The 57,671-nt window shown below is 71.7% G+C and carries 41 protein-coding genes (2 of these 41 running past the window's edge); 14 read left to right on the top strand and 27 right to left on the bottom strand.

Features of this window, described 5'->3' with window-relative positions:
- The 3 genes from glgB to AB0F61_RS03790 all read right to left on the bottom strand — a co-directional run.
- Positions 1–1,362: the 5' portion of a 1,4-alpha-glucan branching protein GlgB gene (gene glgB, locus AB0F61_RS03800; RefSeq protein WP_357802989.1), read on the bottom strand. 741 nt of this gene lie to the left of the window's left edge; the window shows 1,362 of its 2,103 coding nt (coding positions 1–1,362); the start codon lies at positions 1,360–1,362; the stop codon falls past the left edge of the window.
- Positions 1,350–3,533: a maltotransferase domain-containing protein gene (locus AB0F61_RS03795; RefSeq protein WP_357802987.1), complete on the bottom strand. Its 2,184-nt coding sequence runs from the start codon at positions 3,531–3,533 to the stop codon at positions 1,350–1,352. Before AB0F61_RS03795 ends, glgB begins: the two co-directional genes overlap by 13 nt.
- Positions 3,534–3,973: 440 nt before the next feature.
- Complete coding sequence (locus AB0F61_RS03790) at positions 3,974–5,224, bottom strand: DUF222 domain-containing protein (RefSeq protein WP_357802985.1); 1,251 nt, start codon at positions 5,222–5,224, stop codon at positions 3,974–3,976.
- A 153-nt stretch (positions 5,225–5,377) separates the two neighbouring features.
- Here AB0F61_RS03790 and AB0F61_RS03785 point away from each other — a divergent pair, with 153 nt between their 5' ends.
- A complete protein-coding gene (locus AB0F61_RS03785) occupies positions 5,378–6,364 on the top strand; it encodes an inositol-3-phosphate synthase (RefSeq protein WP_357802983.1) in 987 nt (328 codons plus the stop codon).
- Here the strand turns inward: AB0F61_RS03785 and AB0F61_RS03780 are convergent.
- A complete protein-coding gene (locus AB0F61_RS03780; RefSeq protein ID WP_357802981.1) occupies positions 6,336–6,830 on the bottom strand; it encodes a hypothetical protein in 495 nt (164 codons plus the stop codon). The two genes, AB0F61_RS03785 and AB0F61_RS03780, sit on opposite strands and share 29 nt — an antisense overlap.
- A 15-nt stretch (positions 6,831–6,845) precedes the next feature.
- Positions 6,846–8,087, bottom strand: coding sequence for a glycogen synthase (gene glgA, locus AB0F61_RS03775; RefSeq protein WP_357802979.1), 1,242 nt, complete (start codon positions 8,085–8,087; stop codon positions 6,846–6,848).
- A gap of 72 nt (positions 8,088–8,159) precedes the next feature.
- Here glgA and glgC point away from each other — a divergent pair, with 72 nt between their 5' ends.
- Positions 8,160–9,392: a glucose-1-phosphate adenylyltransferase gene (gene glgC, locus AB0F61_RS03770; RefSeq protein WP_357802977.1), complete on the top strand. Its 1,233-nt coding sequence runs from the start codon at positions 8,160–8,162 to the stop codon at positions 9,390–9,392.
- Between the two features lie 31 nt (positions 9,393–9,423).
- Positions 9,424–11,064 carry a phosphoglucomutase (alpha-D-glucose-1,6-bisphosphate-dependent) gene (pgm, locus tag AB0F61_RS03765; protein WP_357802976.1) on the top strand — a complete coding sequence of 547 codons (1,641 nt, stop codon included), beginning with the start codon at positions 9,424–9,426 and terminating at the stop codon, positions 11,062–11,064.
- 146 nt (positions 11,065–11,210) lie between these two features.
- Here the strand turns inward: pgm and AB0F61_RS03760 are convergent, their stop codons facing one another.
- The 3 genes from AB0F61_RS03760 to wecB (AB0F61_RS03750) all read right to left on the bottom strand — a co-directional run bounded on the left by AB0F61_RS03760 (position 11,211) and on the right by wecB (AB0F61_RS03750) (position 16,541).
- Positions 11,211–12,131, bottom strand: a complete 921-nt coding sequence (locus AB0F61_RS03760; RefSeq protein WP_357802974.1) for an NAD(+)/NADH kinase — start codon at positions 12,129–12,131, stop codon at positions 11,211–11,213.
- Positions 12,132–12,222: 91 nt separating this feature from the next.
- The gene (locus AB0F61_RS03755) at positions 12,223–15,327 is read right to left on the bottom strand and encodes a M14 family zinc carboxypeptidase (protein ID WP_357802972.1); all 3,105 of its coding nucleotides are present in this window, start codon (positions 15,325–15,327) and stop codon (positions 12,223–12,225) included.
- 131 nt (positions 15,328–15,458) lie between these two features.
- A complete protein-coding gene (gene wecB / locus AB0F61_RS03750) occupies positions 15,459–16,541 on the bottom strand; it encodes a UDP-N-acetylglucosamine 2-epimerase (non-hydrolyzing) (RefSeq protein WP_357802970.1) in 1,083 nt (360 codons plus the stop codon).
- Between the two features lie 198 nt (positions 16,542–16,739).
- Between wecB (AB0F61_RS03750) and AB0F61_RS03745 the strand changes: the two genes are divergently transcribed.
- On the top strand, positions 16,740–18,887 hold the full coding sequence (locus AB0F61_RS03745) for a bi-domain-containing oxidoreductase (RefSeq protein ID WP_357802969.1): 2,148 nt from the start codon (positions 16,740–16,742) through the stop codon (positions 18,885–18,887).
- Between the two features lie 48 nt (positions 18,888–18,935).
- Here the strand turns inward: AB0F61_RS03745 and AB0F61_RS03740 are convergent, their stop codons facing one another.
- Both AB0F61_RS03740 and AB0F61_RS03735 read right to left on the bottom strand, forming a co-directional pair.
- A complete protein-coding gene (locus AB0F61_RS03740; RefSeq protein WP_357802967.1) occupies positions 18,936–20,117 on the bottom strand; it encodes a glycosyltransferase family 4 protein in 1,182 nt (393 codons plus the stop codon).
- Positions 20,114–22,120 (bottom strand): heparinase II/III family protein, encoded by a 2,007-nt coding sequence (locus AB0F61_RS03735; RefSeq protein WP_357802965.1) that lies wholly within the window; start codon positions 22,118–22,120, stop codon positions 20,114–20,116. Before AB0F61_RS03735 ends, AB0F61_RS03740 begins: the two co-directional genes overlap by 4 nt.
- 265 nt (positions 22,121–22,385) lie before the next feature.
- On the opposite strand from AB0F61_RS03735, the gene AB0F61_RS03730 reads away from it, so the two are divergent.
- A complete protein-coding gene (locus tag AB0F61_RS03730) occupies positions 22,386–23,726 on the top strand; it encodes an O-antigen ligase family protein (protein WP_357802963.1) in 1,341 nt (446 codons plus the stop codon).
- A 226-nt stretch (positions 23,727–23,952) separates the two neighbouring features.
- Positions 23,953–25,410, top strand: coding sequence for a hypothetical protein (locus tag AB0F61_RS03725; protein WP_357802961.1), 1,458 nt, complete (start codon positions 23,953–23,955; stop codon positions 25,408–25,410).
- 37 nt (positions 25,411–25,447) lie between these two features.
- Here the strand turns inward: AB0F61_RS03725 and AB0F61_RS03720 are convergent, their stop codons facing one another.
- From AB0F61_RS03720 to AB0F61_RS03700, 5 genes are all read right to left on the bottom strand, one after another.
- A complete protein-coding gene (locus AB0F61_RS03720; RefSeq protein ID WP_357802959.1) occupies positions 25,448–26,641 on the bottom strand; it encodes a glycosyltransferase in 1,194 nt (397 codons plus the stop codon).
- A 20-nt stretch (positions 26,642–26,661) separates the two neighbouring features.
- On the bottom strand, positions 26,662–28,032 hold the full coding sequence (locus AB0F61_RS03715) for a glycosyl transferase family 1 (protein ID WP_357802957.1): 1,371 nt from the start codon (positions 28,030–28,032) through the stop codon (positions 26,662–26,664).
- Positions 28,029–29,447, bottom strand: a complete 1,419-nt coding sequence (locus tag AB0F61_RS03710; protein ID WP_357802955.1) for an oligosaccharide flippase family protein — start codon at positions 29,445–29,447, stop codon at positions 28,029–28,031. The genes AB0F61_RS03715 and AB0F61_RS03710 overlap by 4 nt, the downstream gene beginning before the upstream one ends.
- Before the next feature lie 138 nt (positions 29,448–29,585).
- A complete protein-coding gene (locus AB0F61_RS03705; protein WP_357802953.1) occupies positions 29,586–31,460 on the bottom strand; it encodes a polysaccharide biosynthesis protein in 1,875 nt (624 codons plus the stop codon).
- 147 nt (positions 31,461–31,607) lie between these two features.
- Positions 31,608–32,756 (bottom strand): aminotransferase class I/II-fold pyridoxal phosphate-dependent enzyme, encoded by a 1,149-nt coding sequence (locus AB0F61_RS03700; protein WP_357802951.1) that lies wholly within the window; start codon positions 32,754–32,756, stop codon positions 31,608–31,610.
- Positions 32,757–33,280: 524 nt separating this feature from the next.
- Between AB0F61_RS03700 and AB0F61_RS03695 the strand changes: the two genes are divergently transcribed.
- Both AB0F61_RS03695 and AB0F61_RS03690 read left to right on the top strand, forming a co-directional pair.
- Positions 33,281–34,345 (top strand): glycosyltransferase, encoded by a 1,065-nt coding sequence (locus AB0F61_RS03695; RefSeq protein ID WP_357802949.1) that lies wholly within the window; start codon positions 33,281–33,283, stop codon positions 34,343–34,345.
- The gene (locus AB0F61_RS03690) at positions 34,342–35,646 is read left to right on the top strand and encodes a glycosyltransferase (protein ID WP_357802947.1); all 1,305 of its coding nucleotides are present in this window, start codon (positions 34,342–34,344) and stop codon (positions 35,644–35,646) included. Before AB0F61_RS03695 ends, AB0F61_RS03690 begins: the two co-directional genes overlap by 4 nt.
- Here the strand turns inward: AB0F61_RS03690 and AB0F61_RS03685 are convergent.
- The gene (locus AB0F61_RS03685; RefSeq protein ID WP_357802945.1) at positions 35,562–36,797 is read right to left on the bottom strand and encodes a glycosyltransferase family 4 protein; all 1,236 of its coding nucleotides are present in this window, start codon (positions 36,795–36,797) and stop codon (positions 35,562–35,564) included. The two genes, AB0F61_RS03690 and AB0F61_RS03685, sit on opposite strands and share 85 nt — an antisense overlap.
- Positions 36,798–36,959: 162 nt before the next feature.
- Between AB0F61_RS03685 and AB0F61_RS03680 the strand changes: the two genes are divergently transcribed.
- From AB0F61_RS03680 to wecB (AB0F61_RS03665), 4 genes are all read left to right on the top strand, one after another.
- Positions 36,960–37,994, top strand: a complete 1,035-nt coding sequence (locus AB0F61_RS03680) for an NAD-dependent epimerase/dehydratase family protein (RefSeq protein ID WP_357802943.1) — start codon at positions 36,960–36,962, stop codon at positions 37,992–37,994.
- A 185-nt stretch (positions 37,995–38,179) separates the two neighbouring features.
- Positions 38,180–39,220 (top strand): polysaccharide biosynthesis protein, encoded by a 1,041-nt coding sequence (locus AB0F61_RS03675; RefSeq protein WP_357802941.1) that lies wholly within the window; start codon positions 38,180–38,182, stop codon positions 39,218–39,220.
- Entirely contained in the window at positions 39,214–40,338 is a 1,125-nt protein-coding gene (locus tag AB0F61_RS03670) for an NAD-dependent epimerase/dehydratase family protein (RefSeq protein ID WP_357802939.1), read from the top strand. The genes AB0F61_RS03675 and AB0F61_RS03670 overlap by 7 nt, the downstream gene beginning before the upstream one ends.
- Before the next feature lie 22 nt (positions 40,339–40,360).
- On the top strand, positions 40,361–41,485 hold the full coding sequence (gene wecB, locus AB0F61_RS03665) for a UDP-N-acetylglucosamine 2-epimerase (non-hydrolyzing) (protein ID WP_357802937.1): 1,125 nt from the start codon (positions 40,361–40,363) through the stop codon (positions 41,483–41,485).
- 55 nt (positions 41,486–41,540) lie between these two features.
- Here wecB (AB0F61_RS03665) and AB0F61_RS03660 read toward each other — a convergent pair whose 3' ends face one another.
- The 3 genes from AB0F61_RS03660 to AB0F61_RS03650 are packed head-to-tail and all read right to left on the bottom strand — an operon-like array spanning position 41,541 to position 44,040.
- Entirely contained in the window at positions 41,541–42,746 is a 1,206-nt protein-coding gene (locus tag AB0F61_RS03660; RefSeq protein WP_357802935.1) for a glycosyltransferase family 4 protein, read from the bottom strand.
- The gene (locus AB0F61_RS03655; protein ID WP_357802933.1) at positions 42,743–43,390 is read right to left on the bottom strand and encodes a NeuD/PglB/VioB family sugar acetyltransferase; all 648 of its coding nucleotides are present in this window, start codon (positions 43,388–43,390) and stop codon (positions 42,743–42,745) included. Before AB0F61_RS03655 ends, AB0F61_RS03660 begins: the two co-directional genes overlap by 4 nt.
- Positions 43,387–44,040, bottom strand: coding sequence for a sugar transferase (locus tag AB0F61_RS03650; protein WP_357802931.1), 654 nt, complete (start codon positions 44,038–44,040; stop codon positions 43,387–43,389). The genes AB0F61_RS03655 and AB0F61_RS03650 overlap by 4 nt, the downstream gene beginning before the upstream one ends.
- Positions 44,041–44,305: 265 nt before the next feature.
- Here AB0F61_RS03650 and AB0F61_RS03645 point away from each other — a divergent pair, with 265 nt between their 5' ends.
- Positions 44,306–45,253 carry a DUF389 domain-containing protein gene (locus AB0F61_RS03645; RefSeq protein WP_357802929.1) on the top strand — a complete coding sequence of 316 codons (948 nt, stop codon included), beginning with the start codon at positions 44,306–44,308 and terminating at the stop codon, positions 45,251–45,253.
- Here AB0F61_RS03645 and AB0F61_RS03640 read toward each other — a convergent pair.
- The 3 genes from AB0F61_RS03640 to AB0F61_RS03630 form a co-directional block, all read right to left on the bottom strand.
- Entirely contained in the window at positions 45,183–45,650 is a 468-nt protein-coding gene (locus tag AB0F61_RS03640) for a hypothetical protein (RefSeq protein WP_357802928.1), read from the bottom strand. The genes AB0F61_RS03645 and AB0F61_RS03640 overlap by 71 nt on opposite strands.
- A gap of 23 nt (positions 45,651–45,673) precedes the next feature.
- Positions 45,674–46,558 carry an aminoglycoside phosphotransferase family protein gene (locus tag AB0F61_RS03635; RefSeq protein WP_357803225.1) on the bottom strand — a complete coding sequence of 295 codons (885 nt, stop codon included), beginning with the start codon at positions 46,556–46,558 and terminating at the stop codon, positions 45,674–45,676.
- A 487-nt stretch (positions 46,559–47,045) separates the two neighbouring features.
- Complete coding sequence (locus tag AB0F61_RS03630; protein WP_357802925.1) at positions 47,046–49,520, bottom strand: Tex family protein; 2,475 nt, start codon at positions 49,518–49,520, stop codon at positions 47,046–47,048.
- 188 nt (positions 49,521–49,708) lie between these two features.
- Between AB0F61_RS03630 and dgt the strand changes: the two genes are divergently transcribed.
- Complete coding sequence (gene dgt / locus AB0F61_RS03625) at positions 49,709–51,220, top strand: dGTP triphosphohydrolase (RefSeq protein ID WP_357802924.1); 1,512 nt, start codon at positions 49,709–49,711, stop codon at positions 51,218–51,220.
- Positions 51,221–51,232: 12 nt separating this feature from the next.
- Here dgt and AB0F61_RS03620 read toward each other — a convergent pair whose 3' ends face one another.
- From AB0F61_RS03620 to AB0F61_RS03600, 5 genes are all read right to left on the bottom strand, one after another.
- On the bottom strand, positions 51,233–52,327 hold the full coding sequence (locus AB0F61_RS03620; RefSeq protein WP_357803223.1) for an MBL fold metallo-hydrolase: 1,095 nt from the start codon (positions 52,325–52,327) through the stop codon (positions 51,233–51,235).
- Between the two features lie 171 nt (positions 52,328–52,498).
- Positions 52,499–53,509 (bottom strand): serine hydrolase, encoded by a 1,011-nt coding sequence (locus tag AB0F61_RS03615; protein ID WP_357802922.1) that lies wholly within the window; start codon positions 53,507–53,509, stop codon positions 52,499–52,501.
- Between the two features lie 138 nt (positions 53,510–53,647).
- The gene (locus AB0F61_RS03610; RefSeq protein ID WP_357802921.1) at positions 53,648–54,832 is read right to left on the bottom strand and encodes a zinc-dependent alcohol dehydrogenase; all 1,185 of its coding nucleotides are present in this window, start codon (positions 54,830–54,832) and stop codon (positions 53,648–53,650) included.
- A 220-nt stretch (positions 54,833–55,052) separates the two neighbouring features.
- Entirely contained in the window at positions 55,053–55,817 is a 765-nt protein-coding gene (locus AB0F61_RS03605; protein WP_357802919.1) for a succinate dehydrogenase/fumarate reductase iron-sulfur subunit, read from the bottom strand.
- On the bottom strand, positions 55,814–57,671 hold the 3' portion of the coding sequence (locus AB0F61_RS03600) for a fumarate reductase/succinate dehydrogenase flavoprotein subunit (RefSeq protein WP_357802918.1). The gene runs 80 nt beyond the window's last position; the window shows 1,858 of its 1,938 coding nt (coding positions 81–1,938); its start codon lies beyond the right edge, outside the window — the gene reads right to left on this strand; the stop codon is at positions 55,814–55,816. The genes AB0F61_RS03605 and AB0F61_RS03600 overlap by 4 nt, the downstream gene beginning before the upstream one ends.

The raw sequence follows: 57,671 nt of genomic DNA, 5'->3' as shown, positions 1-57,671 counted from the left end.
CCCGAAGCCCAGCCCGCCCTCGGCCGTCGACCGGGTGACACCCGGCCAGGCGGTGGACTCCTCGGCGATCATGACGACCCCGGCGTGGTGCTTGTAGACGGTCGCGTTCACCTCCTGCATGAGCGCGATGGCCTCCAGGTTCTCCCGACCGCCGTACTGGTTCGGGGCCCACTGCCCGTGCTCGCGGGAGTAGTCCAGGTAGAGCATCGAGGCCACGGCGTCCACCCGGAGCCCGTCGACGTGGAACTGGTCGCACCAGTAGAGCGCGTTGGCGACCAGGAAGTTGCGGACCTCGTTGCGGCCGAAGTCGAACACGTACGTGCCCCAGTCGGGGTGCTCGCCCCGGCGCGGGTCGGGGTGCTCGTAGAGCGGGGTGCCGTCGAAGCGGGCAAGCGCCCACTCGTCCTTGGGGAAGTGCGCGGGCACCCAGTCCAGGATCACGCCGATGCCGGCGGCGTGCAGCCGGTCGACCAGGTGCCGGAAGTCGTCCGGGTCACCGAAGCGGGAGGTCGGCGCGTAGTAGCCGGTCACCTGATAACCCCAGGAACCGCCGAACGGGTGCTCCATCACCGGCAGGAACTCCACGTGCGTGAAGCCCATCTCGGTGACGTACGCGGTGAGCTGGTCGGCCAGCTCGCGGTAGCCCAACCCGGGTCGCCACGAACCGAGGTGCACCTCGTAGACGCTCATCGGCTCCTGGTGCGGTTGCCGCTCGGCCCGCCGGGCCAGCCAGTCCGCGTCGTTCCACAGGTACGTCGAGTGGTGCACCACCGAGGCGGTGGCCGGCGGCACCTCCGCGTACGCGGCCAGGGGGTCGGCCTTGTCCCGCCACTGCCCGTCGGCGCCCAGCACCCGGTACTTGTAGCGGGCCCCGACCCGGGCGTTGGGGACGAACAGCTCCCACACGCCGCTGGAGCCGAGCGACCGCATCGGCCAGCCGTCGTCCGGGGCCCAGCCGGTGAAGTCGCCGACCACCCGCACGCCGCGGGCGTTGGGCGCCCACACGCTGAACGCGACGCCCTCGTCGAAGACCCGCGCGCCAAGCGCGTCCCACAGCCGTTCGTGCCGGCCCTCCCGGATCAGGTGCAGGTCCAGCTCACCGAGGGTCGGTGGATAGCGGTACGGGTCGTCGTGGGCGGTGCCGTCGACCTCCACCCGGTAGTCGAGCACGGTGCCGTCGACCTGGGTCTCGAAGACGCCCACGTCGTGCACCCGCTTCATGGGATGCCGCTCGTCGCCGACGAGCAGCACCACGTCACCGGCGCCCCGGCGCAGCGTGCGGATCGTCGTCGAGGAGTCGGCGGGGTGCGCGCCGAGCAGCGCGTGCGGGTCGTGCGTCGCGCCGGTGATCAACTGGTCCATCGGTCGTCCTTCGGGGCGGCGTCGGTCGGTGCGGAGGCGGACGAGCGGGCCCTCGCCGGGCGGGCCGCTGCCGGGCGGGCGGCGGACGGGTTGGCCGTCGCCGGGCCGGAGCCGGTCGTCGGTGCCGGGGTCGTCGGCGCGGTGCCGCCGGACAGGTCGTCCGGGACGTCGGTGACGGTGAGGTCCGCCGGCTCGACGCCGGCGGGTTCCGGCGCGGCGGGCGCGACCGGGCGGCGCACGGTCAGCACGTGCGCCGGTTGCAGGTACGGGTCGAGCCGCACCGCGTTGCGCTGACCCCAGTCGTAGCTGGTGCCGGTCAGCTCGTCGTACACGGTGAACCGCTCATGCCAGTCGAACCCGAGCTCCGGCATGTCGAGCGTCGTGTTGCCCCACTGCACCTCGCGCGAGTCGAACGAGCAGATCACGATGACGGTGTTGCCGGTGGCCGGGTCGTGCTTGGACCAGCAGAGCAGCGCCGGGTTGTCGATCTCGTGGAAGCGCAGGTTGCGGAGCTGGTGCAGGGCCGGGTTGTCCCGGCGTACCCGGTTGAGGGTGGTCAGGAACGGCGCCAGCGAACGGCCCTGCGCCTCGGCGCCGGCCCAGTCGCGGGGGCGCAGCTCGTACTTCTCGTTGTCCAGGTATTCCTCCGCGCCCGGCCGGGCCACGTGCTCGAACAGCTCGTAGCCGGCGTACAGGCCCCAGGAGGGGGAGAGCAGCGCGGCCAGCACCGCCCGGATCTTGAACATCGGCGGGCCGCCGTGCTGCAACGACTCGTGCAGGATGTCCGGCGTGTTCGGCCAGAAGTTCGGCCGCATGTGGTCGGCCGAGGCGACCAGCTCCTCGCAGTACTCCCGCATCTCGGCGGCCGTCGTGCGCCAGGTGAAATAGGTGTACGACTGCGTGAAGCCGATCTTGCCGAGGCCGTGCATGATGGCCGGCCGGGTGAACGCCTCGGCCAGGAACAGCACGTCCGGGTCGACACTCTTCACCTCGGCGATCAGCCAGTGCCAGAAGTCGAACGGCTTGGTGTGCGGGTTGTCCACCCGGAAGATCCGGACGCCCTCGCCCACCCAGTGCAGCACCACCCGCAGCACCTCGGCCCGGATGCCCTCCGGGTCGTTGTCGAAGTTGACCGGGTAGATGTCCTGGTACTTCTTCGGCGGGTTCTCCGCGTACGCGATGCTGCCGTCGGCCCGGGTGGTGAACCACTCCGGGTGCTCGCTGACCCACGGGTGGTCGGGCGCGCACTGCAACGCCAGGTCCATCGCCACCTCCAGGCCCTGTGCCGCCGCGGCCTCGATGAAGGCCCGGAAGTCCGCAGGCGTACCCAGGTCGGGGTGGATCGTGTCGTGGCCGCCCTCGGCGGCGCCGATCGCCCACGGCGAGCCCACGTCTGTCGGCCCGGCGGTGAGCGCGTTGTTGCGGCCCTTGCGGTTGACCCGGCCGATCGGGTGGATCGGCGGCAGGTAGAGCACGTCGAAGCCCATCGCGGCCACGCCCGGGAGCCGTTCGGTGGCGGTGGCGAAGGTGCCGGACCGGCCGCCCGCCGCTCCCTCGGAGCGGGGGAAGAACTCGTACCAGGCCGAGTAGAGCGCCCGCTTGCGGTCCACCCAGATCGAGTACGTGTCACCGGCGGTGACCAGCTCCCGCACCGGGTGCTCCCAGAGCAGGTCGGCGAGCGCCAGCGCCGGGCCGACCCGCTGCGGCAGCGGCAGGTCGGTCTCGACAAGCGCGGTGAGCGCGTCGGCGACCCGGGGCCGGTCGGCGGTCGGGACGAGGTCCCGGGCGGCGGCCAGCACCCGCGCGCCCTCGGCCAGGTCGTTGGCGAGGTCCTCCGGCCCCTGCCCGGCGGCGATCTTCTTCGTCACCGCGTTCTGCCAGGTCAGGTACGGGTCCTGGAACGCCTCGACGGCGAAGGCCCAGGAGCCGACGGCGTCCGGTGCGATGGTGGCGTGCCACCGGTCCTGGCCGGGCTCGCCGGGGCGCATCCGGGTGAACGGCCTGGTGACGCCGTCCGGACCCATCCAGACCACGTTGCAGCCGAGCGCGTCGTGCCCCTCCCGGTAGGCGCGGGCCGACACCGGGACCGGTTCGTCGACCACCGCCTTGGCCGGGTATCGCCCGCACGAGACGACGGGGGAGACGTCTTCGATCGGGAACCGTCCAGTCACCCCGCCAACCTACTGCGCGAGATCCGTTCGCGCGCGGCCAAGCCCGCCGGTCCGTCCCTCCCCGGTCCCGCCCCCGGGGTCGCGCGTCAAGATCCACACGCGTTCCTTGAAAGCGCGGTATCGAGGCGACCCGGACCCGGCGGTTTCCGGAAACCCGAGTGGATCTAGGCCGGAGGGCATCTCCGCGATGGACGGCAGTTTGTCGCCGGGCTGCAACGTGCCGGCGCGGACCGAGTTCACGACGTCGCCCAATGATCTGCTCGTACAGCGGTGCTTGCGGCATGGGTGGCGCCACCCTCCCGTCAGCGCCCCGATCTTTGCACCATGAGTGACACACCGTGCATGCTCTGTTGACTGTGAAGGCAGTGCCGGCGACGTCAACACGGCGACCGCCCGGCACGAGCGGCTGGCGGCCGGCGGCGAGTGGCGGTCCCTGCCCGCTATCTGCGGAGGTGGTAGTGGTTGCGGCGGGGGATCTGGTCGGGGTCGAGCCAGGCGGGTGGGATGAATTCGGGGTGGCCGTCGCGGCTAAGCCGCACGGTCCAGTCGCTGTGGTGGAGGTGTCGGTGGTGGTGGCTGCAGAGCAGGACGGCATTGGCCAGGCTGGTGGTGCCGCCGTCGGCCCAGTGTCGGATGTGGTGGGCGTCGCACCAGCGGGGTGGGCGGTCGCAGCCGGGGAAGGTGCAGCCGCGGTCGCGTAGGACGAGGGCGCGGCGGAGTGGGCCGGTGATGAGGCGGCGTTGTCGGCCGACGTCGAGGACCTGGCCGGCGCTGTTGAGGACGGCGGGCAGGATGGCGGCGTCGCAGGCGAGCCGGCGCACGGTCTCGGCGCTGATGTGCTGGCCGGTGTCGAGAGTGCCGGTGCCCAGCTGCTGGGTCAGCCCGTCGTAGTTGGTGGTGACGACGACCTGTGCGGGGTCTCCGCCGTTTTCGGGTAGCTGGCCGGTGCGCAGGGCCAGCCGGCATACGTCGGCGAGGGCGTCGTGGCGGCGTTGGCCTGGGGTGCGGGTGTCGTCGGGGCCGGTGGGCGTGCTCAGCGGGTCGATGGCGGCGCGCAACGCGGCGGCGGCTTCGGGGTTGAGGATGCCGGTGAGGCGTAGCCGGCCGTCGGGCTGCTCGCTGATCGTGAGGTGTCGGTCGCGGGCGGCTCGTGACTCCTGGGCTCGTAGCGCGGCCTCGGCGGCGGCGTCGGCGATGTGCGGGGCGACGTGGTCGAGGATGCGGGTGCCGAGTTTGCGCAGCAGCGCGGCGTCGAACTGCGCCGCCCAGTCGACGAGGACGCCGACGGCCTTGTCGGCGGCGTCGGCACCGGCCGTGGTGTGCACGGTCTCGACGGTGCCGGCGATGACCCGGACCTGTTCCACGTCGACCACCCCACCGGCCAACGCGTCTCGGACGGCGGGCGGGGCGGTGTCGAGTGTCGCGGCCAGCTCGACCAGGCGGCGGGCCGCGCCGACGCCGAGGCGTAGCCGGTCACGGAGCCACACCGCCGTCGAGGACGCGCCCTGCGCGGTCGCGGTGCCGCGACCGTCCAGCTCACGCACGAGGGTCAGCTTGACCGCGGCCAGGCGTTGCTCGATGCGATGCGTGGCGTCCAACGCCGCCACGAGATCGCGCTCGCCAGCAGCCCAGGCCGCCGTGTCGAAGCAGGCCGCCACGGCGGCCTCGGCCTGCTCCAACGCATCGATCACCCGCAGAGATTAGAACACGTGTACGACATCTTCCGGCCCGTTGATGGCCGGGCCGAGCGGATCACCGCACCTCCGCGCACAGGGCTACCTGGACGACAGAGCGCCGCTCGGGCGAGGGCCGCCGCGCGCGCGGAGGTGACATAGCCTCCGGCCATGATCGAACGGGTGAAGGTGGCGGTCGTCGGCGTCGGCAACAACACGTCGGCGTTGGTGCAGGGGCTTGCTCTCTACCGGCAGAGCGGCAGCCTGGTGGGGATCCGCCGACCGATGATCGACGGGCTCGGGGTCGGCGACATCGGCGTCGTGGCGGCCTTCGCCACCTCCGCGGAGAAGATCGGTCGGGACCTGACCGAGGCGATCTTCCTGGCGCCCAACAACTTTCCCCGACTCGACTGCGACCTGCCCCGGGCCGGTGTGCCCGTCACGAAGGGCCTCGTCGACGCGACCGGGGTGCCGCGGGTGGCGGCGGCGCTGGCCGGGGCGGAGGTGCTGCTCTACTCGGCACCGAGCGGCCGGCCGGAGACCGCCCGGGCGTACGCCGAGGCGGCACACCACGCGGGTGTCGCCTTCATCAACACCACGTCCGACCCGGTCGCCCGCGATCCGCACCTGCTGGGAAGGTTCGAGGCGGCCGGTCTGCCGCTGCTCGGTGATGACCTGGCCAGCCAGTTCGGCACCTCCGTGCTGCACAACACGCTGCTGCGGCTGCTCCAGGAACGGGGCCTCACGCTTGTCAGCTCCTACCAGGTCAACCTCGGCGGCACCGAGGACTTCCGCAACCTGGTCGACAACCCCAACACCAAGAAGCAGTCCAAGCTCAACGCCCTGTCGGAAGGCCACCCCGCCGCCGACCAGCCCGCCGCCGACCGACCCGCCGCCGGCACGGTCGAGGTGGCCCCGCTCGGCTACCTGCCGCACCTGCGCTCGCAGAAGGTGGCTCACCTCAACATCGAGGCGCAGGGCTGGGGTGAGACAGCGGTGAGCCTCGACGTGAAGCTGACGGTGCATGACCCCAGCGGTGCTGCCGGCGTCAACATCGACCTCGTCCGCATCGCGGCCAGCGCGCTGCGCGACGGGCGTGGTGGTTATTCCGCCGAGGTGACGTCGTTGCTCAAGTCCCCTCCGGGAACGGCGGTCTGAGGCCGGCGGTGAGCAGGCGCTCGATCCGCGCGTACTCGGCGGCCATCTCCGGGGTGGCGAGGACGTCGTCAAGGTCGGCCGAGACCTGGAAGTCGACCTCCTCGATCGCGCGGATGGCCAGCTCGTAAAGCTCCCCGCGCTGGTTCTCCTCCAGGTAGGTGGTCCAGTGTTCGAGCGCGGTGATGACCGTCAGGAGGCCCTGATCCAGGTCGCCGTCGGCGAGGATGCCCTCGTCGATCCGCACCAGCTGGGCGCGCAGCTCCGTCGCGCCTGCCGTCCGGACGTTCTCGCGGGCGGTGGCGAGCGCCGCCCACCCGTCCTCGGTCAGCTCGTCGTCGGAGGCGGTGTCGAGCAGTTCCTCCCGGACCAGCCGGGTGACCGTCTCCAGGCCGAAGACGCGCAGGTCGTCCTCGTCCGCCCCGACGACCAACCGGAGGATTGCCGCTTCGAGTTCGTCGTACCGCATGGTCGCCCGCCGTCCTCAGCCCGCGACAAGGCCCGTGCCGAGACCCGCGTTGCGGCCCGCGCCGACGGAGCGGTACACGTCGAGGGTCTGACCGGCGATGGCGTCCCAGGAGAAGTGGTCCACCGCGCGCCGGCGACCGGCCAGGCCGAACCGCCCGGTGCGCGCCGGATCGGCGAGCAGCGTGTTGATCGCCGCCGCCAGGTCGGCGACGAACCGCTCCGGGGCCAGCGGTCGGCCGGACCCGTCGGTGGCCTGCTCGATGGGCACCAGCAGGCCCGTCTCACCGTCGGCCACCACCTCGGGGATGCCGCCGGTCGCGGTCGCCACCACCGCCGTCTCGCAGGCCATCGCCTCCAGGTTGACGATGCCCATCGGCTCGTACACCGACGGGCAGACGAAGACGGTGGCGTGGGTGAGCACCTGGATCACCTCTGGCTTGGGCAGCATCTCGGCGACCCAGACCACGCCGGAACGGTTGGCCCGCAACTCGGCGACCAACTCCTCCACCTCCGCGGCGATCTCGGCGGTGTCCGGTGCTCCGGCGAGCAGCACGAGCTGGGTGTCCGCCGGCAGCTCCCGCGCGGCCCGCAGCAGGTAGGGCAGCCCCTTCTGCCGGGTGATCCTTCCCACGTAGACCACGCTGGGTCGGGACGGGTCGACGCCGAGCCGGTCGAGCACGTCGGTGTTCTGGTCCGGCGCGTACTGGATGGTGTCGATGCCGTTATAGACCACCCGGACCCGGTCCGGGTCGATCTGCGGGTAGGCGGTGAGCACGTCGGTGCGCATCCCGCCACTGACCGCGATGACCGCGTCGGCGGCCTCCATCGCGGTGCGCTCGATCCAGGAGGAGAGCGCGTAGCCGCCGCCGAGCTGCTCGGCCTTCCACGGTCGCAGGGGCTCCAGGCTGTGCGCGGTCACCACGTGCGGCACCCCGTGCAGCAGCTTCGCGGTGTGCCCGGCCAGGTTCGCGTACCAGGTGTGGCTGTGCACCACGTCGGCGCCGGCCGCGCCGGCGGCCATCTCCAGGTCCACGCCCATCGTGCGCAGCGCGGCGTTCGCGCCGGTCAGGCCCGGCGGTTCGGCGTACGCGGTGACGCCCGGCTCGGTGCGCGGCAGGCCGAAGCAGTGCACCCGGACGTCGGCGCGGTGGCGCAACTCCCGGGCCAGGTACTCGACGTGCACCCCGGCGCCGCCGTAGACCTCCGGCGGGTACTCGCGGGTGAGCAGATCGACGCGCAGCGGGGTGGGTTCCGTCATGACCCCGCACCCTAATGCAGAAGACTCCCCGTACGAGTGGTGAAGTCCGACGCGGGTGGATAGCGTCGGGGCATGGCTGCCAAGGTGCTCGCGATCGTCCTGGCGGGTGGTGAGGGCAAGCGCCTGATGCCACTCACCACGGACCGGGCCAAGCCGGCCGTCCCGTTCGGCGGGATGTACCGCATGGTCGACTTCGTCCTCTCCAACCTGGCCAACGCCGGCTATCTCAAGATCGTCGTGTTGACCCAGTACAAGTCCCATTCCCTCGACCGGCACATCACCAAGACCTGGCGGATGTCCACGCTGCTCGGCAACTACGTCACCCCGGTGCCCGCGCAGCAGCGTCGCGGCCCCTGGTGGTTCGCCGGCTCGGCCGACGCCATCTACCAGAGCTTCAACCTGATCAACGACGAGCAGCCCGACTACGTGATCGTCTTCGGCGCCGACCACATCTACCGGATGGACCCGCGGCAGATGGTGGAGGACCACATCGCCTCCGGCGCCGCGGTCACCGTCGCCGGCATCCGCCAGCCGCTGTCGATGGCCGACCAGTTCGGTGTCATCGAGGTCGGCGAGGACGGCCGGAAGATCCGCGCGTTCCGCGAGAAGCCCACCGACGCGGTCGGCCTGCCGGACGCGCCGGACGAGATCTACGCCTCGATGGGCAACTACGTCTTCACCACCCGCGCCCTGTGCGAGGCCGTCGAGCGCGACGCGGCGGACAAGTCCAGCAAGCACGACATGGGTGGCAGCATCATCCCGATGCTCGTCGAGCGGGGCGAGGCCAACGTCTACGACTTCCGCGACAACGAGGTACCGGGCAGCACCGACCGGGACCGCGGGTACTGGCGCGACGTGGGGACGCTCGACTCGTTCTACGACGCGCACATGGATCTGATCAACGTGCACCCCGTGTTCAACATGTACAACTTCGACTGGCCGATCTACACCGAGCAGCCGCCGTGGCCGCCGGCGAAGTTCGTCCACCAGTGGGGTGAGCGGGTCGGCCGGGCGGTCGGCTCGATGGTCTCGCCCGGGGTGGTGATCTCCGGCTCGCTTGTGGAGAACTCGATCGTCTCGCCGAAGGTGCGGGTGCACTCCTGGGCGCACGTCGAGGGCTCGGTGCTGATGGAGGGTGTGGAGATCGGCCGGCACGCGGTGGTCCGGCGGGCGATCCTGGACAAGAACGTGTTCGTCCCGGAGGGCGTCGAGATCGGCGTCGACCTGGAGAAGGACCGGCAGCGCTACACCGTCTCCGACAATGGCATCGTGGTGATCGGCAAGGGCCAGAAGGTCGAGCCGTGAGCGACAGGCACTCCCCGAGGAGGATTTCGCAGTGACCCACCCCCGTGCCGGCCAGCCCGCCGAGCCCGCCGACCTGGTCGACGTGCCGCGCCTGGTGACCGCCTACTACGCCGAGCATCCGGACCCCACGGACCCGGCCCAGCAGGTCTCCTTCGGCACCTCCGGCCACCGCGGCTCCAGCCTGCGCAACGCGTTCAACTCCGACCACATCCTGGCGGTCACCCAGGCGCTCTGCGACTACCGGCGCGAGCAGGGGCTGGACGGGCCGCTCTTCCTCGCCCGGGACACCCACGCCCTCTCCGCGCCGGCCGCCGTGGACGCCCTGGAGGTGCTCGCCGCCAACGGCGTCACCGTGCTCGTCGACAGCCGCGACGGCTACACCCCCACCCCGGCGTTGTCGCACGCGATCCTCACCCACAACCGGGGTCGTACCAGCGGGCTCGCCGACGGCATCGTCATCACCCCGTCGCACAACCCGCCCGACGACGGCGGCTTCAAGTACAACCCCACGAACGGCGGGCCGGCCGACACCGACGTGACCCGGTGGATCCAGGACCGCGCCAACGCGATCCTGGCCGCCGGGCTCAAGGAGGTCCGCCGGATCACCCACGCGCGGGCGCGGGCCGCCGACACCACCGGGGAGTACGACTTCCTCGCCCACTACGTCGACGACCTGCCGGCGGCGATCGACATCGACGCCATCCGCGACGCCGGGATCCGGATCGGCGCGGACCCGCTGGGCGGGGCGAGCGTGGCGTACTGGGGTGAGATCGCCGAGCGGCACCGGCTGGACCTGACAGTGGTCAACCCGACTGTCGACCCGACCTGGCGGTTCATGACCCTGGACGGCGACGGCAAGATCCGGATGGACTGTTCGTCGCCAAACGCGATGGCGTCGCTGATCGCCGCCCGCGCCGACTACCAGATCTCCACGGGCAACGACGCGGACGCCGACCGGCACGGCATCGTCACCCCGGACGCGGGCCTGATGAACCCCAACCACTACCTGGCGGTGGCGATCGGTCACCTGTTCCGGAGCCGTACCGAATGGGGTCCGGCCGCCGCGGTGGGCAAGACGCTTGTCTCCTCGTCGATGATCGACCGGGTCGCCGCGGACCTGGGTCGGCCGCTGCTGGAGGTGCCGGTCGGCTTCAAGTGGTTCGTGCCCGGCCTGCTCGACGGGTCTGTCGGCTTCGGCGGTGAGGAGAGCGCCGGTGCGTCGTTCCTGCGCCGCGACGGCTCCACCTGGACCACCGACAAGGACGGCCTGCTGCTCTGCCTGCTCGCCGCCGAGATCCTGGCCACCACCGGGCGCAGCCCGAGCGAGCACTGGGCGGAGTTGGCCGAGCGGTTCGGCGCTCCCGCGTACGCCCGGATCGATGCCCCGGCCACCCGGGAGCAGAAGGCGGTGCTCGCCAAGCTCTCGCCGGACCAGGTGACCGCCACCGAGCTGGCCGGCGAGCCGATCACCGCGACCCTGACCACCGCCCCCGGCAACAACGCCCCGATCGGTGGCCTCAAGGTGAGCACGAAGTCCGGCTGGTTCGCCGCACGCCCGTCCGGCACGGAGGACGTCTACAAGATCTACGCCGAGTCCTTCCAGGGCCCCGACCACCTCAAAAAGATCCAGGAAGAAGCCAAGAACCTAGTAGACCAGGCCCTAACCGCCTAACCCCTAACCCCCAACCCCCCAACCCCCCAACCCAGCCCGGTCGATCATGAGGTTAGCGGGCTCGTCGATCTCCAATCGCCCCGTCAACCTCATGATCAACGCGGGCGGGACGGGGGCGGGGCAGGGGCAGGGGGTGGGGGGTGGGGTCAGCAGGGTGGGGGGATTTCTTGTTGGGCGCGTCGGCGTAGCTCTTCGGGGAGCAGCTCGCGGAGCTGCTCCGGCAGGAACGGCAGGTCGAGCAGGGTCATCTTCAACTGGTTGCGTTCCTGGTAGCGCAGCGGGTCGAAGCGGACCACCAGGCCGGCGTTGCGGCGGTACGTGATGTCCACGGCCCCCTCCGTGGCCGCGTCGCGGAACACCAGCCCGTCCATCTCCACCACGACCGGCGACGAGCCGGGCCGGAGCTCCAACCGGATCTTCTCGTCCGGCGAGAGCACCACCGACCGGGAGATCCCGGCCATCGGCGCCGACGGCGTGATCACCACCGAGTCCGCGGCGGGGGAGATCAGCGGACCACCGGCCGCGTAGCTGTACGCCGTCGAGCCGATCGGGGTGCTCACCACCACGGCGTCGCTGCGGTAGTAGCCGTACTGCTGGCCGTCGATGCCGAGGGTGAGGCTGACGAAGCCGGAGCCGGGCTGCCGTACCAACGCGATGTCGTTGAACGCCACGACGTCGTCACCGCACACGTCGCAGGCGAGGCAGGCGTGCGACTCGATGGTGAAGTCCTTCGACAGCAGCCGGCTCAGCGCGTCGGGCAGCTCCGGCGGCTCGACCTCGACGAGAAACCCCAGATGACCCAGGTGTACGCCGAGCACCGGCTTCGGGTCGAGGACGGCGGAGCGCAGCGCACCCAGCATGGTGCCGTCGCCGCCGATGCTGATCAACGCGTCGGAACGGGCGGCGACCTCGTCGGCCGGCACCGGTTCGATGCAGGACGGCACCCGGTGCTGGTCCTCCTCGCGCACCATCAGCGTCTTGTGGTGGCGCGTCGCCCACCGTTCGATGATCCCGACCACCTCGGTGACATCCCGGGTGGGGTGCAGCACAAGTCCCAGCCCCGACACCCGTACAGCTCACCACATCCGTGGTGGCCGCGACCGGCGTACACCGAAGGTGCGCCGGCGGTCGGGGGACCGCCGGCGCACCTCGCCGCCGTCAGGGTCGGGGTTTGCCGGTGAGGTGCCGCAGCGAGCGGGCGACCAGGTCGTCGCGGGCCGCCGGGGGCAGACCCTCCAACCCGAAGCCCAGGTACACCGTGTCGCCGGTGACCACCACCGAGCCCTCCTCGAACGCCCGCTGGCTGCGCGACCAGTCGGTGGCGTTACCACCGGACCCGGCCGGTGGCCCGGCCACCGTCCAGCCGCCCAGGTCGGCCGACTCGAACGAGGTCTCCGCCACGGTCGATCCGTCGACAAGCACCCGGGCGTCGTCCAGGAAGACGCCGAGACCCTGCGTGGACCAGTCCGAGACGTACGAGATCGACACCTCGACCTGCTTGCCGGCGTAACCGGACAGGTCCGCCACGAACTCCTTCCAACCGCCGGAGGCGCCGGTCGCCGCGTTCCAGCTGCCGGTGCTCCCGGTGGGCGAGCAGTCCGCACCCTGGTAGTGCGTGACGAACGGGTGCAGCTCGTCCCAGTCGCTGAGGCAGCTCTCCCCGGTGGCCGTGCTGGTCTTGCCGTTGGCGTCCGGCAGGGTCGTCCAGTTGTCGCTGCCCACCTCGTGGGCCTCGACGAAGAGGAAGTCCCAGTCCTGCTCGATGTCGTACGAGGTGAAGAAGCGCAACTCGGCGCCGCTCGCCCCGGTCAGGTCCACCGTGCGGGTGAGCCGCTTGTACGACTCGTCGCTCTGCCCGCTGTGCAGGTACCACTCACCGGTACGCGGATCGAACGGCGCGCTGCCCGGCCGGGTCCAGCCCACCGGCGCGGAGCTGGCGAACTGGGGGAACTCGTCCGGCGGCAGGAAGCTCGACGTGGTCAGGAACGACGCGCTGTGCTCCTGGTTCTCCGCCGACCCGGGCGCGTTGAGCTGCCCGCTGAAGCCGGCGAACGCCCCGTCGATCCCGGCGACCGGGTACGGCCCCCCGTCCGGGGAGGTGCCGCCGTCGCTGACGTAGGTGTGCGCGCCCAGCCAGTACTGCTGGAAGTCGTTCAACAACGGCAGGCAGGTGGCGGAATCGGCGTCGGTGCACTCGGGCGGCGCGTCCGGGTGATAGACGTACGACCCGTTGGCGCCCTGGGCGTACAGCGCGTACTGGCCGCTGATCAGGAGCTTGCCGCCCTCGTTGAGGTAGTCCCGCACGGCCAGCTCGGTGTCGAGCGCCGCCTTGGCCGCGGTGCCGGGCACCTGGCCGGGGGAGCGCAGGATGACGTCGTCGCCGGTCTCCCAGACCACCGCCTTGTAGTGCGACAGCACGCCAAGCGGGTGCGGCGCGGAGCGTCCCGACGCGTCGAAGTCGTACACGTCGCTGCTGCGCCCGGCGGCGCTCAGCGACGCCGCTACCTCGTCGGCGTACTTCGCGGTGGTGCCGGTCTGCGCCGGGCTGAGGCCTGTGACGTCCTCCATCGCGAGGATCAGCACGTCGCCGCCGATGTCGCGGTGCACCTGGTAGGTGAAGTGTTGACTGGCGACGACCCCGGCTCGCGGTTTGTTGCCGGTGAACCAGACCTCCACCCGGTCACCCGGCTTCGCGCCGGTGACCGTGCCCCGCAGCTCGGCGTAGTAGTCGTCGTTCGTGTCGCCGTAGCGCTCGCCGCCGCGCCACTCGCGGACCGCGACAGTCTTCGGTCGCCCGCCGTTCACCGTGTAGTGCATCCGGACGTTCTTCAGCGCCCGGCGGGTGATCGAGGCGACCTGCTGGGTACGCCCGTACGAGGTGTCGAACGCGTCCACCACGAAGTCCGGGGTGCTGCGGCCGACCACCGACACCGGGTCGTCCGGGTCCGCCGCCGACCGGGCCACGGCCAGCGCGAACGGCAGGTTCTTCTGCACCTCACCGGCGATGAGGGCCTCGTCGTCGGGGAAGATGAATTCGCTCGCGCAGTCCTCCGGGCGCCACTCGTCGTCCGGGTCGACCGCCGAGGCGGCCTCGCAGGTCGACATCTCCGGCGTGAAGCCCAACGTGCCGTACTTGACGGTGGCGTGGCTGTCGGTGTCACCGTTCGTGGTGTACAGCTCGGCGGAGATGTCCGGGTCGTAGCCGGGCACCGCCGGGTGCGCGTCGTCACCGGCCATCGTCTCGTAGATCACGTCGTCCGGGGTGGGGGTGCTCACCTGCCAGCCGACGCCGTAGAGCAGCAACTGGGCGGCCGAGTGGTAGTTGACGAAGAACTCGAACCCGACCCGCTTGAAGAGCCGATCCAGGGCTTTGGTCTCCGGCTCCGAGTTGGGGCTCGGGCCCCGGTAGGTCTCGCTGTTCGGCTCCGGCGACGAGCCCTCGTTGTCGTAGCCCCACTTGTAGCTGAAGTTGCGGTTGAGGTCGACGCCGTCGACAGAGGTGATCTGCCCGTCGCCGTTGTTGTCCCGCAGGTTCTTGCGCCACAGGCGGTTACCGGGGGTGAAGGTGTGGTCGTAGCCGTCCGGGTTGGCGACCGGCAGGAACCACAGCTCGGTGGTGTCCAACAGACGGGTGATCTCCCGGTCGGTGCCGTAGCTGTCCAGCACGTGGTGCATCAGCCGGCGGGTCATCTCCGGCGTGATCCATTCGCGGGCGTGCTGCGCACCGGCGTAGAGCACCGCCGGTCGCTGCCCGTCCGGCACGGTCCGCGCGTTCCTGGTGACCTTGAGGGCGAGGATCGGCTGGCCCTGCTGACTACGGCCGAGCGTCTCCACCTTGGTCAGCTTCGGAAACCGGGCGGCGGTGGCGTTCAGCTCGTCCCGGAGGCCGCCCGGCTCCCCGTACGGGCGGAACGCCGTCCAGCCGGCCGCGGCCTGCTCCCGCAGCGCCTGCGAGGCGTCCTTGCCGCGGACCTTCTTCACCGACAGCGGGACGCCCTGGTCGGTGAGCCGTTTGGCCTGCCGGCGGCTGAGCACCGTCTCGACGGTGGTCTGTCCGGCCGCGTCGGTCTTCGCGTCGTGGCCGAGGTCGACCCCCGCCGCGCGTAGTTGGTCCCGCTGTTTCGCGTCGACAGTGCCGACGTACACCTCCAGGCCGTCCCGGGTGTCCGGATCGGACGACGGTCGCGCGCTGGCGGGTGGGGTCAGTGCCAGTGCGCCGAGCAGGGTGAGCACGCCGGCGATCGCCAGTCGTCTCGGTCTCATCGCGCCTCCTTGGGTGAAGGACCTGTAGGCGCGAGCCTTCGGTGCGGCCCGATCGATGTCAATAGTTCGATGGGCGCGAGGTGGCTGCCCGTGTTGGTGCCGGTGCCGGCTGTGATCGTGTGGTGAGCTGGCTACCGGAGTGTCGCCGAGATGATGCGCGCGATGCGCTCGCCCGCCGCGCCGTCCCACATCGGTGGTGTGGGCCAGACGGCAGGCCGTTGCATAGCCACCGTGCTCGCCACCGTCTCGGCGAGCGTCGACCGGGTGACGAGGCGGTTGGTGCCGTGTGTGATCGTGATCGGGCGTTCGGTGTTGGGCCGCAGCGTCAGGCAGGGCACGCCGAGCATCGTCGTCTCCTCCTGCACCCCGCCGGAGTCGGTGACGACGACCGCCGCGCCGCGGACCAGGCTGACGAACTCCAGGTAACCGAGGGGGGCGACGACCCGCAGCGCGCGGTGCGAGAGCAGACCCGCGCCTTCGAGGTGACGCCGGCCGCGTGGGTGCAGCGGCAGGATGACGGGGAGTTGGTCGGCGACCGCGTGCATCGCCTTGACGAGGTCGACGACGTCTGTCGCATCGTCGACATTGCCCGGTCGGTGCAGCGTGGCGACCACGTAGCGGTCGGGGAGCGAGAGCGCCGCCCGGATGCCGGCGACGTCGAAACGGTCGAGGTTCGCCAGCAGAGTGTCGATCATCGGGTTGCCGACCAGATGGATCTTCTCGGCCGCGACGCCTTCGGTCCCGAGGTGCGACACGGCGTCGGGGCTGGTGGCGAACAACAGGTCGGACACGTGGTCGACGACGATCCGGTTGATCTCCTCGGGCATGGACCTGTCGAAGCTGCGCAGGCCGGCCTCGACGTGCGCGACCGGGATGCCCAGCTTCGACGCGACGAGGGCGGCGGCGAGTGCCGAGTTGACGTCCCCGTAGACGACGGTGAGCGCCGGGCGGTCGGCGATCATCAGCTCTTCCAGGCCGGTCATGACGCTCGCGGTCTGGCTCGCGTGGCTGCCCGAACCGACCCCCAGGTTGATGTCCGGCTCGGGCAGGCCCAGTTGCCGGAAGAAGACCTCGGACATCCGCTCGTCGTAGTGCTGTCCGGTGTGGACGAGGCGCTGCGCCACGCCGTGCCGCTCCAGCGCACGGATCACCGGTGCTGCCTTGGGGAAGTTGGGACGTGCACCCGCGACGTGCAGAACGGCGTCGGCTGGCATGGATCTCCTCGGTAATTCGGTGCGAATCAACGGCGGCGCGCCAATAGTACAAGTTATCCAGTTTAAGGCATCTAATCGTCATAGAATGTCGAATGACGGATGCGTTGCGGTGTGCGTCGCCGGACCGGTGACCTGCCGTGAATGATGTTCTTAATTCCCGAAGGCAGGCAGAGCCGCGTGAAGCAGATCGTCCAATCGGTGTCCGGCGGAGAATTGCGAATCGTCGACGTTCCCCAACCGGAGCCTGGTCCCACCGAGGTCCTCGTCGCCACGCGCAGGTCCCTGCTCTCCGCGGGCACCGAACGCGCCGTGCGTGAGCTGGCATCGGCGAGTCTGCTGCGCAAGGCACGGGCCCGGCCGGACCTGGTCCGCCAGGTCGTCAACCGGGCCCGCACCGGGGGAGTCCGCTCGACGCTCGCCGCCGTGCGCAGCCGGCTCGACGAGGACATGCCGCTCGGCTACAGCGCCGCTGGTGTCGTCGTCACCGCCGGCGCCGCGACGGACGGCATCCGACCCGGGATGCGCGTGGCCACGGCGTCCGTGGGGCACGCCGAGTACCAGGCGGTGCCCGGTCTGCTCGCGGTGCCCGTACCGGATTCGGTGTCCGACCAGGCGGCCGCCTTCGGCGCGGTGGCGGCGATCGCCATGCAGGGCCTGCGGCAGGCCGAGGTGGGTCTCGGCGGCTCGGTCGCGGTCGTCGGTCTCGGCCTGGTCGGGCAACTGACGGTACGACTGGCGCTCGCCTCGGGGCTCCACGTCATCGGCATCGACCTGCGCGACTGGACCGCACAGTTGGCCGGCGAGTGCGGTGCGGTCGGCCTGGTCGAGGCGGGTGCGGCGACCACCGAGCAGATCATGGAACTGACCCGTGGCCGAGGCGTCGACGCGGTCCTCATCACGGCGGCGACGGCCTCGTCGGAGCCGGTCGCGCGCAGCACCGAGATCGCCCGTGACCGTGCCCGACTGGTCGTGGTCGGTGACGTCGGTCTGGACCTCGACCGTCGACGCTTCTACGAGCGCGAGCTGGATCTCCGGTTCGCGCGCAGCTACGGTCCCGGCCGCCACGACCGGGCCTACGAGGAGTGGGGCATCGACTACCCGATCGGCCACGTGCGCTGGACGGCCCGGCGCAACGTCGAGGCCTACCTCGACCTGGTGGCCGGTGGTCGGGTCGCGGTCGACGACCTGGTCACGCATGTCTTCGAGGTGGAGTGCGCCACGGCAGCCTACGAGGTGCTGGCCTCCGACCCGCGCTCGCTCGCGGTGCAGCTCAGCTACTCGGCTCCCGCGCAGCGGTCCCGGCAGACGATCACGGTCCGGCCGCGCCGCACCTCGACGTCGCCGCGGGGCGGCCTGATCGGGGCCGGCAACTACGCCAAGGCGACGTTCCTGCCCGCGCTGAAGGCGGCGGGGTGGGGAGACGACCTCGTCGCCATCACGTCGGCCAAGGGCCTGTCAGCGCGGCACGCCGCCGAGCGCAACGGCATCGCCGTGGTGGCACCGACAGTCGAGGACCTGCTGGTCCGCGACGACATCGACGTGGTGTTCATCCTCAGCCGCCACGACTCGCACGCCCGCCTGGTGGTGCAGGCGCTCGACGCCGGCAAACACGTCTTCGTGGAGAAGCCGCTCGCGCTGACCCAGGACGAACTCGACGAGGTCAGGGCCGCCTACGACCGCAACTCCGGCCACCTGTTCGTCGGGTTCAACCGTCGGCACGCGCCCATGGTCGTGCACGCCAGATCGGCCCTGGCCGCCGGCTCCGGCCCGATAACCGTCGCCTACCGGGTGAACGCCGGGCAGCTACCCGCCGCGCACTGGTACCACGACCGCCGCCAGGGCGGCCGCATCCGGGGCGAGGTGTGCCACTTCATGGACCTCGCGTCCTGGCTGGTGGGCGAGCAGCCACGGGTCGTGCACGCGTACGGCAGCGGTCGCGGTGAACCGGGCCTGGAGGAGGACGTGAGTGTCCTGCTCGGATACCCGGACGGGTCCACGGCGACGATCACGTACTCCACCCGGGGGCACCGGCGCACGCCCAAGGAGCGCCTGGAGGTCCTCGGGCGTGGGCACACCGTGGTGATCGACGACTTTCGGCGCCTGGAGATCGACGGCCGGGAGGTGAAGCGCGTGCCCGGCGGCAAGGGACACCAGGAGCTGCTCGCCCGCACCCGAGCGGTGGTCACCGGGAACGCGCCGGACGAACGGGAGCTGGACGCGTCCTTCGGCGCGACGAAGGCCGCGCTGTCCGCGATCGCCGCCCTGGCGGGCATTCGGGAGGAACACCCCTCGCGGCTGCCCACCCAGGTCGACATGGAGAGCGTGCGGGCCGGCTCCACCCCCTGACGCGCCGCGCCCGGCAGCGGGTCAGCGCGGTGCGTCGCCGCACCCGGGTCAGCGCGGTGCGTCGCCGTCGACGAGCGGAGCGAGCAGCCGCCCGAGGGCGTGCGCCATCGCCGTACGCGACTGGTTCGCCCGTATCCAACTCCGGCCGGCGGCGCCCATCTTGGCCAGCTCGTCGGGGCTCGCCTGGGTGAGCTGGGCGAGGCCGTGGGCGAGGTGGCCCGGCGGGGTCACGTATCCGGAGTCCGCGCCCAGCACGAGGTCGCCGACGGTCCCCGGGCTGTTGGTGACGATCGGCAGCCCGGCGGCCATGTAGTCGAACACCTTGTTGGGGCTGACCCCGGCCCGGAACAACTCGACGTCGGCAAGCACGTGCACGCCGACGTCCGCGGCGTGCAGGAGGTCGGGGATCTCCGACTTCGGCACCGGGTCCAGGAAGCGGACGTTGGGGATGCCGAGGGCCTTCGCCTGCAGGCGTGCCTTCTCCATCCCCGCGCCCACCAGCACGACGTCGATCTCCGGTACCGCCTCGGCGGCGGCCAGTAGCAGGTCGAGGCCGTTGGCCGGGCCGTGTGCGCCAGCGTAGACGGCGGTACGGCGGGTGAACCCGTATCGTCGCCGCAGCTCGGCACGGGGTCGGCTGGGGACGAAGTCCTCGGGGTCCGCCGCGTTGGGAATGAAGGCGATCTTCTCGGGCGCCACGCCCTTGCCCTCGATCGCCGCCCGTACCCCGGGCGCCATGATCACCACGCGGTCGGCGCGCTGGTACAGGAACCGTTCGAGGCGCTCCAACGCCCGGTACGCCACCGACGTCTCCGACAGCGTGCCCATCTCGACGAGCACGCGCGGCCACAGGTCCCGGACCTCCAGGACGAACGGGGTGCGCCGGAGTGTCGCCACGACGCAGCCGGAGAGGCCGGCCAGCAGGTGCGGCGACGAGGCGTAGACCACGTCGGGTCGGGGCTGCCGCAGGCTGGCCGCCGTGGCCGTCACCGCGTAACTGGCCCAGTTGACCACCCGGCCCAGGCCGTTGCGCCGGTACGGCGTCACGGCGACCAGGTGGAACCCCGGCGCCGCACGTTGTGGCCGGCCGGTGATCATGTTGCGGCGGCCCGCGATGATCACGTGCGTCCAGCCGGGCAGTCGGCTGAACAGCTCGACGTGCCGGGTGCCGCCCGGATGGCCCGGGGGCACGGCGAAGTGGTTGAGGACGAGGACTCTGCGTGGTGTCATCGCGGTGCTCGCACGTGGTGGACGTCTCCTGATCCGAGGTGGGTGACGGTGAGGGAGGCGCCCGCGTCGCTCCAGGTCACCTGGTACCGGAAATCGTCGAGTGAGGTCGGGTCGGCCTGCGGCCCGGGAATCGCGCCGAGCCCCCACAGAGCTGTGTCGTCCCGACTCTCGGCGGTGATCCACGTCGCCGGCTCCCAGCGTCCGTACGTCCGGCTGTGCCAGCCCGCGAAGGGCGTCGACCGTCCGCGCACCGCCTGGTACCCGTCCAGCCCGATCAGGCCGAGCTTGGTCCCGCCGGCGATGAGCGCGTCGTTGTCCACTGTGACGTCGGGGTGCAGCGGAACGGTGAGCGACCAGGACCGGTCGGCCGCCGGCGGGTCGGCGAACTCGACGATCGCCACGTACTGCTCGGCCACCACGACCGCGCGGCCGACACGCACCGGGTGCTCGCCGCGCGCGTACGCGTCGTGCCACCCGAAGACGATGGTGCGGTCCGGCAGGACGAGCGGTGCGCCCAGGTGCCCACGGCCGGCGTTGAGCCAGCGGAACGCCCGGTGCGGGACGAGCTGGTCCTGCCCGTCCGGCCGGCGTACCGGGTGGGCGGCGGAGGTGCGCAACCCGTTGCGTACCTCGAGCGGGCCGTTGTAGGTGCCGGTGCCCGGATCGGCGATCAGCCACCGGCCGTCGTGCTTGATCCAGACCGAGGTCAGGTCGGCGTGGCCGTGCGAGGGGCCGGCGTCCACCTTGAACCACACCCGCCACGGCCCCCGGTCGACGAGCGCGATGCCCCCCGAGGTCGTCGCGGTCGACCGCTGGCGCATCGCCGCGGGGAACTCCTCGGAGGTGGCCTCGGGGCCAGGCGGGGGCGCGTACCACGCCAGTTCGTCGAAGTCGGCGTACCACCGCGCCGGCAGCCGTTCGCCGCACAGCGCGAGCCCGAGCGCGGCGGAGCCGGCCACGTCGAGCGGGTCGCCGGAGGACGCGAGCACCCGTCCCTCGTCCCAGTCCCCGTACTGCGGGACGTCCCCGTCGAACACCCCGAGCCGGGCCAGGTGCAGGCTGGCGGCGTGCAGATCACGGTGGACGCGTGACGGCGCGCCGCCGAGCAACACCCGCACGATGAGCATTTCGACGACGAATCGGTGATACGACAGCGAGTCCTCGATCATCCGGCCGTCGGCTCCGAAGTGTCGGCGTTGCTGAGCCGCGAACATCTTCTCGCCGGTCCGCGCCCACCAGCGGGCGCGCCGAGCCGTGGGGAACATCCGGGCGAGCAGCATCAGCCCGAGCGCGTCGCCGAGCAGGTGGTTGTTGCGCATGCTGCTCAGCGTGTAGGGCAGCTCGACCATCAGGTGCCGGGCGCTGGACAGCAGCAGCCGCTCCATGGCGGTCCCGACGTCGCCGGGTAGTCGGTCGCCGACAAGCGCGAGGATCTGGTTCCAGGCGATGGCGCGCAGGGCGAGCTCCAGACTGGAGTACCAGTTGACGCCCCGCTCCGGCGGGGACTGCGTACACCAGGCCCGCAGCAGCTCGTCGAGGCCGCCCTGCCACGGGCCGGCCGGGTCGAGGCGGGACGCGCGGGCCAGGACGACCAGGTCGCGGTGGCGTGCCGCCTCCCAGGTGTGCTTCACGTCCGACAGGCGAGCCTCGGAGCGGATGTCGATGCGCCACCACGGGTCGCCCGCCGGCCACTGCCGCCCGGTCAGCGGGTCGGTGCCCCAGGGTGCCGACACGCCTGTCGCCACCCGGGCGCCGAAGACCCGGAGCCCGTCGTTGAGCACGTGGCCGGCGTCGTCCAGGCACCGCTGCCGCGCTGCGTCGCCGATGGGCAGCATGCTGGTCAGCGGCACCACCACCGCCGCCGCGTGGTGCCGGTGCGCCTCCCCGCGGAACAGGACGGCGTGGAATCCGGTGCGCTTGGATGCCTCGTACGCCGCGCGCAGCGGCGCTGACAGGCCCAGCGCGCGCATGTCCACGGCGATCGCGCGGAGATCGGGTTTCACCTTCAACGTCCCCTTGGGCAATGGCGATTCTGTCGTTTCGTCCCGACCGGAACCGCCCGTGTAGGAAGCTGCATGCGCAGCTCAAATCGGGCATTTAGGACGCGCTCGGGCGGTACGCGAGTCGAGGCGGCGCGCGCGTCGGTCGGTGCGGGTCGTCGATCTGTCCTGTGTCCAACGCCGCCGGTGCCGCTTCAGTGACGAGGTCGCGGGTGCCGCTTCAGTGCCGACGTCGCGAAGGTCGCCGAAGGGATGAGAAAGAGTGGTCGTGACAGCGCAAACCCGGGCAGGGCTCGGATCCCGCTCGCCGATGCCGCCTCCGGCCGGGGCCGGTCCCGCAGGTGGGGCCCAGGCCGGCACCGCACCGGGTGGCTGGCGGACGACGGTGCAGACCCTCGCCGTCGCGCTGCTGTGTGTCGCGGCCTTCCAGGCGTCGTCGGCGAACGCCTGGCTGAGCGTCCTGCAGGCCTCCGGCGCGGCGATCCTGCTCAGTTGCCGCCTTCCGCGTCCCCGACTGCCCGACGTGCTGGCGGTCGCGGTCGCGGCCTGGGCGCAGCTCACCGTCGTCTGGTCCGGTGACGTGGCGCAGACGCGGAGCGTGGCCCTCGCGTACACCTCGGCCGCCCTGCTGTTCGTCGCGGTCCGCCACGTCGCCACCACGCCGAAGCACCTGCTCGCGGTCGGGGGTTCGTACATCGTCGGGTGCGCCATCGCCGCGTGGCACCTGATCATCGAGGCGCGCGGGGCCGGCGGACAGGCCAGCGCGATGGACATGGCGGTGCGCTTCGGCATCGACGGCACCAACATCAACTTCACGGCCTACTCCAGCGTCACCGCGTTCGTCCTGGCGCTGGGCCTGTTGAAGATCCGCGGCCGACGGCGGCTCGTCACCATCGGCCTGATCACCGCGTTGCCGGTGCTGGCGTCCGGGATCTTCCTGAACCGCACCAAGGGCGCCCTGGTCGCCCTGCTGCTCGTGGTGGTGTACGCGCTGCTCAGCGAGGTCGGTCCCCGGGTGACCTGGGTGACCGCGGTCGCCGTGGTGCCGACGCTGCTGGTGGCGGTGCCGCTCGGTCTGGGGCAGAGCGCGTTGGTGTGGGCGGACGACGTCATCGGCTCGGCGGCGACCGGCGACGTGCTGAGCCGTCTCGAGTTGTGGCGGTACGCGTCCTCCTACTGGTGGGACGCCCTCTGGGTGGGCGGCGGCGCGGGAACCTTCGAGCTCTGGAACCCGTTGGGCATCCGCCCGCACAACGCGGTGCTCGCCGTCGCCGTGGACCTGGGTCTGGTGGGCCTGCTGGGCGTCGCCGCCCTCTTCGGGGTGGTGCTCGCCCGGCGGGCGGCGCAGTGCCCGGTCGGGCTCCGGGTCGCCGGGCTCTTCCTGGTGGGGGCGTTTCCGCTCTGGCTGACCGGCGTGTGGGAGTTCGAGCGGGGATCGTGGCTGGCACTCGCCCTGCTGTCGATGCTGCCGGTCCAGGCCGCCAGCCGTCGGAGCGCGGACGACCCGGGACGGCGAGCGAACCACCCGCCGGGCACGGTCGAGGTCCGTGCCGCTCTGCGCCCGACCGGGACGACCGTCCTGAGCTGGCCGGGGGCCATCACCCGGTGACCACCCGATCGTTGGCTCGTTCAGTGACTACTGACAGTCAGTCGACCGGTCCGAAACGTGGCGGAGCGCCGTGCGTGCCGCCGGAACCCGGGCTGGCACGACGGTGGAGCGCGCACGGTCGTCGGGTGCTCAACAGTGTGGAGGGTGGGCGAGTGCAATCTCGGAATCCTGGCCGGGTCGTCACGCGACCGTCCAGGGCTGGCCGCTCGGCCGGGAGAGGTCTTCGGTGACCGCCGTCGAGGAATTCAGTCGTGGCCGGCACCGCTCGCCGGTCGGCGACCTCCAGCTCCGGGCCGCGCCGCGACCTGAGCACCGCGTACCCCCGACGGTGGCGGCGCTCCGCCCCACACCGGCCGGTCGAACGGTCACCTGGCTGCCGTTGGCGCTGGCGCTGTTGTGGATGCTCGGCACGTTCGGCGCGTTCTGGATGACGAGACTGGCCCGCGATGTCACGAACCCCTATAAGCTCTCCGCCTTCGTGCTCGTGGCGACGGCGCTGTTCGCCGGTGGATACGTGGCGCAGATGGCCCGCCGTCCACCCTCGATAGCCGCCGCGTCGCACTCCATCGGACGCGTCCGGCTGGTGCGTCAACTGGTCCTGGCCAGTGCGGTCTACTACGTCGTCGTGAGCCTGACGCGGCTGACCCAGTTCGGCGCCACCGGCCCCAGCAGCGTGTGGGCGAACATCCAGGCCCCCGCCGCCGGCTACGTCAACAAGTTCGACGTCTATCAGCAGGGGCTCGGCGACACCAGCCCGTGGATGACCGCCCTGGTTCCGCTCGGCGTACTCAGCGTGGCCCTCGTACCGCTGCTGGTGGTGCACTGGCCCAGCCTCCCCGGATGGCTGCGACTCGCCGGAGTGGCCGCGACGGCGACGCACATCTCGTTCTACCTCTTCATCGGCACGATGAAAGGGCTCGGCGACGTCGTCATCATGCTCGCCGCCGGAATGCTGATCGCGTGGGCGGCGGTCCGGCACCGGCCGCGGACCTACTCCCGCCGACGCCGGGCGCTCATGCTCGTCGTCGGGGCGTTCGTGCTCCTCGCCACCTACATGATCCACAATCACGCCACGCGGGCGGCCGAGTTCGGCACCACGGGTGCCGTGGTGCACGTGAACCCGACTGTGGAACGTGTCGTCGGTAAACCGATGGCCGAGGGCATCGCCGCGATCATCGGCTATCCCACACACGGCTACCTCGGGTTGTCCTACAACCTGCAGGTGCCCTTCGAGTGGTCCCGTGGTCTCGGCAGCGCACCGTCCGCCGCGATCTTCGCCGAGCAGACCTTCGACGTGGACCTCACCGAACATCCGAGCTTCCCCGACCGGACGGAGAACGAGATGGGGTGGCCGGCGCGCATGTACTGGGCCACCATCTATCCCTGGCTCGCCTCGGACCTCACCTTCCCCGGCGCGGCGCTGTTCATGGGGTTGGTCGGATGGCTGTTCGCCGGCTCGTGGCGTGCGGCGGTGTCGTCCCGCCGGGTCATCCCGTCGTTGATCTTCGCGCAGCTCTGCATTCTCGTCGTCTACGTGCCGGCCAACAACCAGCTCGGCATGGCGCCGGAATCCATCGTCGGGATGGCCACGCTCCTGGTCCTGCACGTCATGCAGTCCCTCTTCGGCGAACGCCGGCCGCCCACTTCCGCCCCGACCTTCGCCGCGCGGGCCTCCCGCGGGTAGGCGTCACGCCCCGCGGGCGGGCAGCACGGGCGCGCCGTCAGCCCCACTGCCGGAAGAACCCGCCGAGAGGCTCCGCGTACGCCCGGTAGTCGAACGATTCGAGCGCCTGGCTCCGCGCGGCCTGCCGCATGACGCTGCGCTGCGCGGAACTCAGGCCCGCCGCCGCGCGGAACGCCCCGGTGACCTCGGCGACCGTGTGGTCCCGACAGACCAGGCCCTCACGGTTGGGGCGCAGGTATCTGCCCATGTCGCTGGTGAGGTTGGCGATCACGGGTGTGCCGCTGGCGAGACTCTCGCAGAACTTCGTCGAGAAGCCCGCGTCCGCCGCCAGCTCCGGCCTGCGGACGAGGACTGTGAAATCCGCTCCCTGAAGGGCGCTCGACACCTCGACCTGCGGTAGCCGACCCAGGCACCGCACACCGTCGGGCAGCGCCCGACCGCCGAAGAGGCCACGTACCTCGTCCCGCGTCGGGCCGTAGACGCGCAGCTCCACACTCGCGCCCTCGCGCTGGACGTTGCCCACCGCCTCGATCACGGTGCCCAGGAGATCCTTCTTGTTTCCGTGCGGATTACCCGCGTAGGCGAGCGTGAGCGGGGGTGAGTCGCCCGCGGTCTGCCGGGCCTCCATCGTCAGGCTCTTGACGTCGAGAGTGGGTGGTACCCGCAGGACGGGTCTGCCACTGCGGCGGTAGTGCTCTTCCAGGTAGGAGCTGATCGCGATGATGCCGTCGCACCGCGGGTAGTAGTGGCGCAGAGCCAGCTTCATGCTGACGTGCAGCGGGCCGAGGTAGCCGCCCCGCACGTAGCGCCCGTTGAACCAGTCGACGACGTCGACGATCAGCGGCACCCGGTGCCGACGACACCAGCGCTGGAGATGGAACATGTACTGGGCCTGACCGCCGTGCACCAGCACGTGGGACGGTTTGGTCGGCTGGGCGTCGAGCCATCGAACCGTCCGTTGACCCCAGCGCACCAGCGTCTGGACGGAGCTGCCGAGCGGCCCCGCCTCCGGCGACGGTCGCTCGGCGAGGCCGACGTGGGAGACCGATCCCGGTCCGTCGACGCCCGGCAGCGCCGTGCTGGTGAGCGGCTCCGGCCCACCGCTGGCGACCACCACGTCGTAGCCGGCCGCGGCCAACGACGCCACCAGGCCGTAGACCCGTCGGGAGCCGGCCTCACCCCACGGGAAGAGGAACGGACCCACACAGGCGACCCATCCAGTACGTCTCATCGCAGCACCTCGACTCGCTTCTAGGCCAGTTGCCGGCCGGCGGCCCCGGCGGTGGCGGATCCGGTTCGTGCCGCCGAGCCCAACGTGGCGGCGAACCGCGCGGCCACGTTCTCCTTGGCGTGCTCCTGCCGCGCGAAGGCGGTCCCGTTGCGGGCGAGCCGCTCCCGCAGGGCCGCGTCCCGGCAGAGGTCGGTCAGGCCGCTGACCAGCGAAGCGGCGTCGGCGGTGCCGACGATCACGCCCGCGCCGGCCTCCTGGATGTGGTGCATCGACGCGACCTCGGCCGGCCCGTAGCCGAGGATCGGACGGCCCGCGGCGAGGTACTGGGGGATCTTCGTCGAGACCGAGTAGCGGGTGTAGCGGCGGATCTCCTCGTCGAAGGACTCGATATGGACGAGGACGTCCGCGCCGCGCAGCGCGGCGGGCACCTCGTCGCTGCTGAGCGACGGCCCCAGCCGCACCCGGGCCAGGGGGGCGAAGTGTCGCGCGTACCGGGTGAGGTCCTGCTCCGGAGCGTGGATGGTCAGCCGGACGGGCAGACCGGCCGCGGCCAGGCCGTCCAGCGCGGCGCCGATGTCGCGCAGCGACTCCCAGCGGTTGAGGTGCAGGGCGCCGACGTAGACCAGCTCTGTCGTCCCGCTCTGCTCCGCCTCGGTGCGGGGCGGAGCGAAGAACGTCTCGTCGACGCAGTTCGCGAACGCGCTGAACGGAATGCGGTATCGCCGGGCGTACTCCTGGGCCATCGGCTGACTGATGACCATGCCGAGCGGGGCCAGGCGGATGAGTCTCGCGATCGTCTCCTGGACGGACCGGTCGGCCCGACCGAAGAGTTCACCGTTGTCGTACAGGGTTGCCGGCCAGTCGTCGGTGAAGTGCGGCACGACCGGGACGCCACAGGTACGCGCCGCGAGCGCCGTGATCCTCGTCAGCCGCACGCTGCCGAGCATCGAGTAGACGACGTCGGGCCGGAAGCCGCGCATCCACTCGATGAGCGCCGGGGGAACGCGGATCGGGCTGAGGTCGGCGGTCGCGCGCAGTTGCGCGTAGATCTTGGCCATGGTGGGCCGATTCTCCGCCGCGGCGTGTACGGCGGCGATCGGCCGGCTCTGTTGCAGCGGCGTGCGACCGTTCCAGCCCGACATCCGCATGGCGTAGTACTGGATGGGCAGGTAGTGGTCTCGCGGCGGGAAGTGGAAGAAGTTCTCGCACACGTCGGTGGTCGGCGTGATGTTTCCGGTGTGCACCTGGGCGAGGCGGTCCCGGGGCCAGCCGGAGAAGAGGTTCGACAGGGTCATGGCCGTGCCGCTGACCCGGCTGAAGGGCGTGTGGCTCACCACCAGCACCCGCGGGAATTCCTCGTCCAACGCCATCGGTGCGTCCGCCTCTCTCATGTGGTCCGTATTCTCAGCGCCCGCCGGTAGCCGAAGATGGCCGCCGGAACAACCGTCCCGGTGTAGATGACAACGGCGACGTACGGTGCCGCGGCCACCCCCCACCAGTGCACCCCGAGCATTTTTCCGACAATTGACAGTGGTAGGTACAGCAGATAACCCCACAACTGGGGGCGGACGACTCCGGCCGCGTTCTGCACCATGAACCGCGGCGAGATCGCGGCCAGCACGATCCACCAGCAGGCGAGGCCCAGCAGCAGTGACCGGTTTCCTATCGAAATCGGAAGCCAGGCGGCGAGGATCTGCTCGCCGAACAACACCAGGACGGTCGATGGCAGGACGGCGATAAGCGTCGACACGATTGTCATCCGGCGCACGGTTCGACGTATCCAGTCGAGGTCGCCACGCGCCAGGGCCTCGCCGTGCATCGGCCACAATGGTTGGTTCACGAGTGTCACGAGTGCGCCGAGCTGGTTGAACAATCTGGCTGGCACCGCGTACGCGGTGACGCTGGCGAGGCCCAGCGCGTGTGCGATGATCAATGGGTCGGCATTGTCCGCCAGGACCATTATCAGCGTGACCATGAAGAAGAGGCCGCCCAGGCCGAACAGTTCCCGGACCCCCCGACCGTCGACGAATCTCGGCCGGGGCGCCAGGTGCGGCAGACGCCAGCCGAATGTCCAGACCGTATTGGCGATGTTGACGAGTAACGGGGCGATGGCGATGCTGGCGATCACCGCTATCGGAGGCAGCTTCGCGTACACCGCGCCGAGCGCGAGTGGCAGCGAGAGCGCGCTCGCCGTCGCCTGCCAGACATTGCTCGCCGCCACCTGCTGATACGCGTACTGGACGCGGGCGACGAGCGACAGCGGAATGTTGAGCAGGAACGCGGTAAGGCACACCAGGGCGACGAGGTGGGCGTCGCGCGCCGCCGTCCCGGTCGCGTTGAAGAGCAGCGGCCACGGGATGAACCCACCGACCAGCCAGAGCAGGCCACACGTCGGAAGCGCCACCCCGCAGACCGCCGCGTAGGCGCTGGAGACGTACCGCCGGGCCGTGTCCGAGTCGCCGTCCACCCGGCACGGCGCGAGCCTCGTCATGAGCCCGAGGCCCACGCCCAGATCCGCGAAGGCGACCATTCCGGTGACGGCGAGCACGGCGGCCCAGAGCCCGTACAGGTCGGTGCCCAGATAGGACAGGGTCACGGGGAGGAGAACGAGTGGTACGAGAGCGCTGACCGCCCGACTCAACGCCGCGGTGGCGATCCAGGACAGCAGCCGGCGACCGCGACTCGGGGCCGGGGCAGTGGGGGCCGCCGGCGCGGGCGGCGCGACGGTCTGGACGCCCCGCCCCGAGGCGGGTGCCGCGACGTCCGGCGGCTCGTGCCGCTCGAAGCTGCCGGATGGGGCCCGCATCTGTCGGTCCTATCGATCTGCGGCGAACGCCGGAGGGACGCGGCTGCCGCGACGCGGCCTCGCGCTGGGGTTCCTCACGGTCATAACTGCCGGTGAGGGGGTTTGGGTGCGGTCCGCGGCCACCGTCCGCCGCGCCGGTCAGCGGGACTGCAGGGGTACGCCCACCGGACCGCCCACCGTCGGATCGATCGGCTGGGCGCAGAGCAGCGCCAGGTGCTCGGCGACCTTCGCCGCGTCGTCGTACGGGTCGAGCCCGCTCACCTCCATCGGGTCGAGCGCCGGCACGGCCACGTGGGACACCAGCGGGTGGAACGGCCGGGTGTCCACCTCGCCGGTGCCGAACAGGGTCTCGTGCAGCTTCTCCCCGGGACGAAGACCGGTGTAGACGATCGGCGCTTTGCTGGACGCCTGCTCGGCCATCTGCCGGGCCAGATCGGCGATGCGGACCGGCTCGCCCATGTCCAGCACCAGCGCCTCCCCGTCCCGGCCGATCTCGGCGGCCTGGAGCACCAGGTGGACCGCCTCCTGGACGGTCATCAGGTAGCGGGTGACGTCCGGATGGGTGACGGTCAGCGGCTTGCCGTCCTCGATCTGTCGCTGGAAGGCCGTCACCACCGAGCCGCGGCTGCTGAGCACGTTGCCGAACCGGACGCTGAGGAACGTCCCCGGGAACCGGGACGCGGCGTGCGCGGTGAGTCGCTCGGTGATCCGCTTGGAGTACCCGAGCACGCTTATCGGGTCGGCCGCCTTGTCGGTGGAGATGTTGACGAACTTGGCCACGTCCTGGCAGGCGTCCAGCACCGACAGGGTGCCCCAGACGTTCGTCTTGACCGCCTCGCCGGGGTGCCGCTGCAACAGGGTCAGGTGCTTGAGCGCCGCCGCGTGCAGGATGACCTCCGGACGGCGTTCCCGAATGATCCGGCGGAGGCCCTCGTCGTCGCGTAGGTCGGCGAGGATCAGCTCGGGACTGTCCAGCAGGGCTCGGCCGGCGAGCGACATCTGCAGGCCGTGCAGGGCCGACTCGTCCCGGTCCAGCATCATCAGCTCACCCGGGTCGGCCTTCATCACCTGCCGACAGAGCTCCGAGCCGATCGACCCGCCGGCGCCGGTGACCAGGACCCGCCGCCCGGTCAGACTGTTGGTGCTCAGCGGTAGGTCACCGATCACCTGGCGGCGGCCGAGCAGGTCGCCGATCTGCACGTCCCGGACGTCGGTGACGGTGATCCGGTGGTCGACCAGGTCCCGCACGGGGGGCAACACCTTGAACACCGCCCCCGCGGTGAGGGTGGCCTCGCGGATCTGGCGGATCAGCGCCGCGTCGGCGTTTGCCACCGAGAAGATGACCGCCTTCGCGCCGGTGCGGCTGACCGCGGCATCGATGTCGTGTCGTCCGCCGAGCACCCGCACCCGCCGGATGCGCAGGTCGCGCTTGTCCGGATCGTCGTCGAGGGCGCCCACCGGCAGGTACCTGCCGCGCGGGTCGCCGAGCATCGACCGCAGCAGCTCCTGGCCGGCGTCGCCCATCCCGAACAGCAGCACCGGTGTCGACGACCGGACGTCGGGGCGCATGGAGAGGTCGCGGCGGTGCCGGTAGGCGAACCGGGCGCCGAGCATCAGGAGCAGCGCGAGGGCGCCGCCGACCAACGGGGTGCTCGCCGGTACCGGTCGCTCACCTGACGACAGCAGGCCGAGCAGCACGATGGCCGCCGTCAGGATGGCGGTGCCGGCGACGCCCTGGACCTCCTGCAGGCTGCCCAGCGGGTGTCGTCCGGAGTAGAGACGGCGTACCGCCGCCACGGCCACGTGCACGACTGCCGCGAGCAGGCCGATCGCCGCGGCCCGGCCGAGTTGGCCCGCCGGGAGGTCGAACTCGAACCGGGTCCACACGGCCGCGCCGAAGCCGCTGACCCAGGCGGTGGTGTCGGTGGCGAGGAAGCCCGCGGTGCGGCGGCGGGCCCGGCCCCGCCGTGACGAGCGGTCCGCGTGCTCCGTGTGCTCAGTCTCCTGCGACATGTGCTGGCTCCCTGACCCGTCTGCGACCGCTTCCGCCGAGTACGACAGAAGGGACTAAACGCCCTTTGTCCTTGTTACAGGCAGTCTCGTGTTTTTGGGGGATTTCTGGCGAACAGCGCACCGGCCATCTCCCGCCCCGTCCGGTCGTCACACCGGGCAGGGTCCCGTCCGGCCGCTCAGGAACTCCTCGATCGCGTCGGACACCCGGGCGATCTGCGGCTCGGTGAGGGCGCTTCCGCTGGGCAGCGTGAGCCCGTCGCTGAACAGTCGCTCCGCCGCGCCGGTGAGCAGCGTCTCCGCGCCGTCGTGCATGGGCTGCAGGTGCATGGGCTTCCACACCGGCCGGGTCTCGATGTCCCGCTCGCCCAGGTGGGCCGCCAGGTCGTCCGCCCGCCAGCCGCACCGCTGCGGCTCGACCGTGATGACGGTGAGCCAACAGTTGGACTCGCTGTCCTCCGCGCCGAGCAGTCGGACGCCCGGCACCGGGGCGAAGAGCTTGGCGTAGTGATCGCGCAGGTGTCGGCGGCGGGCGATCATCGCGTCCAGCCGGAGCAACTGGGCTCGGCCGAGCGCCGCGAGCAGGTTGCTGAGCCGGTAGTTGTACCCCGTCTCGCGGTGCTCGTAGTGCCGCGCGGGTTCGCGGGCCTGGCTGGCGAGGTGTCGGGCCCGGGTGAGCAGCGCGGCGTCGTCGGACAGCAGCATCCCACCGCCGGAGGTCGTCATGATCTTGTTGCCGTTGAAGGAGAGCACGCCGACGCGCCCGAAGGAGCCGGCGGCTCGACCCCCGTGGCGGGCGCCGAGGGCCTCCGCGGCGTCCTCCACCACGGGGACGTCGGCGTCGGCGCAGACCGGGATCAGGGCCCGGTAGTCGGCGCAGCTACCGAACATGTCGACGGGAACGACAGCGCCGACCCGCTCACCGCGCGAGCGCAGCCGTCGCAGCGCCTCATCGACGAGGGCGACGTCCACGTTGCCGGTCCGGGGGTCGCAGTCGACGAAGACCGGCCGCGCCCCGATGTAGCGGGCCGCGTTCGCGGTGGCGACGAAGGTGAGCGTCGGCACGATGACCACGTCGCCGGGGCCGACACCGACACCGAGCAGGGCCAGGTGCAGCGCCGCCGTCCCGGAGTTGACGGCCACGGCCCCGTCGGTGCCGACCCGGGCCGCGACGTCCTGCTCGAACGCCTGGAGGTCCGGGCCGACCGGTGCGACCCAGCCCGAGCGCAGGGCGGCGACCAGGTACGACTCCTCAAGGGGGCCGATGTCGGGTGGCGACAGATACACCGTGCCGCTCATCGGGCACCGCCGGTCACGAGACCACCAGGCATCGGCACGATCCCACCTCCAACGGCGTCGGGGTAACGCTCGGTACGCGTGCTGACCGGGTAGAAACCGGATGACCGCGCCGATAGGCGACAGTCGACCAGCATTCCCCCGATCAACCCCGAAACTCGCAGACGGACACGGCCAGCTCGGCAGCCTTCTGCGGGCGGTAGGTCCACCGACCGCCTCGTGAGCGTCGCGACGACTGGTCGGCCGAGGGCAAAACTGACCGGTCGGGCGAGGGGACCGCTCCGCGAACGGAGGAGTTCCAGCGGGCAGGCGGGACGGCCGGCTCCCGCTGGCCGGTGATCGGCGACGCTCCCGCAGTGCCGTCACCTCGCGGTCAGTGCCGCAGTTGCCCTGATGGGTGCGGTCAGCAGGCCGGGATCAGTTCGTGGCCGAGCGGCCGTCGGGACGAGGGGACATGCAGCGTGCAGCCGTACGCGACACCCGGCGTCGCCCCGGGCGTTGGTCGACGCCGCGTGCGGAGTCGACCGGTGCTGGTGCAGCACTCGGCCGGCGCCCCCGGCGCCAACGGTCCGCTGACCGCCGTGCAGCGGGTGCTCGCCTCGCCCCTGGCCGACAGGTACGAGTTCGTCCGGATGCACCAGCACACCGGCAACGGCAGCCTGAACGTGCCGCTGCTCCGCGAGTGGGTGCGGCTGCTCCGACGGGTCCGCCCGGATCTGGTGCACGTGCGGGGTCTGCAGAACGAGGGCTTCCACGGCGTGCTCGCCGCCCGCCTCGCCGGCTGCCCGCGGATCCTGGTCACCGTGCACGGCACCGTACGTGACCTGTGTCAGCCGGGCCGCCCCTGGCGGCGTCGACTGCTCGTGCACGGGGCCGAGCCGATGACGCTGCGCCTGGCCACCCACGTCGGCGCCGTCTGTGCGTACGCCGCCGGCCGGGATTTCCTGCGCGACCTGGGCGGGAAGTTCGTCGGGGTGATCCCCAACGGCGTCCCACTGCCGGCACGGCCCCGCGCGGCCCGGGACCGGGTCCGCGCCGAGCTGGGCCTGCGCCCCGACGACGTGGCGATGATCGCGGTGTCCCGGCTGACCTGGGAGAAGGGGTACGGCGTCCTCGCCGACGCGGTACGCCGGTTGCCGCCGTCGGCCACCCGCCGGGTGCTGCTGGTCGCCGGCGACGGACCCGACCGGGACGGGATCGCGGCCGCGCTGTCCGAGGCCGGACAGGTCGAGGTACGCCTGCTCGGCAACCGTCTCGACGTACCGGACCTGCTCGCCGCGGCGGACCTCTTCGTCTTCCCGACCCTGCACGAGAACCTCTCCAACGCGCTGCTCGAGGCGATGGCGTACGGGCTGCCGGTGGTCGCGTCGGCGGTGGGCGGCAACGTCGAGGTGCTGCGCTCCGGCGGCGGCCGGCTGGTGCCGGCCGGCGACCCGGGCGCCCTGGCCGATGCGCTCACACCGCTGCTTGACGACCCCGCCGAGCGGCGCCGGCTGGGGGAGTTGGGTCGCACGGTGGTGGCCGAGGGCTACCGCCTCGACGTCATGCTCGGTCGCCTCGACCGGGTCTACCAGCAGATCCTCGGGGAGTGACGGTGGTGCGGCGACGCAGCCCACGGGTCACCCTGCTGGGCTTCACGGTGCCGGACGACCTGCTCGCCGAGATCATCGCCCGGGACACCCACCTGCCCACCCAGACGCACACCTTCGCCTGGGGCCTCGTGCGGAGCCTGCGGGCCGCCGACTGTCCGGTGCACCTGCTCTCCGCGGCGCCGGTGTCCACCTGGCCGGGCAACCGGCAGATCCGGTTCCGGGCGGGTCGGTTCCGCCAGGACGACGTGGACGGTCACCTGCTGGCGTTCGTGAACCTGCTCGGCCTCAAGCACGTCACCCGGTTCCTGGCCGCCTGGCGTACCGGAAGCCGGGCGCTGCGCGAGCGGGAAGCCGACGTGCTGCTGGTGCACGGCGTGCACTCGCCGTTCCTCTGGTTCGGTGTGCTGCGGGCCCGCCGCTGCGGCGTCCGCGTGGTGCCGGTGCTCACCGACCCGCCGGGTGTCATGCTGCCCACCGACGGCCGGCTGGTCCGGCTGCTGCGCGGGCTCGACGTCGCACTGGTCCGGGCCGCCCTCGCCCGCTGCTGCGGGGTGATCGCGCTGACCGCCGCGCTCGCCGAGGACTTCGCGCCCGGCCGGCCACGGCTGGTGCTCGAGGGAATCAGTTGCGCCGACCCGGCGGGCCCACCGGTGCCGCCCGGGGCGACCAGGGACATCGTGTACGCGGGGGGCCTGAGCCGGGCCTACGGCGTCGACCGGCTGGTCGAGGCGTTCCGCGGTCTTCCCGGGGACGACCTGCGGCTGTGCGTGTACGGCCGGGGCGAGCTGGCGGGTTGGCTGCGGGACCAGGCCACCGTGGATCGGCGCATCCTGCCCCCCGCGCTGCTGCCCCGGCAGGAGTTGCTGCCCCGGCTGGCTCGGGCGACCGTGCTGGTGAATCCGCGCCCGGTGGACCAGGACTTCGTCCGCTGGTCCTTTCCGTCGAAGATCATCGAGTATCTCGCCGCCGGGGTGCCGGTGGTGAGCACCCGACTGCCCGGCATCCCAGCGGAGTACGCGCCGTGGCTGTCCTTCGCCGAGCCGGACACGGCCGCCGGGCTGCGGACAGCCGTCAGCCGGGTGCTGGAGCTGCCGGCGGAGCAGGCCCGGGCGCTGGGGGCGGGCGGGGCCCGCTTCGTGCGGGAGACGCGCGACCCGGCCACCCAGGGTCGCCGCCTGAGCGACTTCCTGGCCGGGCTGCCCGAGCAGCGCGGCGCTCAACCCCGCCCGCGCGTCGCGGCCTTGCTGAGCAGGTCCTCGATCTGGTCGACGCCGACCCGCAACGACATCCGGTCCAGGTAGAGCTGGCGACCCCGACGGCCCATCGCGAGCCGCTGCTCGGCCGGCACCGCGGCGGCGGCGGCGAACTGGTCGGCCAACGCCCGCCAGTCGTCCGGCGGGCAGACCAGACCCGCCCCGCCGGTGGCGACCAACCCGGCGGCGTCGCCGTCGGCCGACATCAGCACCGGGGCGCCGCAGGCCAGCGCGGCCTGCAACTTCGACGGAACCGTCCCGCGTAGCCAGGGCAGGTCGCGGAGCATGACCAACTGGTAGTCGGCGACCGCGTACAGCTCGGCCATCTCGACGGCCGGACGCCGACCGACGAACCGCACGTTGTCCGCACCCAGCTCGTCGGCGAGACGCCGGGCCTGTTCCGCGCCCAACCCGGTGCCGACGAAGACCAGGTCCACCGCGTCCGGCACCGCGGCGGCGGCACGGATGGCAACGTCGACGCCCTGCAACAAACCCAGGTTGCCGGCGAACATCACCGTCGTCCGCCCTCGGTGACCGATCGTCGCTCGGGCCGTGTCGGTGCCGTCCACCGGCCGGAACATCGCCTCGTCGGTCCAGTTGAACACGGTACGCACCACACCCGGGTCGACACCGCGCTCGATGACCTGTTCGGCCATGGCGGGCGCGATCACCGCGATGCCGTCGCAGGCCCGGTAGATCCGGCGCATCGTGCCGGTCAGCACCCGGTCCATCGCCCGCCCGGCCAGCCCCGGTGGGGCCATCCCGGACGCCGACACCGACTCCGGCCACAGGTCCTGCACGTGCAGGACCGCCGGGACGCCGCGCAGCAACCGCAGCAGACCGGCGGCGGCGTACGCGGTGGGCGGCGGGTGGTAGACGTAGAGCGCGTCGACGCCGCGCAGGTGGCGCGGGGCGGCCAGGGTGCTGGTGGTGGCGAAGGAGAGGTAGCTCGCCGCCCGGCGCAGGCCGGAACGGTCGTGGCTCGGGTACGCGGGCACCCGGCGAACGGTCACCCCGCGATCGGTGGCCCGGTGGTGCCAGCGCTGCTGCCAACCCGGGTAGGTCCGACCGAGAGGCAGGCTGGGAAAGGTCGTCAGCACCCGCACCTCGTGGCCGCGGCGGGCCAACTCCGTAGCCAGTTGACCCGGCACGAAGGCGCTCTCCGGCGGGTACCACTGGCTGATCAGTCCGATTCGCATGCGCCCGGCACTCCCGTCGACGGCAACTCGCCCACCTGGGGCGGACAACTGACGGAAGGGATCGAAGGACACGCGGAACGGGGTCAGCTTCGCGTGACGTGCGAGAAGAGCACTCGTTGTCACACTGGTGGCCGCCTGGGGCCGAGTCCGACGGGAGACGCGTTGAAGGTAGTCGTGACCGGTGGCGCGGGATTCATCGGCGCCAACCTGGTACGGGCGCTCGACGAGGCACCCCAGGTGACCGACGTCGTGGTCGTCGACGACCTCTCCACCGGCCGGTTGGACAACCTGCACGACCAGCCCGTCCGGCTGCGCCTGGGCACCGTGCTCGACCCGGATCTGCTGGACGAGACGTTCGCCGGCGCGGCCAGCGTGGTGCACCTGGGCGCTCTCGGCTCGGTGCCGCGCTCCATCGACCGGCCGCTGCCCAGCCACCACGTCAACGCCACCGGGACGTTGATGGTGCTGGAGGCCGCCCGCCGGCACCACGTCCAGCAGGTGATCCTCTCGTCCTCGTCGTCGGTCTACGGCATGAACCCGGTGCTGCCCCGCGACGAGGGGCTGCGTCCCGTCCCGGTGTCCCCGTACGCGGTCTCCAAGCTGGCCGCCGAGGCGTACGCCCTCGCCTACGCCACCTGCTACGGCCTGGGCGTGCTGCCGTTCCGCCTCTTCAACGTCTACGGCCCACGGCAGGCGACGCACCACGCGTACGCGGCGGTGCTGCCCCGCTTCGTGACCGCCGCGCTCACCGGTGAGCCGCTGCGCGTGCACGGCGACGGCCGGCAGACCCGCGACTTCACCTTCGTCGGCAGCGTCACCTCGGTGATCGTCGACGCGGTGGTCCGTCGGGTGTCCACCACCGACGTGGTGAACCTGGCCTTCGGCGCGCGGATCTCCCTGCTCGACATGATCGCCGAGCTGGAGGACATCATGGGCCGTCCGCTGCCCGTGGCCCACGAGGCGCCGCGACCGGGTGACGTGCGGGACTCGCAGGCCGACTGCACCCGCCTGCGGGAGTTGTTCCCCGCGGTGCGGCCGGTGCCGCTGCGCACCGGCCTGGAGCGCACGGTGTCCTGGATGGCCGGCCACGTGCGCGCCCCCCGCCCGTCCAGGGGTGCGGCACCCTTCCACCAGGTGGAGCACTGCGAATCGAATAAATCCTCGCATAGACCGACATGCTGTCCGCGCGCCCTATAGCTCGTTTGGCCCGTTTGCCGCCCAAACGCGTATCTGCTGCTGGGGCCTCTCGTTGACCCGGGTGCCGCATCCGGCGGGCTTCCGCCTGACCGCCGGAGACCGGCGCCCGCGCCGCAGCGCGCAGCGCTGTGCCGCGCCGGGTCGACGGGTGAGACCCGCCCGTCGGGTGACGAACGGGAGAACCAATGAGCGTGATGACCGCGGGCCGCCGGGTGCTGATCACCGGCGGGACCGGATCCTTTGGACAGACCATGGCGCGACGGCTACTCGACCGGGACGTCGCCGAGGTGCGGATCCTCAGCCGGGACGAGGCCAAGCAGGACGCCATGCGGCGCTCCATCGGTGACGAGCGGATGCGCTACCACGTCGGCGACGTCCGTGACATCGACACGGTGCTGCGGGCCACGCGGGGCGTCGACTTCGTCTTCCACGCGGCGGCGCTCAAGCAGGTGCCGTCCTGCGAGTTCTTCCCCCTGGAAGCCGTGCGCACCAACATCCTCGGCAGCGGCAACGTGGTCGAGGCCGCCGCGCACAACGGCGTCAGCTCGGTCGTCGTGCTCAGCACCGACAAGGCCGTCTACCCGGTCAACGCGATGGGCATGAGCAAGGCGTTGATGGAGAAGGTCGCCCAGGCGTACGCCCGGAACAACCCGAACAGCGCCACCACCGTCTCCTGCGTCCGCTACGGCAACGTGATGTACTCGCGCGGCTCGGTGATCCCGCTCTTCATCGAGCAGATCAAGGCCGGCCGCGCGCCCACCGTCACCGACCCGGCCATGACCCGCTTCCTGATGTCACTCGCCGACTCGGTCGACCTGGTCGAGCATGCCTTCCACCACGCCCGCCCCGGCGACGTGTTCATCCGCAAGGCCGCCGCCTGCACGATCAGCGACCTCGCCGAAGCCGTCTGCCAGTTGTTCGACGTGCCGTTCAAGCTGGACATCATCGGCGTACGGCACAGCGAGAAGTCGCACGAGACCCTCGCGAGCCGGGAGGAGCTGGCCCAGGCCGACGACTTCGGCGACTTCTACCGGGTGCCGCTGGACGCGCGGGACCTCAACTACGCGCTCTACATCTCCGAGGGAGAGCTGGGCGAGCGACCCGGCGAGGACTTCAACTCGGCGAACGCCACCCGACTCGGCGTACCCGACGTGGTGCGCCTGCTCAAGTCGCTGCCCGAGATCCGGGCGGAGCTGGCGCTGCGGGACCCGGTGCTGGCGTGCTGAGCGTCGCCGTCACCGGCGCCGGCGGTTTCCTCGGCTGGCACGTGCGGGTGCTGCTGCGCGCGCTCGGCTGGTCCGAACCGGCCGTGCTGACCCGTACCGATCTGGCCGACCCGGCGGTGGTCGCCCGCAAGATCGCCGGGGTGGACCGGGTGCTGCACCTGGCCGGGGTCAACCGGGGTGAGCCCGCCGACGTGGCCGCCGGCAACGTCCAGCTCGCCGCCCAGCTCGCCAACGGCCTGCGGGCCTGCCCGGACCCGCCCGCCCAGGTGGTCTTCGCCAACTCGGTGCAGGCCGGCAACGGCACCCCCTACGGCGACGCCAAGGCCACCGCCGCCGGCATCCTCGCCGAGACCGGTGTGTCAGTGGACGACGTGCTGCTGCCCAACCTGTACGGCGAGCACGGCCGACCCTGGTACAACTCGGCCGTCGCCACCTTCTGCCGGGTCCTCGCCGAGGGCGGCCAGCCGGAGGTGCACGCCGACCGGCAACTGGACCTGGTGCACGTCACCGACGCCGCCGCCCGGCTGGCCGGCGTCGCGGCGGGCGGCTCCTGGGACCCGGCGCTGCCGGCACTGCGGATCGGGGTCCGCGACCTCGCCGACCAGCTCGCCTCGTACGCCGGCATCTACCGCACCGGCGAGATCCCGCCGCTGCGCGACCGGCACGACGTGCGGCTGTTCAACACCTACCGGTCGCACTGCTTCCCGGCGCACTACCCGTTGGCCCTGCCCAGCCGGGCCGACGCCCGGGGAGAGCTTGTCGAGACGGTCAAGGCGCACGGGGGAGCGGGACAGACCTTCTGCTCCACCACCCGACCCGGGATCACCAGGGGTGAGCACTTCCACCTCGCCAAGGTGGAGCGGTTCGTGGTGCTGCGCGGCACCGCCGAGATCAGCCTGCGCCGCGTCGGCGACACCGACGTCGTCCGGTTTCCGGTGAGCGGTGACCAACCTGTGGTCGTCGACATGCCGACCATGTGGGCGCACAACATCACCAACACCGGCCCGGACGAGCTGCTGACCCTCTTCTGGACCAACGAGCTGTTCGACCCGGAACGGCCCGACACGTGGCCGGAGCCGGTCGGCGACGAACACCGGGTGCCGGTGGGCGCCCGGTGAGCGACAGGCGGAGGGAGACCACATGACCACTGTGATGACGGTCGTCGGCACCCGTCCCGAGATCATCCGACTGTCCCGGGTGCTCAGCCGGTTGGACGACACGGTCGACCACGTGCTTGTGCACACCGGGCAGAACTGGGACAGCACCCTCTCCGACGTGTTCTTCAGCGAGCTGCGACTCCGCGAACCGGACCGGTTCCTGCGCGTGGACACCACCTCGTTGGGCCGGGTGCTCGGCGGCGTCCTGGTCGGCATGGAGGCGGCGATCGCCGAACTGCGGCCCGACGCGCTGCTGGTGCTCGGCGACACCAACAGTTGCATCGCGGCGCTGATGGCCCGGCGGATGCGGGTGCCGGTCTACCACATGGAGGCCGGCAACCGCTGCTTCGACCTCAACGTGCCGGAGGAGACGAACCGGCGACTTGTCGACCACGTCGCCGACTTCAACCTGGTCTACACCGAACACGCCAGGCGTAACCTGCTCGCCGAGGGCCTGCACCCGCGCCGGATCCTGCACACCGGCTCGCCGATGCGGGAGGTGCTGGAGCACTACCGGGCCCCGATCGCCAGCTCGACCATCCTCGCGCAACTGGAGCTGGACGAAGGCCGGTACTTCCTGGTCAGCGCGCACCGGGAGGAGAACGTGGACCGGCCCGACCGGCTGCGGCGGCTGCTTGACTGCCTGGTGGCGGTCCGCGACCGCTGGGGCTACCCGGTGCTGGTCTCCACCCACCCGCGCACCCGCAAGCGGCTGGAGGCACTCGCCCCGGACGCCACCGCGTTGGACGGCATCGCCTTCCACGACCCGTTCGGTCTGCTCGACTACGTGCACCTGCAGACGAAGGCGTTCTGCACCCTCTCCGACAGCGGGACGATAAGTGAGGAAGCCGCCATCCTCGGCTTCCCCGCGGTGACCCTGCGCGAGTCCATCGAACGCCCCGAGGCGCTCGACGCGGGCGGGATCATCATGACCGGTCTCGACCCGCAGGGGGTGGTCGAGGCGGTCGAGGTGACGGTGGCACAGGTCGCCGCGGACGGCGTGCCCTGCCCGGCCGACTACCAGGTGCCGGACACCTCCCGGCGGGTGGTCGACTTCATCCTCTCCACCGTGCGCCGGCACCACGACTGGGCCGGCATCCGGCACTGAGGGGTGGGCGGTCGGTGGTCCGGCGGGACCGGCCACCGGCCGCCCGACGGCGTGCTCACCGCCGCCGGCCCGCCACGTCCTCGACGATGTCCGCCACCTCGGCCGCCGCCCGCAGGTCGTCGAAGGACGTCAGGATGTGGCGGCGGGCCAACCGGCCGCACAGGCTGAGCCGACCAGCGACCCAACCCTGGTACGCCGAGTCGAGCGCCTGCACCAGAGCCGCCGGATCACCCGGCGGGACGACCCAGCCGGAGCGGTCGGTCACCGCCTCGGGCAGACCACCGGCAGCGCTGACGATGCTCGGCACACCCATCGCGCCAGCCTGTACCGCCGCGCCGGGGCCGTCGCCGAGGGACGGGGAGACGCTGACATCCGCGGCGGCGTAACAGGGCCGCACGTCTCCGACCGACTCCACCCAGGTGATCCCGGGGTCGCCGGCGACGCCGAAGCGTTCACCGAGCTGCCGTCGGTAGTCCACACCGGCAGCCGTCCAGCCACCACCGACAAGCAGCAGGTGCGCGTCCGGGTGCCGGCGGCGGAATGTCCGCCAGGCGGCCAGCAGCACGTCGTGCCCCTTGACCCCCCGACCCGAGTGCATCAACCGCTTCGGTGGGTAGACGTGCGCGACCATCACCGCCAGGAACGCGCCCTGGTCGATGCCCAACTCGGCGCGGAGTTTGGCCCGCTGGTCCGGGCCGGTGGCGTCCGGGCTGAACGCGTCGGTGTCCACCCCGTACACCGCGACCGGGCGACGCTGCGGCGGGCATCCCAACTCGCCGTACCGGGCCGAGGCGTACCGGCAGCCGCAGATCAGCACGTCGTCCAGCCGCCACAGCAACCGTTCCACAGCGCGGACCAACCGGGAATCCAGGTACGCCGGGTTCGCCACCATGTGCACCCGGCGTACCGGCAGGCCCAGCGTGGACAGTCGCACCGCGTACGCCGACGCGATCAGGTGGTACTGCACCACGTCCGGGCGGAGCCGGCGCAGCAGCGCGCGCAGCAGCAGTAGCCCGACCGGCGCGTACCGGCCCATGGTGAAGTCGTACGGGGAGCTGAGCACGTCGATGCCGCGGCGCTCCAACTCGTCGGTGAGCCGGCCGGCTCCCCGTGGCAGCACGACTGTCACCTCGTGCCCCCGGTGCCGCAACTCCTCGACCTGCGGCAGCAGCCACATCCCGCCGGTATTGGTCTTGACCAGCACCGCGATCCGGAGCTGGCGGACGCCGAGCGGCCGGCTCACACGGGGACCCACGCTCACCGGGCCGGAACTCCCTTGACCACCGTGCCGGCGGGCACGTCCCGGACCACGCAGGCGCCCGCGCCGACGGTGGCCCCCGCGCCGACCCGCAGCCCCTGCAACACCACGGCACCGGCCCCGATCAGCACCCCGTCGCCCAGGTGGCAGTCGCCGGAAACCGCCCCCAACGGGTTGACCGACACGTGGTCACCCACCGTGCAGTCGTGCGCCACCACGCTGTTCTGGTTGAGGTGCACGTGCCGACCGAACGTGACGTTCGTGGTGACCCGGGCGCCGGGAAACACGATCAGGCCCTCGCCGTAGACGGTGTCCGGGCCGACGGTGGCGTCCGGGTGCACCAGCACCGCCGCCGGCAGCCGGTACGCGCTCAGCCGCTGGTCCACCGACCGCCGCGCGGCCGGATCCCCGATGCCCAGCGCCAGGTGTGTGCCGGCGGGCTGCTCGCCCAGGCGGGTGGTGCCGCCGAGGTAGGGCACCTCCAGCCGTTGCACCCGCTTCAGGTTGACCTCGCTGGGCTGGTCGTCGACGAAGCCCCGTACCCGCCACACCGGGCCGCCGCGGGCGGCGGCGTTGACGGCCCGGACGATGCCGAGCACCTCCCTGCCGTGCCCACCGCAGCCGACGACGACGATGTCCAGGCTCACCGGCGGCCCTCTGCCGGCCCGCGACCGCCGGCGGTGGCCAGCTCGGCCGGGCCGAGGAACTCGTGGGCGGTGGCCGCGCCGGCCGCGGTGATCCCCTCCCGGAGCAGGACGGTGCGTACCGTGCGCAGCAGGATCCGCAGGTCCAGGACGAGCGAGCGGTGCCGCACGTAGTGCACGTCGAGGGCGAAACGCTCGTCCCAGCTCAGCGCGTTGCGTCCGTACGCCTGCTGGAGACCGGTGATGCCGGGGCGTACCTCGTGCCGGCGGAGCTGCTCCGGGCTGTAGCGGCTCAGGTACGCCGGCAGCAGGGGGCGCGGCCCGACCAGGCTCATCTCGCCGCGCAGCACGTTCCACAGTTGGGGCAGCTCGTCGAGGCTTGTCGTCCGCAGCCACCGGCCGAAGGCGGTGAGTCGGGCGGCGTCGTTGGCCGGTGCCTCGTCCGCGCCGCCGACTGTCATCGAACGGAACTTGACCAGGTGGAACAGTCGACCGTGCCGACCCGGGCGGGCCTGCCGGAACAGCACGGGCCGACCCATGGTGACAAGCACGGCGAGCGCCACCGCGGCGAGCACCGGCGTGGCGAGCAGCAGGCCGATGGCGGCCAGGGCCACGTCCAGGACCCGTTTGACCATGTCGTAGGGCCGCGTCATCGGTTTCCGTCCATCCGGGTGCCGGGCACTCCGTGGAGCTGGGCGGCCACGGGCGGACGGTGGTGGATCAGATCCACGGATGGCGCCTCCGATCGGACGGTAGGGAAGACCACAACTGTTGTAACGGCCGGTTTGGGGCTCAGGGCGCGGTTTCGCCGCTGGTGAGCTGAATCCACCCGTTCGGGCTTCGCGTTCGGCCGTCCGCCGGCCGGGGCCGGTAAAGTGCTGCCGGCCGCCGGCGGTACGTCCACACCAGGGAGAACGAGTGCTGCACCTGAGGGTGATTGCCCCGGCCGACCGGTCGGCCGAGGTCGTCGACCTGCTCACCGCGGCGGCGGGGGTGACGCACCTGGCCGTGCTGCCCGGTGCCGCCCGGCAGCCGAAAGGCGACCTCATCCTCTGCGACGTGGTGCGGGAGAGCGCCGACCAGGTGTTGCAGGGTCTACAGCGGATCGGTGTGGACACCAGCGGCGGCATCGCGGCCGACGACGTGGAGTTGACCCTGTCGCGCGCGGCCGAGCGGGCGGCCCGCCGGGCCCCCGGCAGCGGCGCGGACGCGGTGGTCTGGGACGAGATCGCCGCGAAGACCGGCGAGCAGACCGAACTGTCCGGCACCTACCTCGTCCTGATCGTGGTGGCGACCATGATCGCCGGCATCGGTGTGCTGCTGGACCAGCCGATCCTCATCGTCGGGGCGATGGTGGTCGGCCCGGAGTTCGGCCCCCTCGCCGCGCTCTGCGTGGCACTGCTGCGCCGCCGGCTCGGCGTGATCGGCCGCTCGGTGCAGGCGCTCTCGGTCGGTTTCCTGACGGCCATGGTGGCGACCGTGCTCAGCACGTGGGCGCTTACCGCCGCTGGCCTGGTCAGCCGGGAGATGCTGCTCGCCGAGCGCCCGCTCACCGACTTCATCTGGCGTCCGGACGCGTTGTCCTGGGTGGTCGGCCTGCTCGCCGGTGTGGCCGGCATGCTGTCGTTGACGTCGAAGAAATCCGGCAGCCTGGTCGGGGTGCTGATCTCGGTGACCACCGTGCCGGCCGCGGCGAACGTGGCGGTGGCCGCCGCCTACGGGGTGTGGGACGAGGCGGGCGGCTCGGCACTCCAGTTGGTGATCAACCTGTGCGCGATCGTCCTGGCCGGGCTGCTCACTCTCGTGGTGCAGCAGGCGTGGTGGTGGCAGCTGGCCCGCCGGTCCCGCCGTCCAGCAGCCGGGTGAGCAGCGTCCGCAACGGGATCGACTCGCCGTCGCGGCCTCCCGCGCCGATGACCAGCGGCGCCGGGCTGGGCTGCGGGTCGACGCCGAACAGCCAGGCCCGCACGCCGCCGGGCACCGTCAACAGGTGGAACCGGCCGGCCACGTCCACCGCGCGGGTGCCGGCCCGGTCGACGTACCAGCCGGTCAGCCTGGTCCGGTAGCGCCCCCGTCCGTCGTAGCCCCGGGCCGTCAGCCGGGTGGTGGGCAGCCCTCGACGGGTCGCCTCGGCCACGAACCAGGCCACCAACTCCGCCGCCTCGGCCTGCTCGGCGGCCCGTCGCCGCGCGTCCGCGTCGGCGTGTGCCCGCACCGCCCGCCGCTGCCGCTCCCGCCAGTCGCGGTCGTCGCCCTCACCCACGAGCCGACGGTACGCGACCCGACTCAGTCGAGTACGGCCAGCAGGGTGTGCCGGGCGATGCCGGCCATCACCGGGTTGGTGTCGACGTAGTACGGCAGCGCGTTGATCGCCTGCTCCAGGGCCCAGCCACGGCCCCGCTCCCAGGTGGCGTCGTCCACGCCCAACGCCCGCCGGTACGTCTCCCGCGCCCCGGGGTCCAACAGGTTCCACGCCGGCATCAGATCCACCGCGGGGTCGCCGATCTTGACCGACTCCAGGTCGATGACCGCGGCCAGCCGTCCGTCGCGGACCAGCAGGTTGCCCGGCATCAGGTCGGCGTGGATCCACACGTCGGCCGGGTCGTCCCGGCGCGCGTTCCGGCACCGGTCCCACACCTCGGCAAGCGCGGCGGTGTCGGTGAGTTCGCCGCTGAGGGCGAGGGCGGCGCGTACGTCGGCATCCTGGTCCGCCAGTGGCCCGCCCCGACCGAACCCCGGCCACGACCGCCCGCCGGTGTCGATGCCGTGCAGGGCGACCACGACAGCGGCCAGGTCTCGGGCGAAGGCGTCCGGGTCGTCGATCCGGTCGGGCTGGGCCGTCTCCCCGGGGATGAACCGGTACGCCGTCCACGACCCCGGGTACCCGTCGCCAGGTGCACCGAGGGCGAGCGGTTCGGGCACCGCGACCGGCAGGTGCGCCGCGAGCAGCACGGCGTGTTCCTGCTCCCGCCGCAGCGTGTCGCGCAACATGGGATCGGCGGAGGGTCGCAGCGGAAACCGCAGCACGAATTCCGTGCCGAGCCGGAACAGGGCGTTCACGGTGCCGGCCGAACGGAGGGGGCGCACCGGCAGCCCCCGCCAGCGCGGAAACTGTTCGGCCACCAACGCGGCGACCACGTCCGCGCTCACGTCCACCTGGTCGGCATGCATCCGCACCGCGAGATCATCACCCACAACCCCGCGGACACGCGACCCGATTTTCCGCCCGCCGCGCCTGCCGCGCCCGCCGCCCGCCGCGCTCGCCGCCCGCCCCGCCCGTCGTCGCCGGCTGACACGGGCACGGATGGCCGCGTTCGGAAACCCAACCTTCGAACGCCCCTGTCGAGCTGCCCCAGATCTGGGACGGCCCGCCTGCAACGGCCGACAACTCCAGATCTTGGACAGTTTCCGGCCGCGCGGCGGGCTGCGAGAACGAAAACTGTCCAAGATCTACCCCGAAACCGCTGGGCTGTTGCGCGCGTGGGGCGGCGGCTCTCGGGCGTTTCGGTGGCCGGCCCCGCCCCACGAATGGGGCAGCTCTACAGTGCCCACCAATGGCCCGACGAGTCGGTCGCTGCGCGTCCGAGGCCGGGGGAGGCGCCGAGGACGACCGCCCCGGCTGGGCGTCCCTGGCGCCTCCTCGAGCCGGCCGAGGGGATCAGGCCAGTCCGGCGCGGCGCAGAGCCTCCGCCATCGCGTCATTGGCCGGCGCCGGGCCGCCCTGCCGCTGCTGCCCGCCGCCCCGCGCGCCCTGGCCGCCGCGCCCGCCTTGCCCACCGCGCCCGCTCTGCCCGCCGGACCCGCCCTGGCCGCCGCGACCGCCGGACCCGCCCTGGCCGCCGGACCCGCCGCGACCGTCCTGGCCGCCGCGTCCACCCTGCGGTCCGCGCTGCGCCGGGCCGCCGCGCCCCTCCTGGCTCGTCCGACCACCACCACCAGCGGTGGCCGGCTCGTCCTCCAGGCGCAGGGTCAACGAGATCCGCTTACGGGGTACGTCCACGTCGAGCACCCTGACCTTGACCACGTCGCCGGACTTGACCACCTCGCGGGGGTCCTTCACGAAGGTCCGGGACATCGCCGACACGTGCACCAGACCATCCTGGTGCACCCCGACGTCCACAAAGGCGCCGAACGCGGCCACGTTGGTGACCACACCCTCCAGCACCATGCCCGACGTCAGGTCACTGATCTTCTCCACCCCCTCGACGAAGGTGGCGGTGCGGAACTCCGGGCGGGGATCGCGGCCCGGCTTCTCCAGCTCGGCGAGGATGTCGGTGACGGTGGGCAGGCCGAACCGGTCGTCGACGAAGTCGGTGGCCCGCAGCCCGCGCAGGATCGCGCTCCTACCGATCACCGAGCGCAGGTCCTGACCGGTGCTGGCGAGGATCCGGCGTACCACCGGGTACGCCTCGGGGTGCACGCTCGAGGAGTCCAACGGGTCGTCGCCGTCGGGGATGCGCAGGAAGCCGGCGCACTGCTCGAACGCCTTCGGCCCGAGCCGCGCCACCTTCTTCAACTCGGTACGCGACCGGAACGGCCCGTTGGCGTCCCGGTGCAGCACGATGTTCTCGGCCAGGCCCGCGCCGATCCCGGAGACCCGGGTCAGCAGCGGCGCGGAGGCGGTGTTGACGTCCACCCCGACCGCGTTGACGCAGTCCTCCACCACGGCGTCCAGCGACCGGGACAACTTCACCTCGGACAGGTCGTGCTGGTACTGGCCGACCCCGATGGACCGTGGATCGATCTTGACCAGCTCGGCGAGCGGGTCCTGGAGCCGTCGGGCGATGGACACCGCCCCGCGCAGCGACACGTCCATCCCCGGCAGCTCCTGCGAGGCGTACGCGGAGGCGGAGTAGACCGAGGCGCCGGCCTCGGAGACCATCACCTTGGTGAGATTGAGCTGCGGATGCCGCTTGATCAGGTCAGCGGCCAACTTGTCGGTCTCCCGCGAGGCGGTGCCGTTGCCGATCGCGATCAGCTCCACCCCGTGCGCCCCGGCCAGCCGGGCGAGGGTCTCGACCGACGCGTCCCACTGCCGCCGTGGCTCGTGCGGGTAGATGGTGTCGGTGGCGAGCACCTTGCCGGTGGCGTCCACCACGGCCACCTTCACGCCGGTCCGCAGACCCGGGTCCAGGCCCATGGTGGGCCGGGTGCCGGCCGGGGCGGCCAGCAGCAGGTCACGAAGGTTGGTGGCGAAGACGCGTACCGCCTCCTCCTCGGCCGCCTGCCACAGCCGCATCCGCAGGTCCGCGCCGAGGTGGATGAGGATCCGGGTACGCCACGCCCAGCGGACCGTGTCGGCCAGCCAGCGGTCGGCGGGGCGGCCCGCGTCGGACACCCCGAACCGGCCGGCGATCGCCGCCTCGTACCGGGTCGGGCCGGTCGGCACGGCGTCCGCCTCGCCGGCCTCGTCCGGCTCCATGGTCAGGTCGAGCACGCCCTCCTTCTCGCCCCGGAACATGGCCAGGATCCGGTGCGAGGGCAGCTTCGGGTACGGCTCGGAGAAGTCGAAGTAGTCGGCGAACTTGGCGCCGGCGGCCTCCTGGCCCTCGCGTACCCGGGAGACCAGACGGCCCCGCGACCACATCTGCTCGCGCAGCGTGCCGATCAGGTCGGCGTCCTCGGCGAACGTCTCGATCAGGATGGCGCGGGCGCCCTCCAGCGCGGCGGCGGCGTCGGCGACGCCCTTCTCCTCATCGACGAAGGCGGCGGCGGTGGCCCGTGGGTCCTGGGTGGGGTCGGCCAGCAGCGACTCGGCCAGCGGCGCGAGCCCGGCCTCCCGGGCGATCTGCGCCCGGGTTCGCCGCTTCGGCTTGAACGGCAGGTAGATGTCCTCCAGCCGGGACTTCGAGTCGGCGGCCATGATCTGCGCCTCGAGGGCCTCGTCCAGCTTGCCCTGGCCGCGGATCGACTCCAGCACCGCAGCCCGCCGCTCGTCCAGCTCGCGCAGATAGCGCAGCCGCTCCTCCAGGGTGCGTAGCTGGGTGTCGTCGAGCAGGCCGGTGGCCTCCTTGCGGTAACGGGCGATGAACGGCACGGTGGCGCCGCCGTCGAGCAGCTCCACGGCCGCCCGCACCTGACGCTCGGCCACGCCGAGCTCGTCGGCGATCCGCTGATGAACAGACTGGGTCACGATCTCGATCCGCCTTCGACTCGATCCGCCTTCACAGAGCGGGTACCGCCCTGCATTGTGCCGGGCGGCCCGGTGCGCTGTCGTCGCGCCCGGCCGAGTTGACCCGTCCCGCCCGACGGGGCTGAACCGCCGCGCCCGGCCGGGCGACCCCCGGACGGCCCCGCCGGGCCTGCGCTAGCGTGGCGATCATGGAAACACCTGCGGAGCCGCGCGCCCGTCGACTCTTCGGCGGCAGCGCCCGCGCCCTCGGCGACCTCGCCGCCAACCCGTTCCGCGCCGACCGGGACCGGATCGTGGGCTCGCCGTTCTTCGCCCGCCTCGGCGGGGTCACCCAGGTCATCAGCCCGGTCGGTTCCGGCCTGCTTGTGCACAACCGGCTCACCCACAGCCTGAAGGTCGCCCAGGTGGGCCGGTCGATCGCCGAGCGGCTGACGGCCGACGAGCGTTCGCGTGACCTGCTGGACAAGCTCGGCGGCTGCGACGCCGACGTGGTGGAGGCCGCCGCGCTCGCCCACGACCTCGGCCACCCGCCGTTCGGGCACCTGGGGGAGCGGGTGCTGGACCGGCTGGCCCGTCAACGCCTCGGCCTCTCCGACGGTTTCGAGGGCAACGCGCAGTCGTACCGGATCGTCACCAGCACCGAGATCCGGGGCGCCGCCACCACCGGGTTGGACCTGACCGCGGCGGTCCGCGCGGCGATGTTGAAGTACCCGTGGACCCGGCTGGACCACCCCGATCCGCACCCACGCACGATGGTCCCACCGCCGCGCGGAGCGACCCCGCCGCCGGACGACCCGGAGAGCGGCTCGTCCAAGTTCGGCGCGTACCGCACCGAACTGGACGACCTGCGGCAGGCGCGGGAGCCGTTCGCCTCTCGCATCCCGGACTGGCAGCAGACCGTGGAGGCGTCGGTCATGGACACCGCCGACGACATCGCGTACGCCATCCACGACGTGGAGGACTTCTACCGGGTCGGCGTACTCCAGCAGGGGTCGGTCTCCGCCGAGCTGATGGCCTGGCAGCGCGAGAGCGGGCAGCTCCGGGCGATCACCGACGCGGCGCTGGCCACTGCGGCGCGACGACCCGGCGCGGCCATCGAGCGGCTACGTCGCCAGTTGCACCGCAAGGACGCCTGGATCGCCGACGACGACGCGTTCGCCGCCGCCGTCGAGCACGTCCGTGAGGAACTGGTGGACGGGCTGCTGGCGATGCCGTTCGACGGCTCGATCGAGGCCGAGCAGTACGTGGCGCGGTTCTCCGCCCGCTGGTCCACCCGCTTCGTCGAGGCGATCACGGTGACCGACCAGCCGTCGGTGCGCTCCGGGTACGTGCTGCTGGGTTGCGCGCAGTGGCACGAGGTCCAGGTGCTCAAGTTCGTCCACCACCGGTTCGTGCTGGCCCGCCCGGATCTCGCCCTGCACCAGCGCGGTCAGGCCCGACTGCTGGGCACCCTGGTCGAGGCGCTCTGGGAGTGGCTGCTCGACCCGGAGGAGGAGTCCCGGTTGCCCCGCCGGCTGCACGACCTGGTCGAGTTGGCCGAGGCGGAGCTGCACCCGCGTACCCCGGACCGGATCGGTCGGGCCCGGGGCCGGGCCATCGTGGACTTCGTCGCGCAGCTCACCGACGGTCAGGCGGTGGCCATGCTGGACGCGCTGTCCGGCCGGTCCGGCGCGCTCTGGACCGACGCGTTCGTGCTGTGAGCGGCCTACCGCTCAGGCGACCGACTGCCACCACCCGTCGACGGCGGGCGGCTCGTCGACCACCACCCGCTCACCCGGGCGGGGCACGGCGAGCCGCACGTCGCGGGCCTTCGCCTCGGCCCACAGCCGGTCGACCGGCTCGGACCAGTCGTGCAGGGCCAGGTTGAACGTCGCCCAGTGCACCGGGACGAACAGGCCACCGCGCAGGTCGAGGTGGGCGGTGACGGCCTCCTCCGGGAACATGTGGATCGTCGGCCAGGCGTGGTCGTACGCGCCGATCTGCATGAGCGTCACGTCGAACGGCCCGTGTTCGGCGCCGATCTCCGCGTACCCGTCGAAGTAGCCGGAGTCACCGGTGTAGAAGACCTTGCGGCGCGCTCCGGCCACCACCCAGGAGCTCCAGAGCGTGCCGTCGCGGCGCAACCCGCGACCGGAGAAGTGCTGGGCGGCGGTGGCGGTGATCTCCAGCCCGGCGACCTGGTGCGACTCGGACCAGTCCAGCTCGATGATCCGCTCGGCGGGTACGCCCCAGCGGTCCAGGTGCGCGCCCACGCCGAGCGGCACCAGGAACGGCGCGGACTGCCCGGCCACCAGCGCTCGCACGGTGGCCATGTCGAGGTGGTCGTAGTGGTCGTGGGAGATGAGGATGGCGTCCAGCGGGGGCAGCTCGTCGAGGCGTACCGGTGGCTCGTGCAGTCGCCGCGGGCCGACCATGCCCGACGGTGAGCAGCGGTCGCTCCAGACCGGGTCGAGCAGCACCCGCCGACCCTCGATCTCGATGAGCGTCGAGGCGTGGCCGTACCAGACGATGTTGAGCTCGTCGGCGGTGTCGGCGGCCTCCGGCGCGCTGGGCCGCACCAGCGGCACGGGCGCGGTGGGTCGCCGCTTCTGCTTGCCGAAGATCAGCTCGCGGAGCACGTTGCGCCCCGGCTCGGCGACCATGGTGCGGGTGCCGGCCCGGTTGTGGAAGGTGCCCTCGCGGAACTGGGCCGAGCGGGCCGCCCGTTCGGCCCGGGCTCCGCTGAGCCGGCCACCGAGGGCCGCCGGCACGTCCCGGGCGACCCAGGCCAGCCCGGCCAGCGCGGCCAGGCCCGCCGCGCCCCGCATCCGCCGCCCGAGCGACCGTTCCACGTCCGTGCTCCGCGCTTGTGCCATTGCCGTCCCTCCGACGTGTCAGCCCTACACGGTAGTCACCCCCGCCAAGGCGTGCCTCGGCGGTCGCCACGCCGGGCCGGTCGCCGGCAACGGCGACCGACCCGGGACGGTGCGGGGTGTGCCCTAGCCGCCGTTGCTGGGACGCTGGGCGGTGACCCGGAACGTGGTGCCCGTGCCCGCGATCCGATCCACCGCGGCCAGGAACTTGGGGCCCATGGCGGCGCGGGCCTGCACCGCCGGGTGGGTGGCGCCGAAGTCCTCCGGGTTGGCCTGCCCGTCGGCGAAGAGCGCATAGGTGAGCACCGCCGCGCCGGAGTGGTCGAAGATCACGCCGGCCTCGTGCCGGGCGTCGGCGTACCAGCCGGCCTTGGTGGCGATGCGCGCCCGCCCGTCGGAGGACATGGTGCGCCGGATGCCGTCGGTGAACGCCACCGGCGACCGCAGGATGCCCAGCAGGTACGTCGTCGAGGCGGGGGAGAGCAGCGTGCCGCCGACCAGGGCGCGCAGCAGGTCGTGCGTCTCGCGCGGGGTGCTCGTGCCGAGGAAGAACCGGTTCGGGTTGGCGACCGGCTCGACCTGGGTGTTCGGGAAACCCTTGGCGACCAGGATGGAATTGATCTCGGCCGCCGGGGCGACCAGCCCGCACAGTCGTACCGCGGTGTCGTCCGAGACGGTCAGCAGGTTGGCCAGCACGTGCCCGAGGGTCACGGTGCTGGGGTACGCGCCGTCCAGGCTGAAGATGCCGTCACCGCCCGGCACGACGATCGCCGCGCTCACCTCCACCTGCTGGTCCAGGGTGAGCAGCCCTCGGTCGACCTTGTCGAGCACAGCGGTGGCAACCGCGATCTTGTTGACGCTGTACGCCTCGATCCGCCGGTCCGGGTCGGCCGCCACAGCGACCACCGGCGCGCCGGCCGGTCCGGCCACGCTGACGTACGCCTGCCAGTTGCCACCGGCCTCGGTGCTGTGCGTGGTGAAAACCGAGGCGACCCGGAGGGCGGCCCGGGCGGGCGTGGTCGGTGTGGCCCCGGCGCTCTGGGCGGCGCTTGCCGGAGCTGCGACGCCGAGCACCGTGCCGGCGGTGGCCACCGTGCCCAATCCGAGTGCTGTTCTGCGGTTCAGTCGTATGGTCAACCGTCTCCCCCATCGTGGTGCGCCAGAGCGCTTGCCGGCCCACCACCCTAGGCGAGTTGATCGATCCACAGTGCCCTCCCGAACAGTCCCGAACAGTCCCGAACGGTTCAGCCGAGCCAACGACCACCACCACCCGACTCACGGTTCGAGCACGACCTTGATGCAGCCGTCCTCCTTCTTCTGGAACATCTCGTACGCCTGCGGAGCGCGGGCCAGCGGCACCCGGTGGGTACGCAGGTCCTCCACACCCAGCGGGTCGTCGTCACCGGCGAGCAGTGGCAGGATCTCGTCGGTCCACCGGCGCACGTGACACTGCCCCATCCGCAGTTGGACGCCCCGGTCGAACATCTCCATCAGCGGCATCGGGTCCGCCTCACCGCCGTACACGCCGGACAGCGACACGGTGCCACCACGGCGCACCGCCTTGAGCGCGGCGTGCAGGACGGACAGCCGGTCCATGCCGACCCGGTCGGTCATCGTCTGGGCCAGCTTGTCCGGCAGCAGCCCGACGGCGGCGTGGGCCAGCTTGCCGCCCGGGGAACCGTGCGCCTCCATCCCGACCGCGTCGATCACCGCGTCCGGGCCGCGCCCGTCGACCAGGTCGATGAGCGCGCCCGGCACGTCTGACAGTTCACGGACGTCGAGCACCTCGATGCCGTGCCGGCGGGCCAGCTCCAGCCGCTCGGGCACCAGGTCCAGCCCGATCACCCGGCCGGCGCCGAGGTGGCGGCCGATCCGGGCGCAGAACTGCCCGACCGGGCCCAGCCCGAAGACGGCCAGGGTGCCGCCGGCCGGGGTGTCCGCGTACTTCACGGCCTGCCAGGCGGTGGGCAGGATGTCGGACAGGTAGAGGTAGCGCTCGTCGGCGCCGGTCGGCGGGACGACGATCGGGCCGAAGTGGGCCTGCGGGACGCGCAGGTACTCGGCCTGCCCTCCGGGCACCGAACCGTAGAGCGAGGTGTAACCGAACAGCGCGGCGCCCTTGCCCTCGCTGGTGACCTGGGTGGTCTCGCACTGGGCGTAGAGCTGGCGTTGGCACATCCAGCAGCTCCCGCAGGAGATGTTGAACGGCACCACCACCCGGTCGCCCGGCTTGATGCCGGTCACCTCCGACCCGACCTCCTGGACGATGCCCATCGGCTCGTGGCCCAGGACGTCACCGGGCTTCAGGTACGGCCCGAGCACCTCGTACAGGTGCAGGTCGGAACCGCAGATAGCGGTCGACGTTATTTTCACGATCGCGTCGGTCGGCTCCTCGATCCGGGGATCCGGCACCTCCTCGACCCGTACGTCCCGCTTGCCCTGCCAGGTCAGTGCCTTCATGTCCCTCGTCCCTTCTCACGCGGTCTGGAGAGACTGCTACCCGGGGTCGGGCACTTGAACCGGGCTCGATCGACTCGCGTTCCTTGAAGTCGCGGTATCCGACGCGCTGTGACAGCCCGACTTCGTGAAACCCGAGTGGATCACGCAGGATCGGCACGTGCGACCAAACGCCAGACCGCCGTACCCCGGAAAGGGGTACGGCGGTCCAGGTGGCGGTGCCTCAGGAGCCGGGGGTGTTGCCGGCTCCCTTGGTGGTGGCCGCGAGGTAGTCGCGGTTGAGGCGGCCGATGGTGTTCAGCGGGATGCCCTTCGGGCAGGCCGGGGTGCACTCGCCGGCGTTGGTGCAGCCGCCGAAACCGGCCTCGTCGTGCGCGTCGACCATGCCGATGACCCGGGTGTAGCGCTCCGGCTGCCCCTGCGGCAGCAGGGAGAGCTGGGTGAGCTTCGCGGCGGTGAAGAGCATGCCGGAGCCGTTCGGGCAGGCTGCCACGCACGCGCCGCAGCCGATGCAGGCCGCCGACTCGAAGGCGGCGTCGGCGTTGGCCTTGGCCACCGGAGTGGAGTGTGCCTCGGGCGCGCTGCCGGTCGGCGCGGTGATGTAACCACCCGCAGCGATGATCTTGTCGAAGGCGCCCCGGTTGACCACCAGGTCCTTGATGACCGGGAAGGCGCTGGCCCGCCACGGCTCGATGTCGATCGTCTCGCCGTCGGTGAACTGCCGCATGTGCAGCTGGCAGGCCGTGGTGCCGCGCTGCGGCCCGTGCGCGTCGCCATTGATCATCAGGCCGCACATGCCGCAGATGCCCTCGCGGCAGTCGTGGTCGAACGCGACCGGGTCCTCGCCGGCGAGGATGAGCCGCTCGTTGAGCACGTCGAGCATCTCCAGGAACGACATGTCCGGGGACACGTCGTCGACCGGGTAGGTCACCATCCGACCCTTGTCCTCAGGGCCCTTCTGGCGCCAGATGCGCAGGGTCAGGTTCACTTGTAACTCCGCTGCGTGGGGTGGACGTATTCGAACTTCAGGTCTTCCTTGTGCAGCACCGACGGCTCACCGGTGGCGGTGAACTCCCAGGCCGCCACGTACGCGAACCGGTCGTCGTCGCGCTGCGCCTCACCGTCGGGGGTCTGGTGCTCGGCCCGGAAGTGGCCGCCGCAGGACTCCTCGCGGTGCAGGGCGTCGATGCACATCAGCTCGGCCAGCTCGAAGAAGTCGGCGACCCGGCCGGCCTTCTCCAGCGACTGGTTGAGCTCCTCGCCGGTGCCGGACACCTTGACCCGCTGCCAGAACTGCTCGCGCAGGGCACGGATCTCGTCGATGGCCTTGCGCAGCCCGGCCTCGCTGCGCTCCATGCCGCAGTGTTCCCACATGATCTGGCCCAGCTCCCGGTGGAACGAGTCCACGGTCCGGTCGCCGTTCACCGCCAGCAGCCGCTGGACGCGGTTCTCGACGTCGGTGCGGGCCTCGACCGCCGCCGGGTGGCTGGCGTCGACCTTCTCCAACCCGCCGCCGGCCAGGTAGTTGGCGATGGTGGTGGGCAGCACGAAGTAGCCGTCGGCGAGGCCCTGCATCAGCGCCGAGGCGCCGAGCCGGTTCGCGCCGTGGTCGGAGAAGTTGGCCTCGCCGATCACGAACAGGCCGGGGATGTTCGACTGGAGGTCGTAGTCGACCCACAGGCCGCCCATCGTGTAGTGCACGGCGGGGTAGATCCGCATCGGCACCTCGTACGGGTCCTCGCCGGTGATCCGCTCGTACATCTCGAAGAGGTTGCCGTACTTGGCCTCGATGGCCTTACGGCCGAGCCGGCCGATGGCGTCGGCGAAGTCGAGGTAGACGCCGAGCTTGGTCGGGCCGACGCCGCGCCCCTCGTCGCAGACGTTCTTCGCGGCGCGGGAGGCGATGTCGCGGGGGACCAGGTTGCCGAAGGAGGGGTAGATCCGCTCCAGGTAGTAGTCCCGTTCGTCCTCGGGGATGTCCTTGGGGCTGCGGTCGTCGCCCTTGGTCTTCGGCACCCAGACCCGGCCGTCGTTGCGCAGCGACTCGCTCATCAGGGTCAGCTTCGACTGGTGGTCGCCGGAGACCGGGATGCAGGTCGGGTGGATCTGCGTGTAGCAGGGGTTGGCGAAGTACGCGCCCTTGCGGTGTGCCCGCCAGGTGGCGGTGACGTTGCAGCCCTTGGCGTTGGTGGAGAGGTAGAAGACGTTGCCGTAGCCGCCGGAGGCGAGCACCACGGCGTCGGCCATCTCGGTGCTGATCTCGCCGGTGACCAGGTCCCGGACGACGATGCCGCGGGCCTTGCCGTCGACGAGGACCAGCTCCAGCATCTCGTGCCGGGCGTTCATCTCGACGTTGCCGAGGCCGATCTGCCGCTCCAGGGCCTGGTACGCGCCGAGCAGCAACTGCTGGCCCGTCTGGCCCCGGGCGTAGAAGGTGCGCTGCACCTGGGCGCCGCCGAAGGAGCGGGTGTCGAGCAGGCCGCCGTACTCGCGGGCGAACGGCACGCCCTGGGCGACGCACTGGTCGATGATGTTCACCGACACCTCGGCGAGGCGGTGCACGTTCGACTCCCGGGAGCGGAAGTCGCCGCCCTTGACGGTGTCGTAGAAGAGCCGGTGCACGGAGTCACCGTCGTTGCGGTAGTTCTTCGCCGCGTTGATGCCGCCCTGGGCCGCGATGGAGTGCGCCCGGCGCGGGCTGTCCTGGTAGCAGTAGGACTTGACGTGGTAGCCCTGCTCGGCCAGGGTCGCGGCGGCGGAGCCGCCGGCCAGGCCGGTGCCGACCACGATCACCGTCATCTTGCGACGGTTGGCGGGGTTGACCAGCTTGGCCTCGAAGCGG

The sequence above is a fragment of the Micromonospora sp. NPDC023888 genome, assembly GCF_040639415.1.
GTDB lineage: Bacteria > Actinomycetota > Actinomycetes > Mycobacteriales > Micromonosporaceae > Micromonospora.
The sequence above is the reverse complement of the archived record's forward strand: the minus strand, read 5'-3'. Positions and strand labels throughout refer to the sequence as shown.

What these genes read in the sequence shown, in the direction of transcription:
- AB0F61_RS03785 (WP_357802983.1), top strand. Translation starts at nt 5,378, where the DNA reads ATGATCGAACGGGTGAAGGTGGCGGTCGTCGGCGTCGGCAACAACACG.
- AB0F61_RS03780 (WP_357802981.1), bottom strand. Translation starts at nt 6,830, where the DNA reads ATGCGGTACGACGAACTCGAAGCGGCAATCCTCCGGTTGGTCGTCGGG.
- glgA (WP_357802979.1), bottom strand. Translation starts at nt 8,087, where the DNA reads ATGACGGAACCCACCCCGCTGCGCGTCGATCTGCTCACCCGCGAGTAC.
- glgC (WP_357802977.1), top strand. Translation starts at nt 8,160, where the DNA reads ATGGCTGCCAAGGTGCTCGCGATCGTCCTGGCGGGTGGTGAGGGCAAG.
- AB0F61_RS03755 (WP_357802972.1), bottom strand. Translation starts at nt 15,327, where the DNA reads ATGAGACCGAGACGACTGGCGATCGCCGGCGTGCTCACCCTGCTCGGC.
- wecB (WP_357802970.1), bottom strand. Translation starts at nt 16,541, where the DNA reads ATGCCAGCCGACGCCGTTCTGCACGTCGCGGGTGCACGTCCCAACTTC.
- AB0F61_RS03740 (WP_357802967.1), bottom strand. Translation starts at nt 20,117, where the DNA reads ATGACACCACGCAGAGTCCTCGTCCTCAACCACTTCGCCGTGCCCCCG.
- AB0F61_RS03720 (WP_357802959.1), bottom strand. Translation starts at nt 26,641, where the DNA reads ATGAGACGTACTGGATGGGTCGCCTGTGTGGGTCCGTTCCTCTTCCCG.
- AB0F61_RS03715 (WP_357802957.1), bottom strand. Translation starts at nt 28,032, where the DNA reads ATGAGAGAGGCGGACGCACCGATGGCGTTGGACGAGGAATTCCCGCGG.
- AB0F61_RS03710 (WP_357802955.1), bottom strand. Translation starts at nt 29,447, where the DNA reads ATGCGGGCCCCATCCGGCAGCTTCGAGCGGCACGAGCCGCCGGACGTC.
- AB0F61_RS03705 (WP_357802953.1), bottom strand. Translation starts at nt 31,460, where the DNA reads ATGTCGCAGGAGACTGAGCACACGGAGCACGCGGACCGCTCGTCACGG.
- AB0F61_RS03700 (WP_357802951.1), bottom strand. Translation starts at nt 32,756, where the DNA reads ATGAGCGGCACGGTGTATCTGTCGCCACCCGACATCGGCCCCCTTGAG.
- AB0F61_RS03685 (WP_357802945.1), bottom strand. Translation starts at nt 36,797, where the DNA reads ATGCGAATCGGACTGATCAGCCAGTGGTACCCGCCGGAGAGCGCCTTC.
- AB0F61_RS03675 (WP_357802941.1), top strand. Translation starts at nt 38,180, where the DNA reads ATGAGCGTGATGACCGCGGGCCGCCGGGTGCTGATCACCGGCGGGACC.
- wecB (WP_357802937.1), top strand. Translation starts at nt 40,361, where the DNA reads ATGACCACTGTGATGACGGTCGTCGGCACCCGTCCCGAGATCATCCGA.
- AB0F61_RS03650 (WP_357802931.1), bottom strand. Translation starts at nt 44,040, where the DNA reads ATGACGCGGCCCTACGACATGGTCAAACGGGTCCTGGACGTGGCCCTG.
- AB0F61_RS03635 (WP_357803225.1), bottom strand. Translation starts at nt 46,558, where the DNA reads ATGCATGCCGACCAGGTGGACGTGAGCGCGGACGTGGTCGCCGCGTTG.
- dgt (WP_357802924.1), top strand. Translation starts at nt 49,709, where the DNA reads ATGGAAACACCTGCGGAGCCGCGCGCCCGTCGACTCTTCGGCGGCAGC.
- AB0F61_RS03620 (WP_357803223.1), bottom strand. Translation starts at nt 52,327, where the DNA reads ATGCGGGGCGCGGCGGGCCTGGCCGCGCTGGCCGGGCTGGCCTGGGTC.
- AB0F61_RS03610 (WP_357802921.1), bottom strand. Translation starts at nt 54,832, where the DNA reads ATGAAGGCACTGACCTGGCAGGGCAAGCGGGACGTACGGGTCGAGGAG.